The sequence below is a fragment of the Vibrio sp. V19_P1S1T109 genome (assembly GCF_002241375.1).
In the GTDB taxonomy this organism is placed as follows: Bacteria; Pseudomonadota; Gammaproteobacteria; order Enterobacterales; family Vibrionaceae; genus Vibrio; species Vibrio anguillarum.
In genome coordinates this window covers 1-51,993 of record NZ_NDIM01000005.1, presented here as the reverse complement: position 1 = coordinate 51,993, position 51,993 = coordinate 1, and the positions used below count along the sequence as shown (strand labels likewise).

Below are 51,993 nucleotides of genomic sequence, written 5' to 3'. Positions count from 1 at the left end.
GATTATGATCACAAATGATAAGGTTTTAATTTGCGGAGCAAAATTAATATCATAAACTGAGTTTGACTAAATTGAGCGACTAAAATAAGTGGCTCAACCAAATACAAAAAATCCTAAATCCTATAGGGGGAACTTAAGGTGAATATTCTTGGATATGCACAGAAGCTAGGTAAAGCGCTTATGCTACCTATCGCAACACTACCAGTTGCGGCGCTTCTACTACGACTAGGTCAACCAGATCTACTAGACATCGCATTTATGGCAGCAGCTGGTAATGCGATCTTCAGCCAACTACCGCTACTATTTGGTTTAGGTATCGCAATCGGTCTCTCTAAAGACGGTAACGGTGCTGCAGGTCTTGCCGGTGCGGTTGCTTACTTCGTACTAACTGCTACAGCAGCAACAATCGACGCAAGCGTTAACATGTCATTCTTTGGTGGTATCATTGCAGGTATCATCGCTGGTCACTCTTACAACGCTTTCCACATGACACGTCTTCCTGAGTGGTTGGCATTCTTTGCAGGTAAACGTCTAGTTCCTATCATGGCTGGTCTGTTTGCTCTAGTGATGGGTGCGGTAATGGGGGTTGTATGGCCTTCAATTCAAGGCGGTCTTGATGCTTTAGCTCACGCAGTATCAACTTCAGGCTCTCTTGGTCAATTCGTATACGGTACTCTTAACCGTGCACTGATCCCTGTAGGCTTACACCATGTACTGAATTCTTATTTCTGGTTCGGTATGGGTTCTTGTCAAGAGATCATCATCTCTAGCGCCTCTGCTGCTAGTCAAGCTCTACCATCGCTAAAACAGCTGTGTGTTGATCCTGCTCTAGCGAAAACTTTAGTTGCTGGCCAAGAGTACACCTTTAACTTTGTTAACTCTGTAACGCCTGAAATTACAGCAACTGTTAACACTGTAACTGAAACCATCAAGTCTGGTGACCTACACCGCTTCTTTGGTGGAGACAAATCTGCTGGCGTATTCATGAACGGATTCTTCCCAGTAATGATGTTTGGTCTACCTGGTGCTGCCCTTGCAATGTACCTAGCGGCACCTGCTGAAAAACGTCACCAAGTCGGTGGAGCACTATTCTCAGTAGCATTCTGTTCATTCCTAACAGGTATTACAGAGCCTTTAGAGTTCATGTTTGTGTTCCTAGCGCCAGCTCTATATGCAATGCACGCTGTGTTTACTGGCCTATCTCTTGTGGTAGCTAACATGTTTGGTACTCTGCACGGCTTCGGCTTCTCTGCAGGTCTAATCGACTTCCTACTAAATTGGGGCCTAGCGACTAAACCACTAGTACTTCTACTAATCGGTCTTGGTTTTGGTGCTCTATACTTTTTCACTTTCAGCTTCGCTATCCGCGCTTTCAACTTGAAATCGCCAGGTCGTGAAGATGACGACGAAGTGGCGGGTCCAACTGGTGAATCGGTAAAAGGTGACCTAGCTCGTCAATACCTAAAGGCACTTGGTGGTCACGATAACCTGACATCAATCGATGCTTGTATCACTCGTCTACGTCTTACCCTAAAAGACCGTACTGTGGCTAACGAAGATGTTCTTAAGAAGCTTGGTGCGAAAGGTGTAGTTAAATTGGGTGAGAACAACCTACAAGTTATATTAGGTCCTTTGGCTGAGATTGTTGCCAGTGAAATGAAAGCTGTCAGCCCAAACGAAGATCTTTCTAGCGTGAAACTTCCTTAGTCTTAATCGCAACGGATGATTAGGTTATTTTAAAGCCTCTGCTTCATGCAGAGGTTTTTCTTATTCATCAAATGAGCGCTATTCAAATTTAAGGCTGCCCACAAAGGTAGCTTTTGCCTATTTCTTACGCCCTTTGCCTGAAATTTTGCTTAGCCTAGCCAGACAAAAGGCAATGTCTTGAAATAATCGCAGGAAATGCCCACTTTTTATTGTGCAAGAGCGGATAATTGTGGATCATTAGCGACAAACTTTCTGTTTCTGCAAGCATTACTGCTCTTACATACAGAAAAATCTTCTGACGATACTAAATAATTTTGAGGTGCTATAGATGAGTGAAGCTGAGGCTCGTCCATCGAATTTTATTCGCCAAATCATTGATAAAGATTTAGCGGATGGCAAACACACAAGTGTGCATACTCGTTTTCCGCCCGAGCCAAATGGTTACCTGCACATCGGTCATGCTAAATCTATCTGCTTAAACTTTGGTATTGCTCAGGACTATCAGGGACAGTGTAATTTACGTTTTGACGATACAAACCCTGAAAAAGAAGATATGGAGTACGTTGAGTCAATCAAAGCCGACGTGAAATGGCTCGGCTTCCAATGGTCTGGTGATGTTTGTTATTCGTCAGATTATTTTGACAAATTATACCAATACGCGGTTGAGTTGATCCAAAAAGGTCTGGCTTATGTTGAAGAGCTCAGTCCAGAAGAGATCCGTGAATATCGAGGTACATTGACTCAAGCAGGTAAGCCAAGTCCGTACCGCGATCGCAGCATTGAAGAAAACCTAGCGCTATTTGAGAAAATGCGCGCTGGTGGTTTCGAAGAAGGCAAAGCGTGTTTACGTGCCAAGATTGACATGGCGTCATCCTTTATGGTGATGCGCGATCCTGTGCTTTACCGTGTTCGTTTCGCAGAGCATCACCAAACGGGTAATAAATGGTGCATTTATCCAATGTACGATTTTACCCACTGTATCTCGGATGCCTTGGAAGGGATCACGCACTCAATTTGTACCCTAGAGTTTCAAGATAACCGCCGTCTGTACGATTGGGTGTTGGAAAATATCACGATTGATTGTCGACCACATCAGTATGAGTTTAGCCGTTTAAACCTTGAATACACGGTAATGTCTAAGCGTAAACTAAACCAGCTGGTTACGGAAAAATTAGTGGATGGTTGGGATGACCCACGTATGCCGACGATTTCAGGTTTACGCCGCCGTGGATTCACACCAGCATCGATTCGTGAGTTTTGCAAACGCATAGGTGTGACAAAACAGGAAAATATGATCGAATTCAGTTCGTTAGAGTCTTGTATCCGTGAAGACTTAAACGAACATGCGCCTCGCGCCATGGCGGTTCTTGACCCTGTAAAAGTGGTGATAGAAAACTTTGAGGCGGGTAAAGTCGAGACGTTAACGCTGGCAAATCATCCAAACAAGCCTGAAATGGGCGAACGTGAAGTTCCATTTACTCGCGAATTGTGGATTGAACGTGAAGATTTCCGTGAAGAAGGCAACAAGAAATACAAACGTTTAGTGCTAGGCAAAGAAGTTCGCTTACGCGGCGCTTACGTAATAAAAGCAGAGCGCATTGAAAAAGATGCACAAGGCAATATTACGACAATATTCTGCACTTACGATGTGGATACTCTGGGTAAAAACCCGGCTGATGGACGCAAAGTAAAAGGTGTTATTCATTGGGTATCCGCCGATAAAGCCTTGCCAGCTGAAATTCGTTTGTATGATCGCCTATTTACCGTTCCCAACCCGGCGGCGGCTGACAACTTTGCCGAAACCATTAACCCAGATTCATTGGTTAAAATTAATGGTTTTGTTGAGCCTAGTTTGGCTGCTGCGGGCGCAGAACAAGGTTATCAGTTTGAGCGCATGGGTTATTTCTGTGCTGACTCGAAAGATTCTAAACCAGAAGCGTTGGTTTTTAACCGCACAGTGGGGCTACGTGACACTTGGGCAAAAATAGACGCAGAGTAAGCTTAAGTACTATTTAAAAAGGTCAGCCAATGCTGGCCTTTCTTTTTATTATGGTACTGTTTTTGTCTGAGCAAGCTCACTTAGCGGGGAAAAATGTGTGAGATTCCTGCGATTATCGTAGTCGTGACACATTTTTTACCTTGCGTCCTATAGTTTTGCTAGCGTTATCCGATATATTAAACAGATCATCGTATTTATTTATTCCAAGCACATAGCTGAGCCTTATATGCGTCAAATTTTTCAGCGTCTACTGTTGCCGATAGCAATGGTTGCCGTGACTCAGACTTCTATCGTTAGTGCCGAGAGCATTCGCCTGGTTGGGCCGAATGGTGAGATCCAGTCTTCTCCTCAATTTTCAGAAAATCTCACTCAAACTCGTAATCTTCAGCAGGCTAATAGCCAACCATCGACGTTTTTTGGGCCAACCTTAGACAGCGACACTTTGTGGTCTATTGCCACTCGACTACGTCCATCGAATAACGTCACTGTACAACAAACCCTGCTGGCCATTTATCGGCTAAACCCTCAGGCGTTCGAAAATCAAAATATTCACAGTTTGATCCCAGGTAGCAACTTACGTGTTCCATCATTGGCACAGGTAAATAGTGCGCCCACCCAAGAAGCGGTCAATATCATGGCCGCGCATCAAGCCAAATTGAATGCTAATACGGCGCAGCCAACAGCGCCTGTTACTGCTGCTTCTACAGCTTTGCCTGAAAAAACAATTGCCTCTACTGTCGCTCAACCAGTTGTTGAAAAGACGAAGAGTGAACCTGTGCTAAAAGATATTGGCACACAAGTTGCGAAATCTGATACTGAATTACTGGCGCTTGAAGAGAAAAATCATAAGTTACGTTTGATGCTGGCAGATGTTCAATCTGAAGTCGATGCACTTAAAGGAGAACTCGGTGACGAAAACCGCATTCGCTCTGAAGTTGAAAAGCTACTTGATGAAGAACGTAGGAAAGCATTAGAGGCGCAAAAGCTTGCACCAAGTGCACTTGATCAACTGCTTTCCAACTCTTGGCTGGTCGCCGCTCTCGCCCTTATTCCTGGCCTGTTAATTGGTTTACTGGTTGTGATGTTGCTTGGCCGCCGATCCAAGCCAACGGAGCAGCCTGTTGTCACTCAAGGTAATCAAGAGCCTATAACGCCAATGGCTGCTGGCAGCCTTGAAGATATTGACGATGATTTAATGCTGGATGATGACTTGTTTGGTGAGTCTGATGATAGTGAGAAGTTATTTGGTGACGACATCACACTGGATGATGAAATCGATGACAATGCTGAACAAGAATCGGACATTTTTGCCGATTTAGACGATACAGATTTAGACTTCAACCTCGAAGGTGAAGATGGCGAAGACCCATTTGCGAGTATCGGCGATGATGGTGATCTTGCTGCGGATTTAGAAGATTTGACCGCTAGCAGTAACGGCATCAGTGTTGGTGCTGACGAAAAAGCTGTCGGTCTCGATGAGATGGCGCGAGCTTTAGACGAAGCGTTATTAGATGAAGATGACGGCGAAACAGAATTTGATTTATCCGATGATGATGATTCCATTTCTGAAGACGACATTGACGCGTTATTGGCTGGAGATGATAAAGCTGAAGATCTCGGAAGCGATACTTTAGATCAATCGCTACTTGACGATTTGTTTGCCGCCAATAGTGATGACGATCATCATGATAGTTTTGACTTTGATTCATTATTGGATGAGTCCGAAGATGATTTCAACTTGGATTCAGAAGAGCCCGAGCTAGCAAAAACCGGCGGTAACTTCGATTTAAAAGAAGCAGAGCTAGCGTCGGATAGTGAACTTGATGATCTATTCGCAACGATTGAAGCGCAATCTGACCTCACCTCAATAGAAACTGATTCCTCCACTGAAACAGCGCTGCTGGATGAATTATTAGAAGAGCAAGATGAAGACGTCCTAGCAATTGATAGCGACAGTGTCGAACTGCTCGATGAGCTACTCGGTGATGATGAAGAGAGCAAGACAGACTTATCGGAAAGCACCGACTTACTTGAAGAACTTGTGCAGCCCGATAAAGACATCGCTTCGAGCGAAGAAGATATTGATGATGTTGACTTCACTGGTGATCAAACTCTGTATGAGTTATTGGGTGAAGAAGCTACGGAATCCGACATTGAAACCGAGCTGGATGAGAATAGTACAGAGCTATTGGACGAACTATTTACTGACAATGGTTCTGAATCACTTGAGTTTGAAAAGGCAGACCAAGAGCAAGAAGGTGCTGAAGATAAGGATAGTCTCGCTGAAGAAGATGGTACGGCATTATTTGAAGAGTTGCTGGAAATCGAGCAGCATGCTCAGAATATCGAAGAGACCGAACAGCAAAATAGTGAGTTGTTGGATAATGAAAACGATAGCGTTGAAGATTCCGAGTTTAACAGCGACATCTTCATTGACGATCTGCTAAGTGCCGCTCCTGAAAAAGATCCTCTACTGGATGATGAACAGATGGGAGTGATTGATGGCGACATCGATGAAGAATTTATCGACGACTCATTTGATTTTAACCCAGAAATTGAAGGGGCAAGTTATCCGGATCTGAAGCCGAATGAGGAGCAACCTCTAAGCAGCTCGACATCCCCGGAAAAAATAGAACCCGCACAGGTTAGCAAACCAGAAGTCAGCCCTAACGAATTTGGAGTTCCACAAGATGAAGACTGGGATATTGGTGAGCTAGAAGACGAAGAACCAAGCCAAGCTGATGTTGAGCCGCTTCAAACCAATTCAGCAGAATCATCGGCAAAGGACCATGTTGATGATCTCCACGATGACAAGTTAGTGGAGTTCGAAGAAGAAGATCTCCTTGCTTCCTTTAATGAGCCATCGCTAGAAGAACAGTCACAGAGCGAGCTTTCCGAAGTCCAACTGCCAGAGCAGTCAGAAGAAGACGCGCTAGCGGATGCGATAGCTGAGCCTCAAGAGACGGCGTCAGAGCCTGTTGCTCAAGAAAGTTTTGAAGCGATTGACGAGCAAGCCTTACCTGAATTTAGTGAAGAAGATGCACTTGCTTCAATTAGCGAGCCTTCTCTAGAAGAAAAGGAAGACGAGAGCGAACTTACGGATCTTGAGCTGCCAGAGTACACAGAAGAAGACGCGCTGGCGGATGCGATAGCCGAGCCTCAAGAAGCGGCGTCAGAGCCTGTTACTCAAGAAAGTTTTGAAGCGATTGACGAGCAAGCCTTGCCTGAATTCGATGAAGAAGATGCACTTGCTTCAATTAACGAGCCTCCTCTAGAAGAAAAGGAAGACGGGAGCGACCTTACGGATCTTGAGCTGCCAGAGTACACAGAAGAAGACGCGCTGGCGGATGCGATAGCCGAGCCTCAAGAAGCGGTGTCAGAGCCTGTTGCTCAAGAAAGTTTTGAAGCGATTGACGAGCAATCCTTACCTGAATTTAGTGAAGAAGATGCACTTGCTTCAATCAACGAGCCTCCTCTAGAAGAAGAAAAGGAAGACGAGAGCGACCTTACGGATCTTGAGCTGCCAGAATACACAGAAGAAGACGCGCTGGCAGATGCGATAGCCGAGCCTCAAGAAGCGGCGTCAGAGCCTGTTGCTCAAGAAAGTTTTGAAGCGATTGATGAGCAAACCTTGCCTGAATTCAGTGAAGAAGATGCACTTGCTTCAATTAACGAACCAGCACTAGAAACAGATCAACAGCCGCTTTTAGAAGATGATGAAGCAGACCAATTGCAGAGTGTTTCAAAACAGGAGTTCGATGAGAAAGCCTTAAAAGATTGGCTAGATGAGGAAAGTGTACCCTCTGCGCCATTCTCTTTTGATCGACCATTAGATGCTCGTACCATTGATAGTGCTGGTATGAATATTGATGCAATGTTAGAGGTAGGCGGTGAAGATTGGAACGGTTTTAATTTAACGCCAGATCAACAAGCTTCCATCCCAGATGACGTGCCTGAAGAAGAGCTTGCCGTTTGGAACGATGATATCCAAACCGACGAGCCTCAAATTCTTGATGAAAACTGGGGAATTCAAGATGAACTCGATGATTTTGAAGCCCAAAAGAGCCAGTACATGACCATCGATGAGCTAATGGCTCAAGTTGAGGGTGAAGAGGGGATCAGCCCTGAAGATGAAGAACTCAAGTTAGATGTTGGTTTAAGTGAATTTCCGGATGTGATTGGTGACATTGGTGATATCGATGTAGACAATAACTCTGAGGCGGCGGGTAAGCTTGACCTCGCCAAAATTTACATCGAGATGAACGATGATAAAGGGGCGATAAAACTGTTAGAGGAAGCGATTGTTGATGGTAGTGATGATATTCGACGAGAAGCGAAATCCTTGATTGACAGCATTAATCGCCGAGCTTAAAAACAAACGAGGCCGTGAATATACGGCCTCGTTGTTATTGAATAGCCTTTTCTGACTTGCAGATGACCTGAACTTCACATTGAAAGTTGTCGGGGGTAGATGGCTTGTCGATTAGAATTTTTTTTTGATTGCGATTATACTGCCCGACCCATTTTCAAAGAGAATCAGATGATGAGAATCGCTTTAGGTATTGAGTACAATGGTTCTCAATACTATGGTTGGCAGCGACAACGTGACGTTAAAAGTGTCCAAGAAGAATTAGAAAAAGCACTCACAGTTGTGGCGAACCATCCGGTTGAAGTATTGTGTGCGGGGCGCACCGATGCAGGGGTTCACGGCACAGGGCAGGTGATACATTTTGATACTACGGCTTGCCGAAAAATGGTCGCTTGGACAATGGGTGTCAATGCTCATTTACCAAAAGATATCGCTGTTCGTTGGGCAACTGAGGTTTCAAGCGATTTTCACGCTCGCTTTTCGGCTACAGCACGCCGTTATCGCTACATCATTTATAATCATGCTTATCGCCCTGGCATATTATCTTCAGGTGTCAGTCATTATCATGGCGATTTAGACGTTGAGAAAATGCAGCAAGCAGGGCAGCTTTTATTGGGCGAAAATGATTTCACCTCTTTTCGCGCTGTGCATTGTCAATCGAATAGTCCTTGGCGAAACGTCATGCATTTGAATGTGACTCGGCATGGCAACTATGTCGTTATCGACATTAAAGCAAATGCTTTTGTCCATCATATGGTGCGAAATATTACCGGTAGCCTCATCGTTGTCGGCCGTGGTGAGCAGCCTCCCGAATGGATAAAATGGCTGCTTGAAGCCAAAGATAGAAAACTGGCGGGTGCAACAGCCAAAGCGGAAGGATTATATTTAGTTGCTGTTGATTATCCAGAAGAATTTTCTTTACCAAAAGAGTCGCTTGGGCCGCTATTTTTAGATGATAATTTGAACTAATAACGCGTAAAGTGTCCAAAACAGAGTCGTAACGTGTGTGGAAATGACAGCCAGAAAATAGGTACAACCAGTTTTTTGTCTACACTAAGCATTTTATATGTTTTAATCCTCACGCATAAATCCCAAATTTGTATCTTTCGCAATCACGCGAGAGAGTTAAGAGTAAAGGTCTTCCATGAGTTGGCTTGAAAAGATTTTAGAAAAAAGCAATATCGTAACTTCGCGTAAAGCATCCATCCCTGAAGGGGTTTGGACGAAATGTACTTCTTGTGAGCAAGTGTTATATCACGCTGAGCTTGAGCGTAATTTGGAAGTGTGCCCTAAATGTGATCATCACATGCGCATGAAAGCACGTCGCCGCTTAGAGACTTTTCTTGATGAACAGAATCGTGTCGAGATTGGTGACGAGTTAGAGCCGCAAGATAAACTCAAGTTTAAAGACTCAAAACGTTATAAAGAACGCCTTTCAGCCGCTCAAAAAAGCAGTGGTGAGAAAGACGCTCTTGTGGTGATGCAAGGCGAACTATTGGGTATGCCTTTGGTTGCTTGTGCTTTTGAGTTTTCTTTCATGGGTGGTTCAATGGGGTCTGTAGTTGGTGCGCGTTTCGTACGAGCTGTTGATGCCGCTATAGAAAACAACTGTGGTTTGGTCTGCTTTTCTGCCAGTGGCGGCGCGCGTATGCAAGAAGCGTTAATGTCATTGATGCAGATGGCAAAAACCAGTGCGGCGCTTGAACGTTTATCAAGCAAAGGCTTACCTTATATCTCAGTGATGACGGACCCGACCATGGGTGGCGTATCGGCAAGTTTAGCGATGCTTGGTGACATCAATATTGGTGAACCTAAAGCACTGATTGGTTTTGCTGGTCGTCGAGTTATCGAACAAACGGTACGTGAAGATCTACCTGAAGGTTTCCAACGCAGCGAATTCCTAATTGAGCATGGTGCGATTGATATGATTGTCGATCGCCGTGAAATGCGTCAACGCGTGGGGGGATTGATCGCTAAATTGACCAATCACAGCTCACCGTTGGTCGTTTCTGTTGATGATTCACCGATTGAACCTGATTACGCTGTACCAGAAGCGCACGAAAAAGGGTAAAGTAGGCACTAACACACTAACTGCTTAATGGTTATAAACGTTAGATGACTCAAAACCTTATCCCACAAGCCACATCCTCTCTTGCGATGTGGCTTGATTATTTAGCGAATATTCATACCTCCGCTATCGACCTTGGCTTGGATCGTGTTCAAGCTGTGGCTCAAAAAGCGAATCTTATTAAACCTGCACCTACCGTAATTACCGTGGCTGGAACGAATGGCAAAGGCTCGACCTGTGCATTAATGGAAGCCATTTTATTGGATGCAGGTTATCGCGTGGGCGTTTATAGCTCACCTCATCTTATCCGTTATAACGAACGCGTGCGTATTAATGCGCTTGAGCTCAGCGATGAACAGCATACGCAAGCCTTCGCTTTTGTTGAAGCGCAACGGGGTGACATCAGTTTAAGCCTATTTGAGTTCGGTACATTGGCGGCACTGCGTTTATTTCAAACGCAAGCGGTGGATGTCATTTTATTGGAAGTTGGGCTAGGTGGCCGACTTGATGCGACCAATATTGTGGATCACGATGTTTCTGTGATCACCAGCTTGGCGATTGATCACGTGGATTGGCTCGGCGATGACATCAATGTTATTGGCTATGAGAAAGCGGGGATTTATCGCGCAGGTAAACCCGCCATTTGTGGCCAGCCTAAGCCACCACCAACGGTTGCAGCGCATGCCGATGATATTGGTGCGGAGATGTACCAAGTCGGTATTCAGTTTTCCTATGAACTGGCCTCTGAAACAACGTGGAATTGGCGAAGTGGTCCATTTGAGTTATCTGATTTACCGCTCCCTCGCTTGCCCTTGCCTAATGCGGCTACGGCATTAATGGCACTCGGCTGCTCCGGTTTAGCTGTGAGTGATGTCAATATCGTCAATGGGCTTAGCAACGCAACACTTGCTGGGCGGATGCAAAAAATCAGTGATAGCCCAGAAATCATTCTTGATGTTGCACATAATCCCCATTCGGCCGAATATTTGGTGGCGCAGCTCAAACAGCGTTACGCACACAAAAAGGTCCATGTGGTGATTGGCATGCTGCATGATAAAGATGTGAAGGCCACGCTTCATCAACTGAAATCAATCGCTAACGTTTGGTATCCTGCTTCATTAAGTGGCCCTAGAGCCGCGCAAGCGAATGAACTGTGTCAGTACCTTGAGCCAGGCGTTAAACCGTTTGCTAACCCAGTCAGCGCTTTTGAAGCCGCGATGACACAAGCCGATAGCAATGATGTCATTATCGTGGTTGGGTCGTTTCATACTGTGGGTGAAGTATTAGAGCACTGGCAGAACAAAGGAGTATAAATGGCAAGTAAGTTTCAGAGCCGCTTGGTAGGAACAATTATATTGGTGGCGATAGGGGTGATAGTGTTACCTGATGTATTGGATGGCAAAAAGACCCACTACAAAGAAGATATCGCCAGCATCCCAATTAAGCCCGAATTAGACAGCGAAGTTGAGAAGTTTGAAATTCTCGACCCCGTTGAAGATCAAGTCGCGTTGCCCGATTCGCCTGTGGAAGTGATCGCACAAACTAACCAGAGCGATGCAGCAACGCAGAGCAAGCCACTCACTGTGAAAGTGAAAGAAACGGCGGAAAGAAATGATTACCAAGATAGTGCTTGGCTCATTCAGTTGATGGCATTAAAGAATGCCGAAAACGCAAAAACCGTGGTTAAAGATCTGCAAAAACGGGGTTATCAAGCTCATACTAAGCAAGAAAATGGCTTCACTCGGATCATTATTGGTCCAGATGTTTCCAAAACCAAGCTTGAGCGTCAACTCTTAGAACTGGAAAAAATTACCGGTGCAAAAGGTCAATTGCTCAAATTTAAACCACTAAACCCATAAGAAAACGTTTGCGTCGCGTTTTTTTCTGTTAAAATGCGCGCCAACTTAAGATGTAGAACTCATGAATTGGTTAGATATTGTCATTTTAAGTGTGATCGGCCTATCGGCATTGATCAGTTTAGTCCGTGGCTTTGCTAAAGAAGCGTTGTCATTAGTGATATGGTTCGGTGCATTTTTTATTGCCAGCCAATACTACGCAAAACTTGCGGTGTATTTTTCAAATATCAAAGATGACATGTTTCGTAATGGCGCGGCCATCGCAGCACTGTTTGTTGCAACACTCATTGTCGGAGCGATCATTAACTATGTGATTGCTCAATTGGTACAAAAAACGGGCCTATCTGGAACTGATCGGGTACTGGGCATTGTTTTTGGAGCATTGCGTGGTGTGTTGATTGTTTCAGCTGCCTTGTTTTTTATGGATGCGTTTACCGCATTTCCAAATTCAGAGTGGTGGAAGAGCTCGCAATTGGTACCGGAATTTAGCCGTATCATTGCGCCGTTCTTTGAGCACTTACAAGCAACATCAAGTTTTCTCTCTGGCGCGATTTAGCGCCAGTTACTGTCGCAAAACGAGGATCAGGACATGTGTGGTATTGTTGGAATCGTGGGTACAACGCTGGTAAACCAGTCAATTTATGACGCGTTAACGGTATTGCAGCATCGTGGCCAAGATGCCGCTGGTATTTGTACCATAGAAAGCAATCGTTTCCGTCTGCGTAAGGCGAACGGTTTAGTGAAAGATGTCTTTGAAGCAAAACACATGCAGCGTCTTCAAGGAACGGTGGGTATTGGACATGTGCGTTATCCTACTGCGGGTAGTTCGAGTGCCTCAGAAGCTCAACCTTTCTACGTTAACTCCCCGTTCGGTATCACGCTTGCTCATAACGGCAACCTCACCAATGCCAACGAAGTACGCCAGAAGTTGTTTGAAAAAGATCGTCGCCATATCAATACCACTTCAGATTCCGAAGTGCTGCTTAACGTCTTGGCGCATGAAATTGATACAGTCAGAGGCAATGTAACCGCAGAAGATGTGTTTCGTGCTGTCGCCAATGTACATCGCACCATTCGCGGTGCTTATGCTGTTGTCGCGATGATCATTGGGCATGGGATGATCGCGTTTCGTGACCCGCATGGTATTCGTCCTATCTGCTTAGGTAAACGTGAAGTCGATGGCCGTACTGAATATATGGCCGCTTCTGAGTCGGTGGCGCTAGATGCTGTCGGCTTTGATTTTGTGCGTGACCTTGCCCCCGGAGAAGCGGTGTATGCGACCTTTGATGGCCAGCTATTTACTAAACAATGTGCCGATAATCCAACACTTAACCCATGCATTTTTGAATTTGTCTACTTCGCCCGTCCAGATTCGTTTATCGACAAAATTTCGGTTTACAGCGCGCGTGTAGAAATGGGTAAAAAGCTGGGTGAGCGCATCAAGAACGAATTTGCTGACTTAGATATTGATGTCGTGATCCCCATTCCTGAGACTTCGTGCGATATCGCATTGCAAATTGCACAAGCGATTGATATTCCATATCGCCAGGGTTTTGTCAAAAACCGCTACGTTGGCCGCACATTTATTATGCCGGGCCAGCAACAGCGTAAAAAGTCAGTGCGACGTAAACTCAATGCGATTCGTTCTGAATTTAAGGGCAAAAACGTGTTGCTAGTGGATGACTCGATAGTGCGTGGAACTACGTCAGAGCAAATTATTGAGATGGCTCGTGATTCTGGTGCAAACAAGGTGTACATGGTGTCAGCCGCGCCTGAGATCCGTTTCCCTAACGTCTATGGCATTGATATGCCAAGTGCTAACGAGTTGATTGCTCATGGTCGAGATGCCGATGAAATTGCGCAGCGAATTGGTGCCGATGCTCTGATTTTCCAAAATCTGGAAGATTTAGTGGATGCCGTCGGTATGGGTAACCGCGATATTGCAAAATTTGAAGCGTCGGTATTTAACGGCGAATATGTCACGGGCGATATTGATCAGCAGTATCTTGATTTTCTTGAATCGATGCGCAGCGACGATGCAAAAACGGTTCGAGAAATCCAGCAAGATCTCGCCAACCTGGAGATTCATAACGAAGGCGCGTAATCGAGCGCATCTCTCCAAATAGGCTGCAAAGAAAAAGGCTTCCATCTAGGAAGCCTTTTTTGTGCTCGTTAACAGGGTTTGACTAAAGGATCATTGCCGCAATCCAGCCAAACACAATCAGTGGAATATTATAATGGATGAAGGTTGGAACCACCGTTTCCCAAATATGTTCGTGTTGGCCATCCGCATTTAGGCCTGACGTTGGCCCTAAGGTGGAATCTGACGCTGGAGAGCCTGCATCGCCCAACGCAGCAGCGGTACCCACTAGCGCAATGGTCGCCATAGGCGAAAAGCCAAAGGCGAGGGCAAGGGGCACGTAAATGGTTGCGATGATTGGAATCGTTGAGAAGGATGAACCAATGCCCATAGTGACCAACAAACCGACGATCAGCATTAATAAAGCGGATAAAGCTTTATTGTCACCAATGCTTACTGATAAGGCTTCGACGAGCGACTCAACGCCACCGGTGGCTTTCATCACGGCGGCAAATCCGGCCGCTGAAATCATAATAAAGCCAATCATGGCCATCATATGTACACCTTTGGTGAACACATCGTGCGTCTCTTTCCACGCAATCACCCCACCAAAAGTGAAGACCATAAAACCAGCCAGTGCGCCGATGATCATTGAACCTGTGGACAGTTGCACGGCAAGTGCCGTGATAATACCGAGTGCGGCAATCAAAATATGCTTTTTGTTGATCGCTTTTGGTTCGGTATTAATGACAGTATGTTCCGTCTCTTGATACTGGCGAGGTTTACGATAGGTAAAGAAAATGGCGACCAGTAAGCCAAAAATCATCCCAGCGGCTGGTAGCAGCATGGCTATCGGCACTTGGCTTGCCGTCACGTTTTCAAGGCCATTATCGCGTAAATTCTTGAGCAAGATGTTATTGAGGAAAATCCCACCAAAGCCGACAGGCAAGACCATATAGGGCGTGATAAGGCCAAAAGTGAGTACGCAAGCAATTAGGCGACGGTCCAGCTTCAGCTTGGCAAAGACGCCCAATAGCGGTGGAATTAAAATCGGAATAAAGGCGATATGGACAGGAATGATATTTTGCGATGACATGGTAACTAGAACCAGCGCGACCAGAACTGCATACTTCAAACCTGTGGTGGCCGCGCCATGCTCTTTGCCATGGATACGCTTAATCACGTTTTGCGCCAGTAAGTCAGTAATACCAGATTTAGAAATCGCGACGGCAAAGGTGCCTAGCATCGCATAACTTAGTGCGATGGTTGCACCACCGCCTAAGCCACTTTCAAATGCAGAAACAGCATCATTTAAACTCATCCCTGCAACTAAACCACCGACGATCGCACTAAATGTCAGTGCGACGACGACATTGACCCGCATCAGCGCAAGAAGCAGCATGATGCATACAGAAATTACTACAGGATTCATATATTTCTCGGTTAGTTGTGTTTACTTGTTATTGTTTTCTGAAGGTTCAACAAGTGGCCATCCGCCAAGGGCCTTCCATTTGTTGACGATACCGCAAAAAAGTTCGGCCGTTTTTTGCGTATCGTATAGCGCTGAATGCGCTTCTCTATTGTCAAATTCCATCCCAGCGGATTTGCACGCTTTGGCCAAAACGGTTTGCCCATAGGCTAAACCACTTAGCGCAGCGGTATCAAAAGTCGCAAAAGGGTGGAAAGGGACTCGTTTTAGCTTGCAGCGTTCACTGGCTGCCATCACGAAATTCAAGTCAAAGGTAGCATTGTGCGCCACCATGATCGCGCGGCTACAGTCATTGTCGCGTTGCTCTTTTCGGACTAGCTTATAAATTTCTCTGAGTGCTTCGGCTTCGCTGACAGCACCGCGTAATGGGCTAAATGGGTCACGAATGCCATTAAACTCAAGCGCCTCTTTTTCAAGGTTGGCACCTTCAAAAGGCTCAACATGAAAGTGAATCGTCGATGCTGGGTGCAGATCACCTTGTTCATCCATACGCAACGTAATCGCGCAGATTTCTAATAGTGCATCGGTCTTTGCATTGAAACCGGCTGTTTCGACGTCGATGACGACAGGAAAATAACCGCGGAAACGCTTTTTCAGTGTCAATGCTTCATTTACTTCAGTCATGCTAGCTCTTGGTTGTGTGACAGGGCTGGCATTATTACAGATTCTTTCTACGATAAAAACCAAACACGTTAATAAATGCAGGTTTCACTATGCGTTGGATAGTGCGGTGATGTGGCTAGATTTTTGCATTAACTTAGTCAATAGAAAGCGAAGCGGCAATTTTCCGCCATCGTTGTAGTATCGCTCGGAGAATAAAATCGTTATGAATAAATGGGTTACTGCCACTATTGTGATGACCAGCATACTGACATCCTTTGCCCCTATGGCGATGGATAAGCGTTATGTGGCAACACCACAGCAGTCTACGTGGCAGATGGTGACGAATACCCCTTTAGAGTGCCGTTTGGTCCATCCGATCCCCAATTACGGTGACGCTGAATTCTCTTCACGTGCGAATAAGAAGATTAACCTCGATTTCGAACTCAAAATGCGTCGTCCAATGGGCGAAACTCGCAATGTAAGTTTAGTGTCATTACCACCGAGTTGGCGTCCGGGTGAGAGTGCAGACCGTATTACCAATTTGCAATTCTTCAAACAGTTCGATGGTTACATCGGTGGTCAAACCGCTTGGAGCCTACTCAGTGAATTGGAAAAAGGACGCTATCCAACCTTTAGCTACCAAGATTGGCAAAGCCGAGATCAGCGCATTGAAGTGGCTCTCTCGTCGGTTCTTTTTCAAGAGAAGTACAACGTGTTTAGCGATTGTGTGAGCAATTTGCTGACGTACAGTTTTGAAGATATCTCATTTACGATTCTGCATTACGACCGCGATAATGTGCAACTCAATAAAGCTTCGCAAAAACGGCTTGCGCAAATTGCTGACTATATTCGCTATAACCAAGATATTGATTTGGTGTTGGTTTCTACCTATACCGACTCTGTTGATAGTCGAGGAGTGAGTCAGGATCTTTCTGAGCGTAGGGCTGAGGTATTAAGAGACTACTTTAAATCACTGGGGTTACCTGAGGATCGCATTCAAGTGCAAGGCTATGGTAAACGTAGGCCGATTGCCGACAACGCATCACCCATTGGCAAAGATAAAAACCGTCGCGTGGTTATTTCACTGGGTCGAACAATTATCTAATAACGTTAGAGTAAAAAAGCAGCCCATTTCAAAGGCTGCTTTTTGTGATGTTATCCGGGAAACCTTACGCATCTAGTTTATATAACTAGCCGATGCCGCAAAGAGACTTATCCTTCTAAACCTGCTGATGCTTGTTTGTTTTGGATAAGTTCAATCATGTAACCATCAGGATCTTTCACAAAAGCGATATGCGTGGTGCCACCTTTTACTGGGCCAGCTTCACGGGTCACATTACCTCCAGCCGCTTTAATCGCGTCACAGGTGGTATACAAATCTTCAACACCAATGGCGATGTGGCCAAAAGCATTACCTAGGTCATAGCTTGTGGTGCCCCAGTTATAGGTCAGTTCGATCACCGCACCCTGAGATTCATCGCCATAACCCAGAAATGCCAATGTGTATTTGTATTCTGTATTTTCATTAGTACGAAGCAGTTGCATACCCATGACCTTGGTGTAAAACGCGATCGATTTTTCTAAATCGCCTACGCGTAGCATGGTGTGCAAAATACGACTATTTGACATGTTGAGCTCCTAACTTTCTGATGAAATATCTATCTCCACCCGACCACTGTGGCGATGATGTTGGCTTACGTTCACCCACTCCAATCACAGAGTTTATCTATGTTCAAAGGAATTCGTTTACTTACTGCCTACTTGCAGAGTTGAGTCTTTTGGGGATCTGGTTAAATTTTATAGGTCAGTTTTATCAGAGAATTCGCAAAGATCTTCAATGATACAACTGCCACAACGCGGCTTTCTTGCGACACAGGTGTAGCGACCATGTAAGATCAACCAATGATGAACATCAACTTTGAATTCTTTAGGGACGACTTTGAGCAGCTTTTGTTCCACTTCATCAACGTTTTTACCCACCGCAAACTTGGTTCTATTTGAAACACGGAAAATATGCGTGTCAACGGCGATGGTTGGCCATCCGAAAGCGGTGTTCAATACCACATTGGCCGTTTTTCTGCCAACGCCGGGCAGCGATTCTAATGCTTCACGGCTCTCTGGCACTTCTCCTGCGTATTGATCCAATAATATACGGCAAGTTTTTATGACGTTTTCTGCTTTGGAATTGAATAAACCAATGGTTTTGATGTATTGCTTTAGCCCATCAACGCCAAGATCAAAGATGGCTTGTGGCGTATTAGCAATAGGGTAAAGTTTGTCAGTGGCCTTATTAACGCTGACGTCAGTCGCTTGAGCGGAAAGCAGTACTGAGATCAGTAACTCAAACGGTGTGCTCCATTTAAGCTCGGTTTCTGGCTTCGGGTTATTGGCCCGTAAGCGCTCGAGGATCTCGACTCGTTTGACATTATTCATCGTTTGGAAAACTTCCTTATGATTTCGCTAAGCGTTAGTGACGCGTGCTCGTTCTATGACGGGCTTTTGTTCTTTAGGTTGGCGAGCAGCCAGATTTTTATCGATGATATTTTTAGCTGCAATCAAAAAGCCAACACCAATAAACGCTCCAGGCGGCAAGAGCGCAAGCAAGAAGCTGTTGTCAAAATGGAAGACCTCAATGCGTAAAATGGTTGCCCAATGACCCAGTAATAAATCAGCACCATCAAACAGTGTGCCATTGCCAATTACTTCACGCAGTGCGCCCAAAATTACCAGAATAGTGGTCATTCCCATGCCCATCCAAAATCCATCTTGTGCTGAAGGCAACACTGCATTTTTTGAGGCAAATGCTTCGGCGCGACCGATGATGATACAGTTGGTCACAATCAGAGGAATGAAGATCCCTAGCGATAGATACAGGCCGTAAGCGTAGGCATTCATTAACAGTTGTACGCAAGTTACTAGTGCGGCGATGATCATCACAAACACAGGAATACGGACTTCTTTGGGGACATAATCTCGTACTAATGAGATGGTGACATTTGAACAGACGAGAACCAGCAATGTCGCAACGCCTAAACCTAGCGCATTCGTGACAGTGGAAGAAACCGCTAGTAAAGGGCACAGTCCAAGTTGTTGAACGAGCGCAGGGTTGTTGCTCCACATCCCGTTTTTAATCAGTGTCTTATGATCACTCATTGCTGGCTCCTTTACAGTCAAAAGGTTGTGCTAATAGTGCTTCTCGATGTTGATTCACAAACTGAGCGGTATTTTTCACCGCTTTGACGACGGCTCGCGGCGTAATCGTCGCTCCAGTAAACTGATCAAATTGTCCCCCATCTTTGCGCACTTTCCAAGTCTCGATATTTTGCTCAGTGACTTGCTTGCCAGTAAAGCTCAATATCCAATCAGTGACGCGTAAATCTATTTTGTCACCTAACCCCGGTGTTTCTTGATGAGACAGAACGCGAGTCCCTGTGATGGTGCCATCGTGCTTGATGCCAATAATTACCTTGATCGCGCCGTTATAGCCATCAGGTGCGATGGCTTCAATAGCCAGTCCACTCGGTTCACCGTTTTGTGTGGCAATATAAGCGTGCATAGGTTGGTCTGTACCAAGTGCAGGGTCAGTCACCAGTGTACAGGATTTGTACAGTTCGTTGTCGTGCAAACTGTGCGGGATCACTTGGTTTAAAATCGATTGCAGTTGAATCTGCTCTTGCTTGGTGATCTGATCTTTTGTTAGGTATTGGGTTAACGCTACCACACCTGTTGAAGCACAGGCGAAGATAGCGAGAATCAAACCGTTATTGCGAATGGCGGTTAACATAGCGCTCCTTAATGCCCGTAGGTTCGAGGTTTAGTGTAGTAATCAATCAGTGGGACACACATGTTGGCAAGTAATACAGCGAAGGCTACCCCGTCAGGGAAGCCCCCCCAACTGCGGATAATGAAAATCATCATGCCAATAAATGCGCCGTAAATTAAGCGACCTTTGACGGTTGTGGAAGCGGTGACTGGATCGGTTGCGATGAAAAAAGCGCCGAGCATAGTCGCGCCCGAGAGCAAATGAAACAAGGGTGAGGCGGTTGCTCCCGGTTCAATAAGCGCAGTGAAAGCACTTGCCATTACTAAACCACACAGCACCGCAATCGGGATATGCCAGTTGATCACACGTAGTTTGATCATTAATAAGCCGCCAGCTAAATAGGCAAGGTTAACCCATTCCCAGCCAAGCCCAGCTAACCCACTAAATTGAGGCTGGCTCATCGCTTCATGCAGAGTCGCACCGTTATGTAATCCGGTTTTTACGGCGTCCAGCGGGGTGGCCATAGTGACACCATCGATACCCGTTCGGATTTGTTGTAGTGATAAACCTTCTACGTTGAAGCCACTGAAAATAAGTGAAAATGCATCACTAAACGAGATTGGATCAGGGGCTAATTCCGTTGGAGCAATCCAACTGGTCATCTGCACAGGGAAAGAGATAAGCAAAACCACATAAGCAATCATGGCAGGGTTGAATGGGTTTTGTCCTAGTCCGCCGTATAAGTGTTTTGCAATAATGATGGCAAAAATAAGGCCAATAAAGATAACCCACCAAGGGGACATCGGAGGAATGGCAATGGCCAGAAGCCAAGCGGTGACCACGGCGCTGTAATCTTTGATTGCCAACAGTGGTGAGCGCTTACGCAGTAGCATAACGGCAGATTCAAAAGCCAAAGCGATGATGATAGCGAGCATCAGTTGAATGAGAGTACCCCAACCAAAGAAGTAGCTTTGCGCGATAAGCCCCGGTAAGGCGCACAAGGCGACCCACTTCATCAGCTCTGATGTGCTGCGTTTGCTGTGTGCATGGGGGGAGCTGGCAATAAAAAAGGCCACTAATTATTCTCCTCAGAATTATGATTGTTTTTCGCTTGTGCCGTTTGCTGTTCTGCTTTGCGCGCTTTTGCGCGAGCAATGGCGGCAGCGACTGCCGCTTTTTTGGCATCCTCAGGTTGAGTAGGCGAAGGTTCAAGCGTTGGTTGAGGCTCACTCGGCGCCGTTTGCTGCTCGGCTTTGCGTGCTTTGGCGCGGGCAATGGCGGCAGCGACTGCCGCTTTTTTGGCATCCTCAGGTTGAGCAGGCGAAGGTTCAAGCGTTGGTTGAGGTTCACTCGGCGCCGTTTGCTGCTCGGCTTTGCGCGCTTTGGCGCGAGCAATGGCGGCAGCGACTGCCGCTTTTTTGGCATCCTCAGGTTGAGCAGGCACAGGTTCAAGCATTGGCTGGGGTTCACTCTGCGCCGTTTGTTGCTCTGCTTTGCGCGCTTTTGCGCGAGCAATGGCGGCAGCGACTGCCGCTTTTTTTGCATCCTCAGGTTGAGTTGGTGCAGGTTCAAGCGTTGGCTGGGGTTCACTCGGCGCCGTTTGCTGCTCTGCCTTGCGTGCTTTCGCTCGGGCAATGGCAGCCGCGACTGCCGCTTTTTTATCATCACCAGTTTCTGCTGGTGGCGCATCAGCACTGGTTTGCTGCGCTTTTTTCTCGCGAGCTTGACGTTTGCGCTCTTCGCGCAATTTAACCATTTCAGCGTTATCTGGCTCGACTTGACCTGCTTGCAGTGCTTCGGCTTGCTTGGCTTTAGCGCGAGCAATAGCCGCAGCAACGGCGGGTTTTACGGTGCTTGGGTTGTTTTCTGTTTGTGCTTTTTGCGCTTGAACGCGAGCAATGGCCGCTGCAATCGCATCGTCGCCGCCTGTGTGTTTTATCTCTTGACGACGTTCATCGGCTGCTTTTTTGAAACGATTCTCGCGATCGGCTTTATCGCGTTCTAAACGTGCTTTTTTCTCTTCGAAACGTACTCTGGCACGTTCAGCGGCTTCTGATTCTTGCTGGCGAGTTTTTATCTCAGCCTTGGCTTGACGATAGTATTGCACCAATGGAATTTCACTGGGGCAAACATAAGCACAAGCCCCGCACTCAATGCAATCTTTGAGGTTTAGTTCTTCACACTTATCATATTCTTCCGCTTTCGCGTGCCAGAACAGTTGCTGAGGCAATAAGGAGGCCGGGCAGGCTTCCGCGCACTGACCACAGCGAATGCAGGCCATTTCATGTTGTGAAGAGGCAATCTCTTTACGAGTGGGTGCCAGAATGCAGTTGGTGGTTTTGGTGATCGGAACTTGTGAATGAGGCAGGGTGAACCCCATCATCGGGCCGCCCATGATAAGACGCGGTAATTTTTTATCTGCCTTATAGCCAAATTGTTCGAGTAAATATTGTACGGGTGTGCCTAATAAAACCCAGACATTCCGGGGCTGTTTAAACGTATTGCCCGTTAAGGTGACTACGCGGTTAATCAGGGGTTCGCCATCCATGACGGCGCGTTTAATCGCGTAGATAGAGCCAACATTTTGTACCATCAAGCCAATATCGGCTGGAATTTTACCCGCAGGCACTTCTTGGTTGGTCAGCAATTTAATTAACTGCTTTTCACCACCTGAAGGGTATTTGGTTGGGATCACGCGGATCACGATGTCTTTATGTATTGCGGCGGCTTCTAACGCTTGAATTGCTTCAGGTTTGTTATCTTCAATACCGATGATGGTTAATTTGGGCTTAAGAATGTGCTCTACAATACTGATCCCATCGATGATCTCTGCGGCATGGTGCTGCATGAGTACATCATCGGCCGTGATGTAAGGTTCACATTCGGCGGCGTTGATGATCAAAATATCAGTATGAGCGAGGCCTGATTGCATTTTTTTTGCAGTAGGAAAGCCGGCGCCGCCCAACCCTGAGATGCCAGCTTGACGAATGACTTCAATCAATTGCTCTGGGGAGTGTTGTCGATAATCAGCCAGTGGTGCGCGTACCATCCACTCATCTTGCTGATCAGGCGTGATGACAATACACATTTCACTTAACCCAGAAGGGTGCGCCGTGGTGCGCGGTTCAATGGCGGTAATGATGCCAGAGGTTGAAGCGTGTACAGGCAACATGAAGGTTGAGGTGTATTGTGTCAGTGGTTGGCCTTTGAGTACTTTATCGCCAACGCTGACCAGTAAATCACCGGCTCGGCCAATATGCTGTTTGAGTGGCAATACAATTTCTGGCGGTATACCGGCATGAGTCAGTGCCGTTTGATTTGATTGCTGTTTATTTTCTGGCGGGTGAATGCCTCCCGGGAAGTTCCAGAGAGTGCCAGCTTTGATTTGTTCTATTAATGACAACATACCAATCCTTAATTCACGCTTTTCTGCGCACGTGAGGCAGAGTCGGTAACATCAACAACAGGAATCGCGTTCATTTGCCACTTCCAAGTATCGGTCGTAGTTTCTACCGGGATCATTTCAATACAGTCCGTTGGACAGGGGGCAACACATAGATCACAGCCAGTACATTCTGACTTGATCACGGTATGCAGAGCCTTAGTTCCACCAACAATGGCATCTACGGGACAAGCTTGAATGCATTTTGTACAACCGATGCACATATCTTCATGAATGAAGGCAACGGTTTTGACCTTATTATCAAGATCATGTGCAGACTCTTCGGCTTCAACGCCCATTAAGTCAGCCAATTTTTCAATGGTTGCTTGGCCGCCGGGCGGGCATTTATTGATTTTATCGCCATTGGCAATGGCTTGTGCATAAGGGCGACAGCCCGGATAGCCACATTGACCGCATTGTGTCTGCGGTAAAATCGCATCAATCTGATCGACGATAGGATCGGCTTCTACTTTAAAGCGAATAGAGGCAAAACCTAAGATAGCGCCAAACACAGCGGCCAATGCGACAAGTGCAAGAATAGCGATGAGTATTGTGCTCATATTACAACTTCACCAATCCTGTAAAACCCATGAAGGCGAGTGACATAAGACCTGCGGTTATCATAGCAATTGATGCGCCTTTGAAGGGCGTTGGTACGTCGGCTACGCCGATGCGTTCGCGCATGGAAGCAAACAGAATCAATACCAATGAGAACCCAACCGCGGCCCCAAAACCATAAATAATGGATTGAATGAAGTTATGATTTTCGTTGATGTTGAGAAGCGCAACCCCAAGTACCGCACAGTTGGTGGTGATAAGAGGAAGGAAAATCCCGAGCAGGCGATATAACGTTGGGCTGGTTTTGTGTACCACCATTTCGGTGAATTGAACCACCACGGCGATCACTAAAATAAAGCTCATGGTGCGTAAGTACTCAATACCTAATGGTTTAAGGACATAGCTTTCTACTAAATACGCACACACTGACGCTAGAGTTAGCACGAAAGTCGTCGCTAACCCCATCCCTATTGCGGTTTCTAGTTTTTTTGATACGCCCATGAAAGGACATAGCCCTAGAAACTTTACCAGTACAAAGTTATTGACCAGTACAGTGCCGATTAATAACAAAAAATATTCGGTCATAGTTATATAAGTCTTAAGTTCCGATCTGGTGATTATCGTGCTTTGCCAAGCGAATAACAACCAAGGAAAGATAAGGTTTTATACCTTTGACGGAATTTTGTACGCTGCTACGCCAGTATTAGGTTGATATGGAGCGTTATAAAGCAGTGTCAGCCGGCTATTTTTTATGTGTCGAAAAATGGGCTTGACTTAAATAACACCAAGTCAGTACATACTCACTGTCAGGCCAGTGGTAACCAACGCTGATTGTGTATGATGGATTTAAAAAAGGATGAAGATCAGTGTGAATCTGAAAAATGAGTCGTTTGGCGTGTTTGTCAACATGGATCAGTTCTACCACGTGAAAATCAAGAACCTGTTCAACCCATGGATAAATGGCTTTATAAATCGATTCCTTCGCGGAAAAAATCAGCGTAATAAAGCTCGCTAATTGGGCAAAGTGATGAGCAAAAATGTGCTCTGCGGGTGTCATGACTTGCTGGCGAATATCACTGAGCCATTCATCTCGTATGAGTTGTTCAATATCAATACCAAGAGCGGCACACGCTTGAGTCTGGTGAGTGGCGGCTGCGATAGCGTAGCCATGGCAATGGGATATTGAGCCTACGATATTTTGCGGCCAAACCGCTTGGTTCCCCTTGCCAATCTCTAACGTTAGCGACTGTGATTGATCCAGTTTGGTTAGGCAGTGTTTTGCACACATCCTGCCAGCTAAAAATTCACAATGGCGCTTTAGCACGGCTTGGTTTAAAGAAGAGGGAAGGGAGATCCCTTGCTCTTCAAGTTTATTTTTGTATTCAGGTAGATACTTCACTTCAAGCTGGTGGTATTGGATGGAAGATGGCCAGTTTGGAATGATGAGCATGCCTATTTTACCTATCGAGTGAGTGAACTTGTTCGATGCGTCGCCTGCGTGGTGACGTTTATCTAAGATTGAGTGAAAAATCACTCCCCCAGTCAAAAACTAAGTGTTGATGTCTAGGAGAGTGAGTCAGAGTGACTAACTAGAACTGGTAATCAGCGACTATGCCAAAGGTGCGTGGACCGCCGACTTCGTAGAGATCACTTTTCTGGCGAATCACGTACTCTTCATCAGTGACGTTTTTCACGTAAGCGCGAATCGTCAAATCGTTGAGAGTGTAACCTGCATTCAGATTGAACACGGTGTAATCGCCAGCCGTTTTACTCTCTGTGTTGGCTAAATCGGTATAGTAATCGGAAACGTGGTTAACACGAGCACCAAAAAATAGACCAGAATCTAAGTGTTGAGTAAAGCCCGCACCTGCAGACAGTTTAGGAGCGTAACTGAACTCATTGCCTGAGAGATTGGTAGAGGTACCGGTTGGTCCTTCGCTGATGTCTGTTTTAAGAAGACCGACAAACGCAAACAGGTCGAGCCCAGAATCAAACCAGTAAGAGGCTTCAACTTCCGTACCGTAAGTTTTCCCTTTCGGTATATTGGTGATATAGGTATCGAAGCGTTTTCCGCTGTCACCAGAGACCGAAGTTTGATAATTTTTGTAGTCGTTGTAGAACAGGTTAGCAGTAAGATCCAGCTTGTCATCCAGGAAGCTTGAACGAGAACTTAGCTCGTAGCTCCAGACTTTTTCTTGTTCAAAAACAAAAACTTCTTCTTTGTACTCGTTATAGCCTAATCCACCAGCATTGTAGCCTTTACGGGCCGTAAGACCGAGGGTGGAGTGATCTGAGACATCAAGTAATAGACCAATCTTAGGCAATAGGATGCCGTCATCTTCATCGGCTTTAAAATCGAGTGGTAGGGTAGCGTGATCGAAATCTCGCTTCAGTTCATCTCTTTCATAACGTGCACCTAATAATAGCTGCCAGCGATTATCCAAACGAATTCTTGAGTCAAAGTAGATTGAGTTGGTTAAAACTTCATCTTTACGTTTTAATGAATCTGTTTCGGTGTATTGATCTTTGAAGAAGCTGGCTAGGCCTAGAATCGCATTGTACCTTTCATCAAGTGATTGATATGTAAGCTTTGCTTCTGCGGTGTAGTTATCTTCATCCACATCACCATACCAATTAGTATCAGGATAAGCTTTGAACTTGGTGGTGTAGTTACGATGGGCGACTAAAATATCCGTTGTCAGTTCATCATTAATCACATAATTGACGTCTAGGTTGATATTCCAGCTTTTGGTTTCTTGGCGACGCGTGCCACTTTTGCTATGCAGTTCAAGTGTGCCCGGCTTGGTAACGAAGTTGGTATATTGCCCCTCTTCATTACGGCTACCAACCGTTAGCTTGGCTGTTAGCTTGTCATTTCCTTGGGGTTTCCACAATAATTTACCACGGACATTATAGGATTCGAGCTCGGAAGGATCCCAAGGGTACTGATCGCCGTTAGGCAGAGAGTAATCGATAGGGGTATTGCCTTTGGTACCTTCGGCGGCAAGACGAAACGCTAAAGTATCTTCAACCAGAGGTGCCGACACGACCCCTGCGAGATGATATTTACTGTCTTCATTTTCATAACCAGCGCGAACTTTACCCTCACGGTGGAACGTTGGATCCTTAGTTTTGATCACAACCGCACCGGCAATACTATTGCGGCCTTGGTTGGTGGATTGTGGCCCTTTATAGACTTCCACTTGTTCTGTATCCCACAGTCCAGCTTTGCCAAACGCTTCTCCAGACCAAGATTCAGAGACGCCGTCTACCGTTGTATTGACGCGAGGTGTTGCGCCTGTCATGAAGGTAAGAAAACCTTCGCCAGGGCCACGTCCATCGACCCCACGAATGTGTGGAATGCCCGAAGGTGCATTGAGTACGTTTGGTACGCGGTCGAGCAGATCGTAGTAATCTCGGCTTTCACCATCATCCACTTCATCGGTGAATAGGGTGAGCGAACTGGTGTTTTCGGCCAGTGTTCCTCCCAATTTCTCACCCACCACAACCACAGTATCTTGCTTTTTCTGTGGCTCTTTTTTTTCGAGCTGTTCCGCGACAACATTTGCGCTAGTACTCACGCAGAGGATGCCAATCAGTGTGGCGAGTTGAGTCTTATTGATATTTCTGACTGCCTTACCGTTATTCATATCCATGGGCTTCATGACCTAAAAGTTCCTTAATAGAAAAAATGATGTTGCTGCAACCATTATTGAATCAACTGTTGCTAGTTGTAATGTTAATGATAATTGTTATTATTTGCAATATCATCAATGCGGTTTTATGCTACTTAGTTTCTATGTTTCAAAAATACTAGGCTTGATATGGGGTGGTTTTAGTAATGGTTGTTAATCAGGAGAGCTCACAAGAGAGGGCTGAGCTCAATGGGGTGTTGGCCCGTTTTATTCAAGAGGGCGGCTCTATTGGTGACGAGCCTTGGTGGGCACATGTGCAATCGATCGGCATGCCTTATGTGATTGAAATAAATGGCGAATATGCAAAGGTTCTTTTTTTATGGCGTGAGCCGAAGCCGAGTGTGGCCGCAAATCAAGCGATCTACGTTGATATTAATGGTGTCACCGATCATCACAGTTTTTCGATGGCGAAGTTTACTCATATCGATAATACCGATGTGTGGTTTTATATCGATAGCGTCAAACTGAGTTGGCGAGGAGGGTATTCTTTTATTCCTGTCCCAGAAGCGTTAGTGCAGCCGAGTTACCAAGGTTCATACGATGCAATGCGCCACCAACATCGGCAATGGCTACGCTCCATTTTTCCACTGAGTTGCGCTGATCCACTGGCTCAAAATGATTTGTCAAAATGCGAGTGGGGGCGCGCGAAAACACCTTGTCATATGCCTAAAGCGCTTACGCAAACAGAGTGGCTCGGTTTCGATTCAGCGCAAGGTCAGTGCTTCAAAAGTGCTGATTCGACCTTTACTTGGAGCAGCACTTTGCTCGGTACATCGCGTGAGATTTGGCTTTATTCGACCGCGCAAAGACCCACCACTGAGCCGTTACCTTTGGTGTTGATGCTGGATGGCCGTTTTTGGTCTCAATCGATGCCGGTTTATGAGGCTCTTTCACAGGCGACCCACAGTGGAAAGCTTCCAGCGGCGCTCTATGTGTTGATTGATGAAATTAGCGCTCAACAACGCAGTGATGATCTCAGCTGTAATCCGCTGTTTTGGCAAGCCGTGATGGAGGAGTTACTCCCCTCGATTAACGAGCGCGTCAGAGTAACCCGCGATGCAGACCAAACGGTGATCGTAGGCCAGAGTTTAGGAGGCTTAGCGGCAATGTACGCAGCATTACACTGGCCGCAGCGATTCGGTTCTGTGGTTTGTCAATCGGGTTCATTTTGGTGGCCCGATTTCTCGATCGTTAAACCCCCCAGTGAATATTGTCCACCGAAAAGCGACTCGCGATTAAGCAAAATGAGCCAAGAGGTACATCAAGGTTTAGGTGCCAATTCACGTCTTGCGCTTTTCCTCGAAGTGGGTAGCGGTGAAGACATCATGATCGATTTAAGTCGAGATCTATACCAACAGTTGGCTTCACAACAGCATCGGATTCAATTTCGTCTGTTTGACGGCGGTCATGACCGACTCTGTTGGCGCGGCGGGATCATCGATGGCTTGTCATATGTTTTAGAACCTTATCTTTAATTTTCAGCGGTAGAGAGAAATATGTCAGAAAAATACACCAACCCTTTTGATGAATCTAAGCATCAATTTTTAGTGCTGATCAATTCGCATAATCAATACAGTTTATGGCCAGAATTCAAAGCCATTCCCGCTGGTTGGCAAGCCATCCTTGGACCGAGGTCAAAACAAGAGTGTTGCAACCACATCGAAGCTCAGTGGTTAGATATTCGAGCTTAAACCAAACGAGTTTTGACTCCTGCAATAGCGGCGCTGTTCATTCATGCTTGTTAAGCGGGGTAACAAAAAGGGACATAGGCAATGACTTTTGTTAGGAATAAAGAGATGTACAACTCATCAGTGCAAGAGGATCAGTGGCCTCTTATCGGCACACAGCAAGGTATTTGGTTTGCCGAGCAGATGATGCCCAATCCAGAGCAATTTAATGTTGCCCACTACGTGGTGATTCAAGGTCAAATCGATATTGAGTTATTTTCAAACGCGGTAGCCATCGGCTTGCAAGGCGTTGATTCCCTCCACTGCCATTATCTAGAGAGCGATGGCAGCGTGAGGCAGCAGTTTTATCCAGCGGATGAAGAAGGGCAATGGCTTGAGATTCTCGACTTTTCACAAGCCGCCTTGCCAGAAGAGTCGGCTCGGGAGTGGATGAAGCACGATCTTGCGCAGCGGTTGGACATTTCATCAAGAAAGAGGCGTTTCCGACACTGTTTAATTGATGTTGGTTCAAGCAATGCACCGCAATGGTTTTGGTATCAACGTTACCATCATATTGATGTGGATGGGTTCAGTGTGAATGCCATCAGTCAATACATCTGCCAACTTTATAACCATTGGCGGATTGGCGCTGCGAAACCTCAAGAGTTCAGCGCTTTTAGTAATGTAATTCAAGAATATCAGCAATTTTTAGACTCAGCAGCGCGCCAGCAGGCGTACGACTTTTGGCAAACGCAAGCGGCTCATTTACCCAATGTTATTTCGCTCACCACAGGTAGTGCAGCCAATACATCCTCGAGCACGATCACTCACACCGTGCCATTAATCGGTGGAGAGTGGTTAACTCGCTATAGTCCACAGTTGTTACCCGCCGAGCTTGCGATGGCGATGGTATTTGCTTATCTCCATTTACATTCTGGGCAAGAGCAAGTGTGTGTGGGTGTCCCCTTTATGCGCCGAATGGGCAATGCCGCCACTTGTGCCGCTGGTGCGGTAGTGAATGTACTGCCGGTGGCGCTGTCACTTCATCCACAAATGAGCATTATTGATGTGGCGCGAGAGATGAATAAAACCATCCGCCAAGTTCGTCGCCACCAGATGTATGACGCTGAGCAGATCCAACGCGATCTGGGATTAGTAGGCCAGCCGCTCTATGGCCCGATACTCAACTTTAAACCCTTTGAAGCTGCACTGAATTTATCTGGCGTAGTGACTGAGACACATATCCTCTCGGCAGGTCCGATTGATGAGATTGAATTTTCGCCAGTGCTCGATGGTCAGACATTGAGTGTTAATATCACGGTCAACAGCACCAAATATAGCCAAGAGTCATTAGAACTTCATGCCGCTCGTTTCGTTGCGATGGTAGAGCAGATTGCCAACCATCCAACACAGCCACTTGATTTGGTAGAGTTAATCCCGCCGAGCGAGAAGCAGCAGATTGCTTTGTGGTCGGTGGGGCCACAACATGAACATGGAACAGAGCAAACCGTGCTGGATGTATGGCAGCAGACTGTTGAGAGCAAGCCAAACGAAGATGCCTTGGTGTTTAAACAGCAGCGTTGGACATTTGATGCCTTCAATCACCTTATTGAAACTCGAGCGGATCAACTGATTACCGCGGGCTTGCGCCAAGGCGATATTGCAGGTGTCGCGTTACGACGTGGGCCTGAAAGCGTCGTGACTATGCTAGCTATTTTGCGAGCGGGTGCGATTTACCTGCCTATCGATCTTGACTATCCCATAGAACGTATTGAATCGATTGTTGAACAAGCACGTCCTTGGTGCTTAGTTGTGGAGGAGGATGAGCAAAACATGGCTTATTCATCGATAAGCTACGTCCCTAGGTTTATTGCTCTTCCTGAATTGGCTCGCATTCACACAGCGCCACAACCCAAACCTACGATCAGTCACAGCGACGTGGCTTATATCATCTTTACTTCAGGTTCGACTGGTCACCCGAAAGGGGTCATGAACACACATGGAGCGCTGTTGAATTTACTGCGCTCCCATCAAGGTTCGATTTTTTCTGCGGCCATCAGAAAACTGGCGACACGTCGTCAGTTACCAGAACAAGCTATTACTGTTCGTGCAGCGCATACGACGTCATTCTCCTTCGATGCTTCTTGGGAGCAAGTACTCTGGATGTTGTCTGGCCATACTATGTATTTGTATGACGATGAACAACGGAAAGACGCCTACGAACTGGTCCAGTGTGTTGCTGAAGATAATATCGATGCTCTTGATTTACCGCCTTTACTGTTTGATCAAATGCTCGATAGTGGATTAATGACGAGCGCTCACGTGCCGACGTTAGTTTTGATTGGTAGTGAAGCCATACCACAAAAGCTTTGGTCCCGTGTGAGTGAGTTTCCCGAACTGCTGGTGGAAAACTTTTATGGACCAACAGAATTTACGGTTGATGCGATCAGCGCTTCGCTTGATGCAGATGCATCGCCTGTCATTGGTCGACCGATTGCCGGTGCTTGTGTTTACGTGCTTGATGAAAATTTAGAGCCTGTCGCTATTGGTGAGGTGGGTGAGCTTTATTTATCGGGTGCGGGGTTAGCAAAGGGCTACCTCAACCAGCCAAGTATGACAGCAGAACGTTTTGTGGCGAACCCCTTTGCGTATGGCAAGATAATGTACCGCACTGGTGATTTGGTGAAGTGGCGAGACAATGGGTTACTGGATTTTGTTGGCCGGTGTGATCACCAAATCAAAATTCGCGGTTTTCGTATTGAATTGGGCGATGTAGAAAGTGCTATTAATGCGATTGATGGTGTTAATACGACGGTAGTCGTGGCAGAGCCTGTTGGCGATACTCATCGTTTATTGGCTTACTGTACTTTAGAGAAAGGGGCTCAGGGTGAGTCAGTTCAACCCGTGTTCACAGAGCAAAGACTGCAAAGTCTTATCGCACAGGCGCTGCCTGACTATATGCAGCCAGCCAATGTGATGATCTTGGATGCTTTCTCTTTGAATGTGAATGGGAAAATCGATAGAAAAGCGCTCCCTAAGTACTCGGCAGGCACGCGTAGCGAACGCGTGGCCCCAATAACCCAACCAGAGCAGCTGTTATGTGATGCGATCACCGAGCTACTTGGTGTCAGTGACGTAGGAATGTCAGATGACTTCTTTAACCTAGGCGGGGACAGTATTTCGGCAATGAGCCTTGGGACGCGATTGCGAACGGCGGGCTATGATCTACGACCCAAAGCTATTTTTGCAGCCCGTCAACTGGGTATGATGGCGGGCCAAATGGTGCCACTACAGCAACAACAGCGCGAGAAACAAGAAGGCATTATTCGGCCTCTGCCTATGTGGCAATGGTTTGAGGAGACATTTTCTAATACAACCAGTTATGTGCAAAGTGTGCTTGTTGAGGTGGAAAGCGAAACCCAATTAGCGCACTTGCAAGCCAGTTTAGTGCAACTGGTCGCCAACCATTCCGTGTGTCGCTTGGTCCAAAAAGAGCAGCAATACCATATTGAGGCGCTGCAAAATCTTGATGTAAAAAACTGGGTTGAATCGGTTTCGGTTGAGAGGCTAGATGGCCCCGTGTTGGACAGTCTGTTTAGCCAGCGCAGTCAGTCGATGTCAATATCATCGGGTCAGCTATTACGCTTGGTGATGATAACGGAGCGCAGTGGGCGTAAAAGTCTCATGATCCTTGCTCACCATTTCCTTATCGATGGTGTCTCTTGGCGAATATTGCTTCCGCAGTTGCAGGCATTAACTCAAGCACAAGTCACAGGTGAAGTGGCGGTGATTTCTGAGGAGGTTACTGGTATCCATTGTTGGTCAAAAGCGCTGTATCAACATTTAGCGGTCGCTGCTGCGCAAATGCCATTTTGGCGAGCGCAGGCACAGCGTGCTGTTGCTCCCATCAAGGATCCTGTCGATAAAATATGCATGACGCATTGGCGTACGCCACTCTCTCATGCCGTTACGCAGCCGTTATTGGAATTACCCACACACCAGATGAATCTCGATATTGAAGAGATGCTATTAGCCGCGGTCACGGGGGCGATCGCAGGACTTTATGGGTGTGAAGAGATTAAAGTGAACGTCGAATCTCATGGCCGTGAAGAGTGTAAAGAGGAGATCGATCTCAATCAAACCCTAGGGTGGTTTACCACCGAATATCCGTTGATCATTAGCGTGCCAAAGCAGGGTGATTACCGCGAGCGGTTACGTGAAGTGAAGCAAAGTAAGCGCAGTGTGAAAGATAAAGGGCTAGGTTATATGGTGCTGCGCTATCTTGATAATCCGTATCGAGATGAGTTACGCACGTTGGCGAATACACGCCAACCGTCATTGCTGTTTAATTACCTTGGCCGTTTCCAAAGCAGCGATGGTCAGTGGTCACCACAGCAATATAGTGGGCAGTTTGCCGATACATTTGCCGTCACCTTAAACAGTGAACGGGCTTTGCAGCATCCCTTAGAGCTAAATATTTTCGTCGAAGAATCGGCAACGCCGCGATTGGTGCTCAACTGGTCTTGGAATGCTCATCTATTCAGCCAACAGGAAATGGTGTCGCTGAGCCAACAGATTGAAAGTGAGCTGCTGAAAATACAGCAAGCACTACAAGTTGGCGATAGTGCTGAGTTGGACCTCTCTGTGCCTGCTGACTATACCGAGCCGGGAATCACACTGCGACAAGCGAGCCTATTGCAACACCACTATGGCAAGTTAGCGGATGTACTGCCAGCATTGCCTTTACAAGAAGGATTACTGTTCCAATCTCAATTAGGGGATAAAAATAGCAGTTATAACTCCACCACGCGTCTTACTTTCCAAGGTCAACTGTCTGAGCATCGCGTGAGCGAAGCGCTTAATGCGGTGATTAGGCGTCATCCGCAGTTGCTCGCTCGATTTGATAGTTCGATATTGGGGCGTACCGTACAGGTGATGACGCAGGTTAATCCAAGTTGGCCACTGACACGTTATGACATAACAAACATGAGTGGTGATGAGCAAAGCGCGTTGATTGATCAGTTAGAGAAGCAAGAGCTAAGCCGCCAGTTTGACCTTAACGATCCTACCCACAGCCTGTTGCAGGCCCAGTTGATTTTTCATGGTGATCAGCAAAGCACACTGCTCCTTTCAGCACATCATCTGGTGGTCGATGGCTGGTCAACGCCGATTTTATTGAATGACTTTCTCAGTGCATACGCCCAAGGGGTCTCGAATTTACCTCCGGTAACCGTCGGCTATGCTCATGTTGTGAGCCAGCTAACGCAGCGTGATAAAACCGTTGCGACCGAGCTTTGGTGCAAAGTATTAGCTGATGTCCAGCCGAGTATGGCTTTTGATGATATTCCGCTTAGCGAGGAAGTTAACGAGCATCAGTTATGGCTATCAAAGCATAAAACGGATCAGTTAAATCAATGTTTACGACATCATGGCTTAACCATGAGCACCTTAATGCAAGGCCTTTGGGCGAGTATTCTCGCCAGCATGACGGGCCGTGAAGAGGTGGTTTTTGGTACGCCAATCTCTGGTCGGTTTAGTCGTATTGCCGGTATTGATGAACAGATAGGGTTATTCAGTAATACCGTGCCTGTCCGTGTGACACTGCAACCTCACCTTAGTTTGAGTGAACAATTAAAAGCGCACCAAGCGATCCAAATCCAATTATTGGAGCACGATGAACTTGGCTTGGGTGAGATCCAGCAACTGGTGGGTGGAAAAACACTCTTTGATACTTTGCTGGTGGTCGAAAACTATCCAGATCATAGCCGTTGGTACCAGCAAGATTTTAGCGGCGCGAAATTAATGGCTATCCACAATCGTGGCTATACCCATTATCCATTAACCATTCTCGTCTTACCGGGAGAGCAACTGCATATCCTGTTTGAATATCGAGACCGAGTCGGCGTAGCAAAACAGATCGTACAACGATTTGAGCAAATGCTGGATGAGTTTATGGTTTCGAGTGATAAGCCTTTCGCTGAATGGGATCTGCGGTTAAGTGGCGAAATTGAATTGCAGCAACGCGTCAACCAGACCAAAACCGCCGTTGAACGCACGACACTGCGTGATTTGATGATCACGCAGCAACAACGTTCTCCACATCAGTTGGCTTTAATTGATAGTGAGCACCGTTTTACCTATCAAGCACTGGCTGAGCAGGTGGCCGCTATTGCCGATTTGCTGCTTCAGCAAGGTGTTAAGGCCGGGGATATTGTTGCTGTTGCCTTGCCACGCAGCGCAACCTTGAGCTTGGCGATCTACAGTATTATCGAATGTGGTGCGGCTTATTTACCGTTGGATGTTGGCTATCCGGATGAGCGCTTGGCCTACATGATCAATGATGCTAAGCCTGCGCTGATCATCACTTGCTCTTCATTCACCTCACGTTTTGAAGATTTAGCGACGCTATTGTTGTTGGATAAGTTACCAGCCCCCGTGCGCGCAGAGCGGCAGAACCGCGCAGATGGGCTTACCCCCTCAAATGCGGCCTACTTGCTTTACACTTCAGGTTCAACGGGTAACCCAAAAGGGGTGTTGGTTTCTCATCAAGCGATTGTCAACCGATTGAAGTGGATGCAGCACCAATATCCCTTGAACTCTGAGGATGTGGTATTGCAAAAAACGCCGTGCAGTTTTGATGTCTCCGTGTGGGAGTTTTTCTGGCCCTTACTGGAAGGGGCGAGCTTAGTGATGGCTCCGGCTGAAGCGCATAAAGACCCTGAATGGTTATTGCAAATAATTGACGATTATCACGTGACCACGATGCACTTTGTACCCTCAATGCTGGCAGCTTTTATGGCCTCAATTGAAGCAACTCACCCAACGGGTTTCACCGTAGCACCAAGCCTCAAGCAAGTATTTTGCTCAGGTGAAGCGCTTGCGAAAGAGCTCTGCCATCAGTACGCACGTAGAATTAATGCACCGCTGCATAACTTGTATGGCCCGACGGAAGCGGCGGTTGACGTGACTTATTATCCAGCTTACGGCGAGGCATTAAACGCAAGCGTTGGCCGTAGTGCACCGATTGGTTTACCGGTATGGAACACCCAAGTTTATGTGCTCGATAGCTTTTTAAGAGCTGTACCAATCGGTGTGCCGGGCGAGCTCTATCTTGCTGGCGAGCAATTAGCCATCGGTTACTTTAATCGCAGTGCGTTAACGGCAGATCGGTTTATCGCCAATCCGTTTACTTGTGGCGAGCGAATGTACCGCACTGGTGATGTCGTACGTTGGTTAGCGTGTGGCTCGATTGAGTATTTAGGACGCAGTGATGATCAGATAAAAATTCGCGGGCAGCGTGTGGAACTGGGTGAAATTGAAAGCGCATTACAGGCACTTCCTGCGGTAAAACAAGCGGTGGTCTGTGCTCAGACGCTCTCTACTCATTCAGGTATGTTAGGCGCTGATGAACGGCAAATTATCGGTTACGCCATCGCGCATGATATGAGCGTAACGAATGGCGAGAAGCTACGCACTGAACTTTCCGAACATTTACCAGCCCATATGGTTCCGGCGGCTATCGTGTTACTGGATCACTATCCGCTTAGCGCCAACGGTAAGCTAGATAAAAAAGCATTACCGCGGCCAAATGACCTCGCAGTACGGGTAGGGCGCAAGGCTCATCCGGGCCTTGAAACACAATTGGTGACGCTATTTTCTCAAGTATTGGCTGTCGAAACACTGTTTGCTGATGATGACTTCTTTACGCTCGGCGGGCATTCACTGCTGGCGATGAAACTAGCGGCAGATATTCGAAGAGCGCTAAACCTACCTGTTACGGTTGGTCAAATCATGGTCAATCCTACGGTGGAGAAACTGGCGAGTTTGCTGCTAGATGAAGATGCTTTTAACGACCCCACCTTAGCTGGTTTTGGCGAAGTGCTGCCTATCCGTGCCGGAAGTGGCCCAGCACTTTTTTGCGTCAACTCTGCTTCTGGCTTTGCTTGGCAATACACAGGGCTACCTAAATATCTGGCAGGACATTATCCCATTCATGGTTTGCAATCACCTCGGCCCGGCGGAGCGATGGCGACCAGTGAAACGATGGAAGAAGTGTGTGATCGTTTATTACCCGTCTTAAGAGAGGTACAGCCATTTGGACCTTACCATCTATTAGGCTATTCATTTGGCGGAATTGTGGCACAAAAATTGGCCGCGAAGCTTCAACAGCAGGGTGAAGAGGTGCACTTTTTAGGGTTATTGGATACCTATCCACCGGAAGGTCAGAACTGGGATGGCCCGATGGATGAAGAAGAGCAGTACGAAATTGAGCGTGAAAAAGAGCAGTTTCTGGCCATCAATGAGCTAACCGATATTGAATTAGATGAGCAACGTTTGGCGATGTTCAATGAGATTACCGCTAACTATGAAGATGCGGTACGTCTACTTGCACAGGCACAAACGTCTGATTATCAAGGTCCGGCCCACCTTTTCGTGGCGCAACGTACGGTGCCAGATGGTTATGATATTGATGCTCATTGGCAATCTTTTGTCGGCCAGTTGATTAAGCATCAGTTTGATTGTTCACATGAAGATATCTTGGCCCCAGAAAATGTACGCCAGATTGGCGAATGTTTAAATACGCTGCTGGAGTCGAAGGCTGCACTGAAAAAATAACAAAAACCACCATTGACGAAACCAGTGCTTATCAAGGCTGGTTTCGTCTTAATCTTCGCGATGTTTTGAAAGCATTACATTCTGGTTTGAATAGATAATAGTATGAATATAAAGAATATATTTTTAGATTTTAGCCTACTAAAAGACAACCCACATTTCCGAATGGTCTTTATGGCCCGCATGATGTCAGTGCTTGCTCTTGGCATGATGACGGTCGCAGTGCCGATACAGATACATCAAATGACCGGTTCGACCTTGCAGGTAGGTCTTATCATGGCATTGGATGGTATCGGGATGTTTGTTGGCCTGCTGCTTGGAGGCGTACTGGCCGATAAGTACGATCGCCGTCGATTGATTTTGTTTGCGCGCGCGACCTGTGGCATTGGGTTTGCGGCATTAGCATTCAATAGCATAGTCGCGCAATCCTCCTTAGCGGCTCTCTATATACTCTCGGTATGGGATGGTTTTTTTGGCGCTATGGGTATGACGGCCTTGATGGCTGCTTTACCGACCATTGTTGGGCGACAAAAATTACCTGAAGCTGCCGCATTGAGCATGTTAACGGTTCGATTAGGTATGGTTCTTTCGCCAGCGATTGGCGGCTTACTGATCACTGTCGGTGATGTCAGTTGGAACTATATTGCGGCTTCTGTTGGAACGCTTTGTACGCTGATCCCACTGTTTAGATTACCTTCGATGAAACCGCAACATCATACGCCAGAGAATCCATTTCAATCACTGTATGAAGGTGTTCAATTTCTATTTTCAAACAAAGTGGTTGGTTGTGTGGTGCTGTTTGGCACACTCGAAACATTAGCAACTGCGATTAGAGTGATGTTCCCTGCGTTAGCTTTAGTCTCATTTCAGGGCACCGCCGCTAACGCAGGTGTGATGTATTCGGCCATTCCGTTGGGGGCGATGTGTGGCGCACTGACTTCAGGTTGGGTAAAACAGTCGCAAAAGCCAGGAATGGTCTTAATCTACGCGACGCTAGGCTCATTTTTAGCGATTGTGGCTATGGGGCTTGTGAATAATTTTTGGTGGTTTGCTCTCATCTTAGTTGGCTATGGTTATTTGGGTTCGGTCGCTTCTCTGATTCAATATTCGATCGTACAAGGACACACTCCAGATCACCTGCTAGGCCGCGTAAGTAGCCTATGGACGGCGCAAGATGTATCGGGAGACTCGATTGGAGCACTCGGTTTAGGGGCGTTGGGTAAAGTGCTAGCACCAACGATGTCGATCCTCACTTTTGGTTTGGGTGCAACGGGAATTGGTGCGTTGATGGTGATGGCATTTCGCTCATTACGCCAAGCGACTCTGTTTGATCCAGCGCTTATCGTTAACACAAGCTCAGAACCTTACGTCTCCTCAGATGAGGTCACTTCCCAACCTGCGGCGCAAACGATGAATTAGCTATTCGTTTTGTGGTGGGCTCTTGTTGTGTTGCCGTGAGTCGAGAGCGGTACGTTATGCATATAATTGAGAATTAATCTCATTAACAATTGATTTTTATGCGTAGACTGCTTTAGTATTAATGAAATGATAATTGTTACCATTTGGGTGGCGATTGTCGACGAATACGAGCCTCTTATTTCTGAAGTCGTTATTGGCTTTAAGGCATCACGAACGAGAAAAGCCTCTTTTAACAAGGATTATATTTATGGCGATTCCCAAAATAGCCAGCTACTCCATTCCGCTGGCTGAAACATTTCCGAAAAATAAAGTTCACTGGCATGTCCAAGCGGATAGAGCAGTACTGCTCATTCACGATATGCAAAAGTACTTTATCAACTTTTTTGATCATTCTCAGGCACCCGTTCCTGAGTTATTAGCGAATATTTCAGAGCTGAAATCACTGGCTCGTCAGGCCAATATCCCCGTGGTGTACACAGCTCAACCCCCTAACCAAGACCCAGTAGAGAGAGCGCTACTGACTGATTTTTGGGGAACAGGGCTGACAAAAGATACTGAGATTGTGTCTGAGCTTTCACCTGAAGACGGGGATATCCAATACACCAAATGGCGTTATAGCGCGTTTAAGAAAACGCCGCTGTTGGAGTGGATGAAAGAGACACAGCGTGACCAGTTGATCATTGTGGGTGTCTATGCACATATAGGTATCTTATCTACGGCGTTAGATGCTTTTATGTTGGATATACAGCCTTTTGTGGTCGGTGATGCTGTGGCTGATTTCTCTTTGGAAGATCATCATCATACGTTGAAATACATCACGGAGCATGTTGGTTGCGTGACTTCGCTTGAGGCATTAAAACCACAAATGATCCACAGTCAAGAAACCGGTTTATTGAGCCTTGAACAGATGCGTCAGCAAGTGGCTGAGCTATTGGATCTCGATTTAGATGAAGTGGATGTAGATGAGAAGCTCACTTTTCTTGGCTTAGATTCTATCCGCGCGGTTACCTTATTTGAATCATGGCGCAAGATGGGCATAGAGTGCGCCTTTTCAGAGATGATTAAATATTCAACCTTAAGAGAGTGGTGGCATGTGATGGAGCCTAGTGTTGTTGCTCAGTCGTCACATCAAGTAACGGACACGCGTTCCACTGAAGAGCAACCAGTTTGAGTATACTGGACCACTAGAATAGGGAAAGAGAACGCATCGCCTAGTAAAAGCCGATATCGACGATATCGGCTTTTTCATCTTTAAGTTATTTGAGCGCCTGTATTGCCATGATTAGTGAGAGTATTGCGTTCTTAACCATTTTTTGTTGACTTTGCCCACGGGGGTTTTGGGTAATTCATCGACGAAATGGATGTGATCAGGGATCTTAAATTCTGCTAATCCTTGAGCGTGTAAAAATCGTTTGAGAGTAATGGGTTTGAGCGTTTTACCGTTATCTGGAACGACAATGGCGCAACTGCGTTCACCAAGAAACTCATCAGCAATAGCAACCAAAGCCACATCATGAACATCCTGATGTTGAAGTAGCAGGTTTTCAACCTCTTCGGCTGCGATTTTTTCACCACCACGATTGATCTGATCTTTCTCTCGTCCCGTGACGATAATATTGCCCTCAGCCGTCCTACGCACTCTGTCACCTGTGATATAGAAGCCTTGGTCGGTGAATGAGCGTTGGTTATGTTCTGGAGCTTGGTAATAACCTCGAATCGTATAAGGGCCTCTGGTCATGAGCAAGCCTTCCTCACCCACCGCAGCGGGCTCACCCTCATCGTTGATTATCATCACTTCATCATCAGTTGAAATTGGGCGTCCTTGAGTAGTAACAATCACGCTGAGTGGGTCATCAAGTCGTGTGTAATTAACCAACCCTTCAGCCATTCCAAACACTTGCTGTAATTGACAGTGAAGAGTCGTCGGTAAGCGCATTGCTGCGGCCTCACTAAACTTCGCTCCGCCGACTTGTACCAGAGTGAGGCTCGCGATGTTTTCTGTAGCGGACTCGGCGTATTTCATCCACAGTAGCGCTAACGGCGGCACTAGTGCTGCAACAGTAATGTGGTGCTTCTCAATTAAACGGAAAGCGGTGTGCGGTGTGGTATCGGAAGCGAGCACGACACAACCGCCAGCGTAAAAGACGCCCAATGCGCCGGGCGAGCTGAGTGGAAAGTTATGCGCAACGGGAAGAACACACAAATACCTCGTTTGTGGACCAAACTGACAAATTTGAATGCTACCAAGTACGCTATAAGCGTAGTCATTGTGCGTACGAGGGATCAATTTGGGAGTGCCAGTTGTTCCGCCGGAAAGCTGGAAAAAAGCCACTTGATCAGCAAAGACCGAATCAGTAACAGGATCTTCTTCCACGCAGTGGTAAAGCGTATCTAATTCCTGAATTTGCTCGTGTGAGGATTGACCGCAAACAATGGTATGCAAGAGAGAAGGGCAACTACTTCGTAGTTTCTGCGCGGTTTGCTGCGCGTCAAAGCCCACGATATCGTCTGAAAAAATATAGGCTTTGGCGTGAGTATGTTGGCAAAAATAGCTCAGCTCTAGATAGCGGTGTGCTGGCAGAGCTAGAACCGGTTTAATGCCTCGCATGGTCAAGGCAAAAAAGCAGAGATAGAATTCAGCACGATTGGCCATTTGTAGTACGACATTATCACCCCGCTGCAAACCTAGGGAGCTCAAGCCAGCCGCAAGGCTGATCATTTTCTGATATAAATTTTGATAGCTGTACTGGCCGAAATCATCAATCAGTGCGATGGCGTCAGGGCTTTTTTTGACGGAATCACTGAAGTAATCAAATAAGGTTCTTTGTTGCCAGTAGCCTTGCTCACGATAGCGCTGGCTGAATTGCTCAGGCCAAGGGGTAAAATCGGTCGGGTTAAGATTATTCATGACCACTCCTTAGGCGGTAAGTAATTCATCAATTTCAATACCAGCGGCTTTCAAAATGGTGCTCATTTTTGCCCCTGTTTCATCGAGTTCACTCTGCGGTGAGGATTCATTCACTATGCCAGCTCCAGCGAACACGCTCATCTCGTTTTGGCTCACTTCAGCGCAGCGTATCGTGACAACCCACTCGCCATTCCCCCGAGCGTCGCACCAACCGATCATGCCAGTGAAGTAGCCGCGGTCGAAGGTTTCGATCTGCTTAATCGCTTGGTAAGCCGATAATCTTGGATAACCACACACTGCGGGTGTGGGGTGTAACTCTGCTGCAATGCGTAGCGAGTTAATCATCGGATCATCGGCTTGTCCTTCAAGCACTGTTGATAAATGCAGCATCGTTTCGGTTTCAATCACTGATGGGACCATAGGGGTAAATAAGTTATGGCAGTAGCGGCTGAGTACTTTCTCGACTTCCTCGACGACGAAGGCATGTTCATTCAGATCTTTTTGCGTATCAAGTAATGAAGCGGAGCGTTGTTGGTTTTGCACCGCATTGTTTGATTTAGGACGCGAGCCTGCTAGGGGGTTAGAAACGATAAACCCGCCTTTCTTCGCCAACAACAACTCGGGACTGGCTCCCATTAACTTGGCGTTAGGGCCTATTTCAGTAGAAAAAGTGTAGCCATTGCGATTGATGGACAACAGATTACGCAATAAACGAGTTTGATCGATGTGTTGTGGAGTCGAGAGTTTCACTAAACGTGATAGCACCACTTTTGATAGTTCGGTGGTATTAAACAGCTCAAGTAAGGTTGTGACTCCTTGTTTGTAGTCGTTGCCCGTTGGCGGTGAAACAATGGTCGCTTTGTGGCTCTGCTGCCCTTCTTTTTCACTGGCACGTGGGCTACCAGAAACATAAAGCTTTTCTGGAATAAAGAAACGCGTCGCCGTCTCTTCATTAAAAGGAATCGTCGCAAATAAAATAGGATTGTCGTACTCATCTGTTTTTGCTGCTTCTAGCATCTTGGTTGCTTGATCCGCCAGCTTACAGAATGGGATCGCTTGATTGAACTGATGAGCAATTCCCACGCCAAGCATGGTGTTGTGAGGCGAAGCAAAAAAGAAGGGAGATTCTTTTAAGTGCTCATCCAATAGCTGATTAGCCATTTTTGAAAACCCAATAACTTCACGTTTCATCACCAAAACTCCATTAATAACGTGTTACGCCTAATTGCTTATTATTTTACAAACCACTAAAGTACGCAGATTATATATGATAATAATTATCAATAACAAATGATAATTAATGTTATTAACTAAGGCTGAGATTCGGTTATGGCTATGGTTTAGTGTGGATTTAACGGAGTAAAGTTAGGAAAATGATGAAATTAGACGAAACGGTTTTATTGACTGGAGCCGGACAGGGGATTGGTTATGCCGTATTGGAATCTTTATTGGCGAGCGGTTATCGAGTTGTAGCGACGGATAGAAATCACCACCAATTAACTCAGCAATTAGCGAGTTTGAACGCGTGCTATACCGAGCAGCTTCATTGCTATGAGCTTGATTTACAGCATCATGACGACGTCAAAAAAAGGGTACAAGAACTGAATGAGCGCTATCAGTTTGCTCATTTCATCAGTTGCGCGGGCATATTGCACCTTGGTTCAATAACCGAATTATCGATGTCAGAGATCAAAGCGATGTTTGATGTCAATACGTTTGGCACCTTAGCCGCTTTGCAAGGGGTAGCGATAGGAATGAAAGCGCGCCAGCGTGGCAATGTTATTGTGATTGGCTCTAATTCAGCGAATACGCCTCGGCTCAATATTGGAGCATATGCGGCATCTAAATCGGCTTTGCATATGTTGGTCAAGTGCGCAGCTCTTGAGCTTGCAAACGATGGAATTCGATGCAATATCGTTAGCCCAGGCTCAACACGCACCGAAATGCAAACGCAGTTATGGAACAGCGAATATGGTGAAAGAGAAGTGATAAAAGGTAATCTTGAACAGTACCGTTTGGGGATACCCCTTGGCAAAATGGCGGAGCCCGAAGACATTGCTGGGGTTGTTATGTTTTTGATGTCGAATGCAGCAAGTCAAATCACCATGCATGATTTGAGAGTGGATGGCGGCGCTACGCTCGATAATTAGGTGAAGGCCACTGACGATAGACAAGGTGAAGCAAACGGGAGCTTCACCTTAGTGGTCGGTTTACACTGGAGCGTGACAATATTGCTGCTGTTGAAGTGTTGCAACCGCATCATCGAGCGTATTTAAAAAGCACATTGTATCCTCCCAACTTAAGCACTCATCAGTGATGGATTGGCCGTAGCAGAGCGGACCTTTATTCAAAGCTTGGTTACCGCCTTGCAAAAAGCTTTCGCACATTACCCCCGCAATGCGGCGCTCTCCAGACAGCAGTTGCTGGGCTATGTTGTTTATTACATCCAATTGATTCTTAGCGATTTTCCCACTATTACCGTGGCTGCAGTCAATCACCAGCCTGCTGCTGAGCTGGCTATGGTGTAATTGATAAGCCGCACTTTTAACACTGTGACTTGCATAGTTTGGCGTGACACCACCACGTAAAATGATATGGCAATATGGATTACCTTGAGTTTGCACCGCAACCGGTTGTCCATTCTCACCCGCCATAATCAACAGATGTGAATCGTTAGCGGCATGAATCGCATCGATTGCAATTGTCGTATTGCCGTCAGTACCATTTTTAAAACCAATAGGGCAGTGCAATGCCGAAGCGAGTTGGCGATGCGGTTGTGATTCAGTGGTTCTTGCGCCAACCGCACCCCAACAAATAAGGTCCGCGATATACGGTGCGATATGCGTATCTAAAAACTCAGTTGCTGTTGGTACACCCAGCGCTAGGACTGACTTGAGTAATTCACGGCTAGAGCTGAGCCCTTTGAGTAAGTTAAATTGACCGTTGAGATCAGGGTCAACCATGTATCCTTTCCAGCCAGTCCGCGTTCTCGGTTTTTCAAAATAAGTTCTCATCACCAACTTGAGAGTGCTGCTGAACTGTTTTTGTGCCTTTGCGAGTCGTTGTGCATAGTCAATTGCAGCCTCAGGGTCGTGGATTGAACATGGCCCAATAATCACCAACATCCTTGAGTCACGACCCGACAAGATATTTTGAATGTCTTGGCGGTGTTGGTGAACGGCCATTGATCGTTGATTATCGGTTTCTGATGATTGGTCTAGAAGGTAGAGATTGGGTAAAGGGGTGATTGATGAAACGTTCATCACATTATATAGAGATTTCATGGGCACTATCCGCATAAACATTATGACGTAATGATAATTATTATCATTAATTATTCCGATAGTGTGAAACATTTGTACAATTGTCAATATGTAAATATGGTTCTGATCACCCTGTATATAGGCTTTCGACGTTATTGATTCATGTGTGGCGAACCGGTCTCTCCATTTTGTTATTGAATCGCTTTGATGTGAAAAATTAATGAATACTTAGGCTTATGGTGGATTTAATAGTTCTCGTGATTTTGATTAAGTTGGCCAACAGAGTTCAATAATCGTTCCGCCTTTATTGCTTATACGACAACTAACGCTTCCTTCATGTGCTGTGGCAATAGCAGCAACAACGGCCAATCCTAATCCGCTGCCGCTTTTTGGGGTGTCCTTAGCGCTGCGAAATGCTGTAAAAATATGCGGAATTAAATCAGGTGAAACTCCCGGGCCAGAATCTTCCACACTTAAATGGCAAAAGCCATCTTTAAGCTGAGTAGAGATAGTTATTGCACCCGGAAGAGCATATTTACTCGCATTTTCCAGTATAGCCAACAAAGCTTGTCTTATTCTGGTTGGGTCACAAAAGACAGATTGTGTGGTTACATTAAGTTCTACATGTTGATTTGCTTCATTCAGCATATTTACCGACAAATCAGTAAGTAATTTTATTTCTGTCGCTAAGTTGGTTTCTTTTCTATTTATTCTTAATTCATCACTATTCATTAAGCTAATAACACGCAGATCTTCTATTAATCGAGATAACCCTTCAATTTGTACTAATAGTTTAGTGAACTGGTTTTTATCTGGAGTAAAGACACCTTCTGCTAACCCTTGTAATCGGCCCCGTAAAATTGTCACCGGGGTTCTGAGTTCATGGGCGATCGCTGCATTCCAAAAGGCGTGCTCTTCTGTCATTCGTTGAAGTTTATCCGCTAAGAGGTTGAAATCGTCTACTAATAAAGCGGCTTCACCTAATGAACGGTCTCCAACGTTAGCGCGGAAATGTAAGTCGCCTTCAGCGATTTTTCGCATTCCTTGCGCAACAGCACTTAGCGGTTCCAAAATGCGTTGGGATAACTTAGTAGCAAGTTTGACGGCTAGCAGAATGACAATAACGCAGGTTAGTGCGAGCCAAACCCATTCTGGCCAAGAAGGAGTGAGAGCATCTTCACTCGGTATATAATTGGGCCAATATTTATCCCAAAGATAGTAAAAAATAAACGAGCCCATTGTGGCAAGTAATGCTGAACCGATTGCGATTTTTATCATTGAGAATGCAATCTGACGGCTCAAACCACTTAATTTCATTGGTCGCCCTTAAAACGGTAACCGACACCACGAACACCAGCCGGAACGCCTTGAATACCGTAGGCTTCAAGTTTTTTGCGGATTTTGCTGATGTGGCTGTCGATCGTTCGTTCCAGCGTGTCACCCTCAGGTAGGCACGTACTTAATAGTTCTGTTCGGCTAAACACTCGCTTGGGTGAACGAATGAAGTGAGTCAACAATTTAAACTCAGTTAAGGTTAGCAGTAGAGTATGACGTTCTCCATCCACATGAACAGCGATTTCGTGACTCTCTAAATCGACTTCAAACGGTTCGGCTCGCAGTATATTTTTGTTGTGAGGTTGATTAACTTCTAAGGTGCGTCTTAGAACGGCTTGGACTCTCGCGACGACTTCTGCCGGATTAAACGGCTTAACGACGTAATCATCAGCTCCGATTCTGAGTGCCATCAATTTATCTAAATCTTGGTCCATTGCGGTAAGCATGATGACAGGGGTGTTACTTTTCTGACGAAGTTCCGACAACACTTTCCATCCATCCATTTTAGGCATCTGGATATCAAGCAGTATAAGATCTGGCTTCATGGATGAATGAAGTTCTAGTGTTCTTTGACCATCTGCAGCGTGAATCGTACGCATATTGCTGCGCGTTAGATAAGCGGAGAGTATATCGACAATTTCAAATTCATCCTCAGCGATCAGAATTAACGCCTGACGATAAGACCCGGTTCCTGAATCTGGGCCTGAATCTGTAGCAAATTTCTGCCCTTCAACGTACAAATTGTTCATCTCCATCAAATCTCCACATTCACTCAGCGGGACCTCCACACACAGGTATTAGACTCAACAACTATCGACAGCGGATAGTCCGCTTTGATTTGTTCAGAGGATACCTCAGTGAAAAAGATAAATATATGTGTATCTAGTAGCTTACATATATTGGTACTTTTCTTTTTAGTTGGCTGTAATCAATCCAATAAAGATGAAAGTGAAGTCGGACTAAAAGAGTCTTTGCCTTTAGTTTCAACGATAACAATACAACCACAACGTTTAGATGTTTATGAAGCGCTTCCCGGAAGAGTGTTGGCCGTGCGCGTTGCAGAGATTCGTCCACAAGTGGTTGGGATAGTACAACATCGCTTGTTCAAACAAGGCGCTGAAGTGGAAGCTGGCCAGTCGTTATTCCAGATTGATCCTGCGCCATTTGAAGCGGAAGTTGATACTGCCAAAGCAAACTTACAGAGAGCGCAGGTGACTTATCAACGTGCTCTGGAAAAAGAGTTACGATTAAAACCTTTGGTAAAAAAAGATTCTATCAGTCGTCAAGACTATGACGATGTGGTTTTGCTCCGAGATCAAGCTGTTGCTGATGTTGCGGTCGCTAAAGCGACTCTCACTCGTCGTATGCTTGATCTGAAGTTTGCAAATGTGACCGCACCGATATCTGGACTGATAGAGCAAACCTTGGTGACCGAGGGTGCATTAGTCAGCAGTACGGATGCAGTACCGATGGCGCGTATCCAACAGGTCGATCAAGTCTTTGTTGATATTCGTCGACCTGCGTCTTCATTAGAAGCTATTCGTGAAGATTTAGCAGCAAATGCAGATGGTGAACCTGGTGTTGATGGAACAAAAATTAAAATTTTACGCAGTAACGGCACCCCTTATCCAGTCAAAGGCCAAATCCTGTTTTCTGGTATCAATATTGACGTAAGCACTGGCGATGTTTTGCTGCGCGTGCTCGTAGATAACTCTCAACGCTGTTTATTACCGGGGATGTTCGTAAAAACCAAAGTACTTCATTCGAGTTATAACCACGCGTTAATGGTTCCGCAACAGGCGGTTATGCATCTTGCAGGTGCTCCTCATCTTTGGAGTATTGATCAGGAAGGATATGCACATTTAAAACCTGTAAAGCTCGGAGAATTGATTGATGGTCAGTACCGCGTGAAATCGGGCGTTCATGAAGGAGAAAATATCGTAGTCGAGGGCAAGGAAAGGCTTGAGAGCGGCGTTCTCGTAGACCAACGCAAATGGGAAGAACCTGAGGTTCTTTTAACATCTGCGACAAACTGATTAAGGTTAGAGTGGCTTTTTATGTCTCAGTTTTTTATTCATCGCCCCGTATTTGCTTGGGTTATTGCTCTTTTCATTATTTTGTTTGGATGTATTTCTATTCCGAAGTTACCTATTTCTCGTTACCCGTCTGTGGCGCCTCCAACGGTCAGTATTATGGCGACGTATCCGGGAGCCAGTCCGAAGGAAATGAATGATGGTGTGCTTAGTCTTATTGAGGGTGAGCTGTCGAACGTTAAGAACTTAATGTATTTCGAGTCGTCTGCTGACAACTCCGGTTCTGCGTCTATTACGGTTACATTTAAGCCGGGAACAGACTCTGATATGGCGCAAGTTGACGTTCAAAACCAACTGAAAGCGGTTGAATCTCGTTTACCGCAGGTGGTGCGTCAAAGCGGCTTGTCCGTAGAATCTGCTACATCCAACTTTTTGATGATTGTCGGGTTGAAATCTGATGATAACCGCTTTGATGAAATCGCATTGAACGACTATTTGGCTCGCAACATCGTAGATGAATTGCGCCGTATTGAAGGTGTAGGGCGTGTTCAGTCATTTGGTGCTGAGAAGGCAATGAGGATCTGGGTTGACCCGAGTAAGCTCAATTCATTGGGTTTAACAATGAATGATGTTAGTCAGGCTATCACTTCGCAAAATACACAAATCGCACCCGGAAGTATCGGTGCTGCACCGACGGTTTTAGGGCAACGAGTAACGGTTCCATTAACCGTTCAAGGCCAGTTAACCAGCGTTGAAGAATTCTCTAATATCATTCTTCGTGCAAACAACAATGGCTCGAAAGTCGTCCTAAGTGACGTTGCGCGTGTTGAAATCGGTTCTCAATCCTATGGTTATTTGAATCGTGAAAATGGTAAAACAGCGACGGCTGCGGCTATTCAGCTTACTCCGGGAGCGAATGCCGTTAAAACTGCAGATGCGGTACAAAAGCGTTTGGCGGAGTTGAGTCAAAGTCTACCTTCTGGGATGACCTATTCAATTCCATTTAATACAGCACCTTTCGTTAAAGTTTCGATCAATAAGGTTATTCATACCTTAGTTGAAGCTATGGTGCTGGTGTTTTTTGTTATGTTTCTGTTTTTACAGAATATTCGTTACACCTTGATCCCCGCTATTGTTGCACCGATAGCCTTGTTGGGGACGTTCACCGTCATGTTGTTAACTGGCTTTTCAATCAACGTGTTAACGATGTTTGGTATGGTTCTGGCGATCGGTATTATCGTCGATGATGCGATTGTCGTTGTCGAAAACGTGGAACGATTGATGTCGGAAAAAGGCTTATCTCCGAAAGAAGCGACATCTAAGGCGATGAAAGAGATTACTGCCGCCATTATAGGCATCACACTTGTGTTAACGGCAGTTTTCATCCCGATGGCATTTGCCAGTGATTCGGTTGGCGCCATTTATAAGCAGTTTACCTTATCGATGGCAGTATCAATTCTGTTCTCAGCATTTTTGGCTCTAACACTAACACCGGCGCTTTGTGCCACGTTGCTAAAGCCGGTTAATGCTAATCACCATGAGCAAACAAGATTTGCGAAATGGTTTAATCGTGGCTTTAACCGAATGAACAATCGGTATGAATCTCAGGTCAACGTGTTAGTGAATCGCAAAGGACGAATGATGCTTGGCTTTGTGTTTCTGTGCGCGATTTTGGTTCTAGTGTATAGGCAGCTGCCGTCATCGTTTTTGCCAGAAGAAGACCAAGGATATTTTATTACCAATATTCAGCTTCCAGCAGACGCAACCACAGTGCGTACGTTGGATGTTGTGAAAAAATTTGAACAGCATGCGTTAAGCCGTCCAGCAATTGAGTCAACAATGACAGTGATTGGTTTTGGATTTTCCGGTTCAGGTACTAACACCGCGCAGAGTTTTACCACGTTGAAAGATTGGGAATCACGCGACGATACCACAGCACTGGATGAGTTAAGACTTGCTGAGGAGGCGATGGCTGACGTAAAAGAAGGCACGGTTATGCACATGCTACCTCCTTCTATTGAAGAGCTAGGTACGAGCTCTGATATTACGTTTTTCTTGCAAGATCGCGGAAATCAGGGATACGAGGCATTAAAAGCCGTTGAGACGAAGATGTTAGAGTTGGCGAAAAATAGCAAATCACTTAGCGATGTCTATTCTGATGGGCTTCCTGCGGGTACAAGTATTCATTTAGATATTGATCGCCAGAAAGCTGAGGTGTTAGGTGTTTCATTCACGAGTATTAGTGAGACGCTATCAACGGCGATTGGATCACTATACATCAACGACTTTCCTAATGAAGGCAGAATGCAGCAAGTCATTATGCAAGCAGATGCTTCATCAAGGATGCAGATTGAGGATGTGCTCAAGCTCTATGTGCGAAATATTAATGGTGGAATGGTTCCGCTATCAGAAATTGTGACGCCTATTTGGTCTGAGTCAGCTCCGCAGTTTATTCGCTTCCAAGGTTATCCTGCGGTTCGAATTTCTGGTAGTGCAGCTGCGGGCGTTGCCAGCGGAGATGCGATGGCTGAAATAGAACAAATGGCTAAGCAACTTCCGTCAGGCTTTACCATTGCATGGACAGGGCAGGCATTACAAGAGCTTCACTCAGCGAAACAAGCACCGATGTTAATGGCACTGTCGATGCTAGTCGTTTTCTTAGTGCTTGCGGCACTTTATGAGAGTTGGGCTATTCCTTTATCGGTGATGTTGGTCGTGCCCTTGGGATTGTTAGGTGCGGTACTCGCTATTGTGGTTCGTGACATGCCAAACGACGTTTTCTTCAAAGTCGGCATGATCACCGTAATTGGTCTTTCGGCGAAAAACGCAATTCTAATTGTAGAGTTTGCCAAACAGTTAAGAGAGCAAGGCAACGGATTGGTTCAGTCAGCCGTTCAAGCGGCGAAGTTGCGATTAAGACCTATCTTGATGACCTCTCTGGCATTTGGTCTTGGTGTTGTACCACTGATGCTAGCCTCAGGTGCTAGTGCCGAAACTCAACGAGCTATCGGAACCGGTGTGTTCGGTGGAATGGTTAGCGCTACATTACTTGCCATTTACTTTGTACCTGTTTTCTTCGTGTTCGTGATGAGTATTCAAGAGCGTTATTTTAAAAATGAAAAATGA

At 46.1% G+C, this 51,993-nt stretch carries 35 protein-coding genes; 18 read left to right on the top strand and 17 right to left on the bottom strand.

Annotation, left to right across the window (positions count from 1 at the left end; translation table 11 throughout):
• The first annotated feature begins 138 nt into the window (after window positions 1-138).
• From nagE to purF, 9 genes are all read left to right on the top strand, one after another.
• A complete protein-coding gene (gene nagE, locus B9J87_RS00445) occupies window positions 139-1,707 on the top strand; it encodes an N-acetylglucosamine-specific PTS transporter subunit IIBC (RefSeq protein ID WP_088721053.1) in 1,569 nt (522 codons plus the stop codon).
• A gap of 328 nt (window positions 1,708-2,035) precedes the next feature.
• The gene (gene glnS, locus B9J87_RS00440; RefSeq protein WP_088721054.1) at window positions 2,036-3,706 is read left to right on the top strand and encodes a glutamine--tRNA ligase; all 1,671 of its coding nucleotides are present in this window, start codon (window positions 2,036-2,038) and stop codon (window positions 3,704-3,706) included.
• Between the two features lie 226 nt (window positions 3,707-3,932).
• Complete coding sequence (locus tag B9J87_RS00435; RefSeq protein WP_094149161.1) at window positions 3,933-8,078, top strand: FimV/HubP family polar landmark protein; 4,146 nt, start codon at window positions 3,933-3,935, stop codon at window positions 8,076-8,078.
• A gap of 171 nt (window positions 8,079-8,249) precedes the next feature.
• Complete coding sequence (truA, locus tag B9J87_RS00430; RefSeq protein ID WP_094149162.1) at window positions 8,250-9,044, top strand: tRNA pseudouridine(38-40) synthase TruA; 795 nt, start codon at window positions 8,250-8,252, stop codon at window positions 9,042-9,044.
• A gap of 175 nt (window positions 9,045-9,219) precedes the next feature.
• The gene (gene accD, locus B9J87_RS00425; RefSeq protein ID WP_013857293.1) at window positions 9,220-10,146 is read left to right on the top strand and encodes an acetyl-CoA carboxylase, carboxyltransferase subunit beta; all 927 of its coding nucleotides are present in this window, start codon (window positions 9,220-9,222) and stop codon (window positions 10,144-10,146) included.
• 44 nt (window positions 10,147-10,190) lie between these two features.
• On the top strand, window positions 10,191-11,456 hold the full coding sequence (gene folC / locus B9J87_RS00420; protein ID WP_094149160.1) for a bifunctional tetrahydrofolate synthase/dihydrofolate synthase: 1,266 nt from the start codon (window positions 10,191-10,193) through the stop codon (window positions 11,454-11,456).
• Window positions 11,457-12,002 (top strand): SPOR domain-containing protein, encoded by a 546-nt coding sequence (locus B9J87_RS00415; protein WP_094149159.1) that lies wholly within the window; start codon window positions 11,457-11,459, stop codon window positions 12,000-12,002.
• Between the two features lie 61 nt (window positions 12,003-12,063).
• Window positions 12,064-12,555 (top strand): CvpA family protein, encoded by a 492-nt coding sequence (locus B9J87_RS00410; RefSeq protein WP_013857290.1) that lies wholly within the window; start codon window positions 12,064-12,066, stop codon window positions 12,553-12,555.
• 33 nt (window positions 12,556-12,588) lie between these two features.
• A complete protein-coding gene (purF, locus tag B9J87_RS00405; protein ID WP_013857289.1) occupies window positions 12,589-14,103 on the top strand; it encodes an amidophosphoribosyltransferase in 1,515 nt (504 codons plus the stop codon).
• 82 nt (window positions 14,104-14,185) lie between these two features.
• Here the strand turns inward: purF and B9J87_RS00400 are convergent, their stop codons facing one another.
• Both B9J87_RS00400 and rnt read right to left on the bottom strand, forming a co-directional pair.
• The gene (locus tag B9J87_RS00400; protein WP_010318473.1) at window positions 14,186-15,511 is read right to left on the bottom strand and encodes a Na+/H+ antiporter family protein; all 1,326 of its coding nucleotides are present in this window, start codon (window positions 15,509-15,511) and stop codon (window positions 14,186-14,188) included.
• A 21-nt stretch (window positions 15,512-15,532) separates the two neighbouring features.
• Complete coding sequence (gene rnt / locus B9J87_RS00395) at window positions 15,533-16,192, bottom strand: ribonuclease T (RefSeq protein ID WP_010318472.1); 660 nt, start codon at window positions 16,190-16,192, stop codon at window positions 15,533-15,535.
• Window positions 16,193-16,394: 202 nt separating this feature from the next.
• Between rnt and motY the strand changes: the two genes are divergently transcribed.
• Window positions 16,395-17,276, top strand: a complete 882-nt coding sequence (gene motY / locus B9J87_RS00390) for a flagellar protein MotY (protein WP_013857286.1) — start codon at window positions 16,395-16,397, stop codon at window positions 17,274-17,276.
• Between the two features lie 107 nt (window positions 17,277-17,383).
• Here motY and gloA read toward each other — a convergent pair whose 3' ends face one another.
• The 10 genes from gloA to fvtA all read right to left on the bottom strand — a co-directional run bounded on the left by gloA (window position 17,384) and on the right by fvtA (window position 27,599).
• Window positions 17,384-17,800, bottom strand: coding sequence for a lactoylglutathione lyase (gene gloA, locus B9J87_RS00385; RefSeq protein WP_094149158.1), 417 nt, complete (start codon window positions 17,798-17,800; stop codon window positions 17,384-17,386).
• Window positions 17,801-17,968: 168 nt separating this feature from the next.
• Window positions 17,969-18,604: an endonuclease III gene (gene nth / locus B9J87_RS00380; RefSeq protein WP_064624814.1), complete on the bottom strand. Its 636-nt coding sequence runs from the start codon at window positions 18,602-18,604 to the stop codon at window positions 17,969-17,971.
• A gap of 27 nt (window positions 18,605-18,631) precedes the next feature.
• Window positions 18,632-19,324: an electron transport complex subunit E gene (locus tag B9J87_RS00375; RefSeq protein ID WP_010318468.1), complete on the bottom strand. Its 693-nt coding sequence runs from the start codon at window positions 19,322-19,324 to the stop codon at window positions 18,632-18,634.
• Window positions 19,317-19,955 carry an electron transport complex subunit RsxG gene (rsxG, locus tag B9J87_RS00370; RefSeq protein ID WP_013857283.1) on the bottom strand — a complete coding sequence of 213 codons (639 nt, stop codon included), beginning with the start codon at window positions 19,953-19,955 and terminating at the stop codon, window positions 19,317-19,319. Before rsxG ends, B9J87_RS00375 begins: the two co-directional genes overlap by 8 nt.
• Before the next feature lie 8 nt (window positions 19,956-19,963).
• Window positions 19,964-21,010, bottom strand: coding sequence for an electron transport complex subunit RsxD (gene rsxD / locus B9J87_RS00365; protein WP_094149157.1), 1,047 nt, complete (start codon window positions 21,008-21,010; stop codon window positions 19,964-19,966).
• Window positions 21,010-23,340, bottom strand: coding sequence for an electron transport complex subunit RsxC (rsxC, locus tag B9J87_RS00360; protein WP_094149156.1), 2,331 nt, complete (start codon window positions 23,338-23,340; stop codon window positions 21,010-21,012). The genes rsxD and rsxC overlap by 1 nt, the downstream gene beginning before the upstream one ends.
• Before the next feature lie 8 nt (window positions 23,341-23,348).
• Window positions 23,349-23,936 (bottom strand): electron transport complex subunit RsxB, encoded by a 588-nt coding sequence (gene rsxB / locus B9J87_RS00355; protein WP_013857280.1) that lies wholly within the window; start codon window positions 23,934-23,936, stop codon window positions 23,349-23,351.
• Between the two features lies 1 nt (window position 23,937).
• On the bottom strand, window positions 23,938-24,519 hold the full coding sequence (rsxA, locus tag B9J87_RS00350; RefSeq protein WP_010318463.1) for an electron transport complex subunit RsxA: 582 nt from the start codon (window positions 24,517-24,519) through the stop codon (window positions 23,938-23,940).
• Window positions 24,520-24,676: 157 nt separating this feature from the next.
• Window positions 24,677-25,384, bottom strand: a complete 708-nt coding sequence (locus tag B9J87_RS00345; protein ID WP_094149155.1) for a 4'-phosphopantetheinyl transferase family protein — start codon at window positions 25,382-25,384, stop codon at window positions 24,677-24,679.
• A gap of 139 nt (window positions 25,385-25,523) precedes the next feature.
• Complete coding sequence (gene fvtA / locus B9J87_RS00340; RefSeq protein WP_094149154.1) at window positions 25,524-27,599, bottom strand: TonB-dependent siderophore vanchrobactin receptor FvtA; 2,076 nt, start codon at window positions 27,597-27,599, stop codon at window positions 25,524-25,526.
• A 164-nt stretch (window positions 27,600-27,763) separates the two neighbouring features.
• Between fvtA and vabH the strand changes: the two genes are divergently transcribed.
• The 5 genes from vabH to B9J87_RS00315 all read left to right on the top strand — a co-directional run bounded on the left by vabH (window position 27,764) and on the right by B9J87_RS00315 (window position 40,499).
• Entirely contained in the window at window positions 27,764-29,104 is a 1,341-nt protein-coding gene (vabH, locus tag B9J87_RS00335; RefSeq protein ID WP_094149153.1) for a vanchrobactin esterase VabH, read from the top strand.
• Between the two features lie 21 nt (window positions 29,105-29,125).
• Window positions 29,126-29,320, top strand: a complete 195-nt coding sequence (locus B9J87_RS00330) for an MbtH family protein (protein WP_094149152.1) — start codon at window positions 29,126-29,128, stop codon at window positions 29,318-29,320.
• A 105-nt stretch (window positions 29,321-29,425) separates the two neighbouring features.
• Entirely contained in the window at window positions 29,426-37,912 is an 8,487-nt protein-coding gene (gene vabF, locus B9J87_RS00325; RefSeq protein WP_094149151.1) for a vanchrobactin non-ribosomal peptide synthetase VabF, read from the top strand.
• A gap of 102 nt (window positions 37,913-38,014) precedes the next feature.
• Window positions 38,015-39,328: a vanchrobactin export MFS transporter VabS gene (vabS, locus tag B9J87_RS00320; RefSeq protein WP_094149150.1), complete on the top strand. Its 1,314-nt coding sequence runs from the start codon at window positions 38,015-38,017 to the stop codon at window positions 39,326-39,328.
• A gap of 247 nt (window positions 39,329-39,575) precedes the next feature.
• Complete coding sequence (locus tag B9J87_RS00315) at window positions 39,576-40,499, top strand: isochorismatase family protein (protein ID WP_176429448.1); 924 nt, start codon at window positions 39,576-39,578, stop codon at window positions 40,497-40,499.
• A gap of 111 nt (window positions 40,500-40,610) precedes the next feature.
• On the opposite strand, the gene vabE is transcribed toward B9J87_RS00315, so the two are convergent.
• Together vabE and B9J87_RS00305 are read right to left on the bottom strand one after the other, a co-directional pair.
• A complete protein-coding gene (gene vabE, locus B9J87_RS00310) occupies window positions 40,611-42,242 on the bottom strand; it encodes a 2,3-dihydroxybenzoate-AMP ligase VabE (protein ID WP_094149148.1) in 1,632 nt (543 codons plus the stop codon).
• A 3-nt stretch (window positions 42,243-42,245) separates the two neighbouring features.
• The gene (locus B9J87_RS00305; protein WP_013857268.1) at window positions 42,246-43,433 is read right to left on the bottom strand and encodes an isochorismate synthase; all 1,188 of its coding nucleotides are present in this window, start codon (window positions 43,431-43,433) and stop codon (window positions 42,246-42,248) included.
• A gap of 176 nt (window positions 43,434-43,609) precedes the next feature.
• On the opposite strand from B9J87_RS00305, the gene B9J87_RS00300 reads away from it, so the two are divergent.
• Window positions 43,610-44,386 (top strand): 2,3-dihydro-2,3-dihydroxybenzoate dehydrogenase, encoded by a 777-nt coding sequence (locus tag B9J87_RS00300; RefSeq protein WP_017048410.1) that lies wholly within the window; start codon window positions 43,610-43,612, stop codon window positions 44,384-44,386.
• Window positions 44,387-44,446: 60 nt separating this feature from the next.
• Here the strand turns inward: B9J87_RS00300 and B9J87_RS00295 are convergent, their stop codons facing one another.
• From B9J87_RS00295 to B9J87_RS00285, 3 genes are all read right to left on the bottom strand, one after another.
• Window positions 44,447-45,520, bottom strand: coding sequence for a 3-deoxy-7-phosphoheptulonate synthase (locus B9J87_RS00295; RefSeq protein ID WP_094149147.1), 1,074 nt, complete (start codon window positions 45,518-45,520; stop codon window positions 44,447-44,449).
• A gap of 246 nt (window positions 45,521-45,766) precedes the next feature.
• On the bottom strand, window positions 45,767-46,816 hold the full coding sequence (locus tag B9J87_RS00290) for an ATP-binding protein (RefSeq protein ID WP_094149146.1): 1,050 nt from the start codon (window positions 46,814-46,816) through the stop codon (window positions 45,767-45,769).
• A complete protein-coding gene (locus tag B9J87_RS00285) occupies window positions 46,813-47,589 on the bottom strand; it encodes a response regulator (RefSeq protein WP_094149145.1) in 777 nt (258 codons plus the stop codon). The genes B9J87_RS00290 and B9J87_RS00285 overlap by 4 nt, the downstream gene beginning before the upstream one ends.
• A gap of 102 nt (window positions 47,590-47,691) precedes the next feature.
• Between B9J87_RS00285 and B9J87_RS00280 the strand changes: the two genes are divergently transcribed.
• On the top strand, window positions 47,692-48,870 hold the full coding sequence (locus B9J87_RS00280) for an efflux RND transporter periplasmic adaptor subunit (protein WP_254918081.1): 1,179 nt from the start codon (window positions 47,692-47,694) through the stop codon (window positions 48,868-48,870).
• Window positions 48,871-48,891: 21 nt separating this feature from the next.
• Complete coding sequence (locus B9J87_RS00275) at window positions 48,892-51,993, top strand: efflux RND transporter permease subunit (protein WP_094149143.1); 3,102 nt, start codon at window positions 48,892-48,894, stop codon at window positions 51,991-51,993.

What these genes read in the sequence shown, in the direction of transcription:
- gloA (WP_094149158.1), bottom strand. Translation starts at nt 17,800, where the DNA reads ATGTCAAATAGTCGTATTTTGCACACCATGCTACGCGTAGGCGATTTA.
- rnt (WP_010318472.1), bottom strand. Translation starts at nt 16,192, where the DNA reads ATGACTGAAGTAAATGAAGCATTGACACTGAAAAAGCGTTTCCGCGGT.
- purF (WP_013857289.1), top strand. Translation starts at nt 12,589, where the DNA reads ATGTGTGGTATTGTTGGAATCGTGGGTACAACGCTGGTAAACCAGTCA.
- rsxB (WP_013857280.1), bottom strand. Translation starts at nt 23,936, where the DNA reads ATGAGCACAATACTCATCGCTATTCTTGCACTTGTCGCATTGGCCGCT.
- B9J87_RS00345 (WP_094149155.1), bottom strand. Translation starts at nt 25,384, where the DNA reads ATGCTCATCATTCCAAACTGGCCATCTTCCATCCAATACCACCAGCTT.
- rsxC (WP_094149156.1), bottom strand. Translation starts at nt 23,340, where the DNA reads ATGTTGTCATTAATAGAACAAATCAAAGCTGGCACTCTCTGGAACTTC.
- B9J87_RS00285 (WP_094149145.1), bottom strand. Translation starts at nt 47,589, where the DNA reads ATGGAGATGAACAATTTGTACGTTGAAGGGCAGAAATTTGCTACAGAT.
- nth (WP_064624814.1), bottom strand. Translation starts at nt 18,604, where the DNA reads ATGAATAATGTCAAACGAGTCGAGATCCTCGAGCGCTTACGGGCCAAT.
- B9J87_RS00410 (WP_013857290.1), top strand. Translation starts at nt 12,064, where the DNA reads ATGAATTGGTTAGATATTGTCATTTTAAGTGTGATCGGCCTATCGGCA.
- B9J87_RS00290 (WP_094149146.1), bottom strand. Translation starts at nt 46,816, where the DNA reads ATGAAATTAAGTGGTTTGAGCCGTCAGATTGCATTCTCAATGATAAAA.
- rsxG (WP_013857283.1), bottom strand. Translation starts at nt 19,955, where the DNA reads ATGTTAACCGCCATTCGCAATAACGGTTTGATTCTCGCTATCTTCGCC.
- B9J87_RS00300 (WP_017048410.1), top strand. Translation starts at nt 43,610, where the DNA reads ATGATGAAATTAGACGAAACGGTTTTATTGACTGGAGCCGGACAGGGG.
- rsxA (WP_010318463.1), bottom strand. Translation starts at nt 24,519, where the DNA reads ATGACCGAATATTTTTTGTTATTAATCGGCACTGTACTGGTCAATAAC.
- vabF (WP_094149151.1), top strand. Translation starts at nt 29,426, where the DNA reads ATGTACAACTCATCAGTGCAAGAGGATCAGTGGCCTCTTATCGGCACA.
- glnS (WP_088721054.1), top strand. Translation starts at nt 2,036, where the DNA reads ATGAGTGAAGCTGAGGCTCGTCCATCGAATTTTATTCGCCAAATCATT.
- accD (WP_013857293.1), top strand. Translation starts at nt 9,220, where the DNA reads ATGAGTTGGCTTGAAAAGATTTTAGAAAAAAGCAATATCGTAACTTCG.
- B9J87_RS00330 (WP_094149152.1), top strand. Translation starts at nt 29,126, where the DNA reads ATGTCAGAAAAATACACCAACCCTTTTGATGAATCTAAGCATCAATTT.
- B9J87_RS00275 (WP_094149143.1), top strand. Translation starts at nt 48,892, where the DNA reads ATGTCTCAGTTTTTTATTCATCGCCCCGTATTTGCTTGGGTTATTGCT.
- B9J87_RS00315 (WP_176429448.1), top strand. Translation starts at nt 39,576, where the DNA reads ATGGCGATTCCCAAAATAGCCAGCTACTCCATTCCGCTGGCTGAAACA.
- motY (WP_013857286.1), top strand. Translation starts at nt 16,395, where the DNA reads ATGAATAAATGGGTTACTGCCACTATTGTGATGACCAGCATACTGACA.
- vabS (WP_094149150.1), top strand. Translation starts at nt 38,015, where the DNA reads ATGAATATAAAGAATATATTTTTAGATTTTAGCCTACTAAAAGACAAC.
- truA (WP_094149162.1), top strand. Translation starts at nt 8,250, where the DNA reads ATGAGAATCGCTTTAGGTATTGAGTACAATGGTTCTCAATACTATGGT.
- B9J87_RS00400 (WP_010318473.1), bottom strand. Translation starts at nt 15,511, where the DNA reads ATGAATCCTGTAGTAATTTCTGTATGCATCATGCTGCTTCTTGCGCTG.
- B9J87_RS00415 (WP_094149159.1), top strand. Translation starts at nt 11,457, where the DNA reads ATGGCAAGTAAGTTTCAGAGCCGCTTGGTAGGAACAATTATATTGGTG.
- B9J87_RS00375 (WP_010318468.1), bottom strand. Translation starts at nt 19,324, where the DNA reads ATGAGTGATCATAAGACACTGATTAAAAACGGGATGTGGAGCAACAAC.
- B9J87_RS00435 (WP_094149161.1), top strand. Translation starts at nt 3,933, where the DNA reads ATGCGTCAAATTTTTCAGCGTCTACTGTTGCCGATAGCAATGGTTGCC.
- B9J87_RS00295 (WP_094149147.1), bottom strand. Translation starts at nt 45,520, where the DNA reads ATGAAATCTCTATATAATGTGATGAACGTTTCATCAATCACCCCTTTA.
- fvtA (WP_094149154.1), bottom strand. Translation starts at nt 27,599, where the DNA reads ATGAAGCCCATGGATATGAATAACGGTAAGGCAGTCAGAAATATCAAT.
- folC (WP_094149160.1), top strand. Translation starts at nt 10,191, where the DNA reads ATGACTCAAAACCTTATCCCACAAGCCACATCCTCTCTTGCGATGTGG.